Origin of the sequence: Oceanobacter kriegii DSM 6294, from assembly GCF_000422845.1 — a bacterium.
Lineage (GTDB): Bacteria > Pseudomonadota > Gammaproteobacteria > Pseudomonadales > Oceanobacteraceae > Oceanobacter > Oceanobacter kriegii.
On the sequence record NZ_KE383932.1, the window covers coordinates 181741 to 239411 of the forward strand.

Annotated in this window: 50 protein-coding genes, 1 tRNA gene and 1 other RNA gene (2 of these 52 only partly in view); 30 read left to right on the forward strand and 22 right to left on the reverse strand. The window is 55.4% G+C overall.

What is annotated here, in order from left to right:
• The 8 genes from ychF to G516_RS0117415 all read right to left on the reverse strand — a co-directional run.
• Window positions 1-1059 carry the 5' portion of a redox-regulated ATPase YchF gene (gene ychF / locus G516_RS0117380; protein WP_028294720.1) on the reverse strand. 33 nt of this gene lie to the left of the window's left edge, so the window shows 1059 of its 1092 coding nt (coding positions 1-1059); the start codon lies at window positions 1057-1059; its stop codon lies off the left edge, out of view.
• A 42-nt stretch (window positions 1060-1101) separates the two neighbouring features.
• A complete protein-coding gene (gene pth / locus G516_RS0117385; RefSeq protein ID WP_028294721.1) occupies window positions 1102-1689 on the reverse strand; it encodes an aminoacyl-tRNA hydrolase in 588 nt (195 codons plus the stop codon).
• A 260-nt stretch (window positions 1690-1949) separates the two neighbouring features.
• Window positions 1950-2567 carry a 50S ribosomal protein L25/general stress protein Ctc gene (locus G516_RS0117390; protein WP_028294722.1) on the reverse strand — a complete coding sequence of 206 codons (618 nt, stop codon included), beginning with the start codon at window positions 2565-2567 and terminating at the stop codon, window positions 1950-1952.
• A gap of 110 nt (window positions 2568-2677) precedes the next feature.
• Window positions 2678-3619 (reverse strand): ribose-phosphate pyrophosphokinase, encoded by a 942-nt coding sequence (locus G516_RS0117395; protein WP_028294723.1) that lies wholly within the window; start codon window positions 3617-3619, stop codon window positions 2678-2680.
• A 46-nt stretch (window positions 3620-3665) separates the two neighbouring features.
• Window positions 3666-3740 (reverse strand) — tRNA-Gln (locus G516_RS0117400).
• Between the two features lie 3 nt (window positions 3741-3743).
• Window positions 3744-4622: a 4-(cytidine 5'-diphospho)-2-C-methyl-D-erythritol kinase gene (gene ispE, locus G516_RS0117405; protein ID WP_036537250.1), complete on the reverse strand. Its 879-nt coding sequence runs from the start codon at window positions 4620-4622 to the stop codon at window positions 3744-3746.
• Window positions 4615-5199: a lipoprotein insertase outer membrane protein LolB gene (gene lolB / locus G516_RS23135; protein ID WP_051219563.1), complete on the reverse strand. Its 585-nt coding sequence runs from the start codon at window positions 5197-5199 to the stop codon at window positions 4615-4617. Before lolB ends, ispE begins: the two co-directional genes overlap by 8 nt.
• On the reverse strand, window positions 5199-7028 hold the full coding sequence (locus G516_RS0117415) for a tetratricopeptide repeat protein (RefSeq protein ID WP_028294725.1): 1830 nt from the start codon (window positions 7026-7028) through the stop codon (window positions 5199-5201). The genes lolB and G516_RS0117415 overlap by 1 nt, the downstream gene beginning before the upstream one ends.
• A gap of 172 nt (window positions 7029-7200) precedes the next feature.
• On the opposite strand from G516_RS0117415, the gene hemA reads away from it, so the two are divergent.
• The 4 genes from hemA to G516_RS0117435 are packed head-to-tail and all read left to right on the forward strand — an operon-like array spanning window position 7201 to window position 11219.
• Entirely contained in the window at window positions 7201-8481 is a 1281-nt protein-coding gene (gene hemA / locus G516_RS0117420) for a glutamyl-tRNA reductase (protein WP_028294726.1), read from the forward strand.
• Window positions 8482-8484: 3 nt separating this feature from the next.
• A complete protein-coding gene (prfA, locus tag G516_RS0117425; RefSeq protein WP_028294727.1) occupies window positions 8485-9573 on the forward strand; it encodes a peptide chain release factor 1 in 1089 nt (362 codons plus the stop codon).
• Window positions 9563-10432, forward strand: a complete 870-nt coding sequence (gene prmC / locus G516_RS0117430; protein WP_322786000.1) for a peptide chain release factor N(5)-glutamine methyltransferase — start codon at window positions 9563-9565, stop codon at window positions 10430-10432. The genes prfA and prmC overlap by 11 nt, the downstream gene beginning before the upstream one ends.
• Window positions 10433-10460: 28 nt before the next feature.
• Window positions 10461-11219, forward strand: a complete 759-nt coding sequence (locus G516_RS0117435; protein WP_245582691.1) for a HesA/MoeB/ThiF family protein — start codon at window positions 10461-10463, stop codon at window positions 11217-11219.
• A 98-nt stretch (window positions 11220-11317) separates the two neighbouring features.
• Here G516_RS0117435 and G516_RS0117440 read toward each other — a convergent pair whose 3' ends face one another.
• From G516_RS0117440 to G516_RS23140, 3 genes are all read right to left on the reverse strand, one after another.
• A complete protein-coding gene (locus tag G516_RS0117440) occupies window positions 11318-11902 on the reverse strand; it encodes a phosphoheptose isomerase (protein WP_028294730.1) in 585 nt (194 codons plus the stop codon).
• Between the two features lie 100 nt (window positions 11903-12002).
• Entirely contained in the window at window positions 12003-12395 is a 393-nt protein-coding gene (locus G516_RS0117445; RefSeq protein ID WP_211225142.1) for a YraN family protein, read from the reverse strand.
• Window positions 12392-14221, reverse strand: coding sequence for a penicillin-binding protein activator (locus tag G516_RS23140; RefSeq protein WP_051219564.1), 1830 nt, complete (start codon window positions 14219-14221; stop codon window positions 12392-12394). Before G516_RS23140 ends, G516_RS0117445 begins: the two co-directional genes overlap by 4 nt.
• On the opposite strand from G516_RS23140, the gene rsmI reads away from it, so the two are divergent.
• The 3 genes from rsmI (at window position 14220) to G516_RS23145 (ending at window position 17033) form a co-directional block, all read left to right on the forward strand.
• Complete coding sequence (gene rsmI / locus G516_RS0117455; RefSeq protein ID WP_028294732.1) at window positions 14220-15080, forward strand: 16S rRNA (cytidine(1402)-2'-O)-methyltransferase; 861 nt, start codon at window positions 14220-14222, stop codon at window positions 15078-15080. The genes G516_RS23140 and rsmI overlap by 2 nt on opposite strands.
• 49 nt (window positions 15081-15129) lie before the next feature.
• Window positions 15130-15480: RNase P RNA component class A (gene rnpB / locus G516_RS24140), an RNA gene on the forward strand.
• 524 nt (window positions 15481-16004) lie between these two features.
• Window positions 16005-17033, forward strand: coding sequence for an ABC transporter substrate-binding protein (locus G516_RS23145; protein WP_156879091.1), 1029 nt, complete (start codon window positions 16005-16007; stop codon window positions 17031-17033).
• Between the two features lie 115 nt (window positions 17034-17148).
• On the opposite strand, the gene G516_RS23150 is transcribed toward G516_RS23145, so the two are convergent.
• The gene (locus G516_RS23150) at window positions 17149-17919 is read right to left on the reverse strand and encodes a proteasome-type protease (RefSeq protein ID WP_084645180.1); all 771 of its coding nucleotides are present in this window, start codon (window positions 17917-17919) and stop codon (window positions 17149-17151) included.
• A gap of 511 nt (window positions 17920-18430) precedes the next feature.
• Here G516_RS23150 and hemH point away from each other — a divergent pair.
• From hemH to G516_RS0117485, 3 genes are all read left to right on the forward strand, one after another.
• Window positions 18431-19426, forward strand: a complete 996-nt coding sequence (gene hemH / locus G516_RS0117475; RefSeq protein ID WP_028294733.1) for a ferrochelatase — start codon at window positions 18431-18433, stop codon at window positions 19424-19426.
• 171 nt (window positions 19427-19597) lie between these two features.
• Window positions 19598-19873, forward strand: a complete 276-nt coding sequence (locus G516_RS0117480; protein WP_028294734.1) for an RNA recognition motif domain-containing protein — start codon at window positions 19598-19600, stop codon at window positions 19871-19873.
• Between the two features lie 138 nt (window positions 19874-20011).
• Window positions 20012-20836: a crotonase/enoyl-CoA hydratase family protein gene (locus G516_RS0117485; RefSeq protein ID WP_028294735.1), complete on the forward strand. Its 825-nt coding sequence runs from the start codon at window positions 20012-20014 to the stop codon at window positions 20834-20836.
• A 10-nt stretch (window positions 20837-20846) separates the two neighbouring features.
• On the opposite strand, the gene G516_RS0117490 is transcribed toward G516_RS0117485, so the two are convergent.
• Both G516_RS0117490 and G516_RS0117495 read right to left on the reverse strand, forming a co-directional pair.
• Window positions 20847-22691, reverse strand: coding sequence for an ABC transporter ATP-binding protein (locus G516_RS0117490; RefSeq protein ID WP_028294736.1), 1845 nt, complete (start codon window positions 22689-22691; stop codon window positions 20847-20849).
• A gap of 505 nt (window positions 22692-23196) precedes the next feature.
• Window positions 23197-24126 (reverse strand): LysR family transcriptional regulator, encoded by a 930-nt coding sequence (locus G516_RS0117495; RefSeq protein ID WP_084645182.1) that lies wholly within the window; start codon window positions 24124-24126, stop codon window positions 23197-23199.
• A 211-nt stretch (window positions 24127-24337) separates the two neighbouring features.
• Here G516_RS0117495 and G516_RS0117500 point away from each other — a divergent pair, with 211 nt between their 5' ends.
• Window positions 24338-25603: a gallate dioxygenase gene (locus G516_RS0117500; RefSeq protein ID WP_028294738.1), complete on the forward strand. Its 1266-nt coding sequence runs from the start codon at window positions 24338-24340 to the stop codon at window positions 25601-25603.
• A gap of 161 nt (window positions 25604-25764) precedes the next feature.
• Here the strand turns inward: G516_RS0117500 and G516_RS0117505 are convergent, their stop codons facing one another.
• A complete protein-coding gene (locus tag G516_RS0117505; protein WP_028294739.1) occupies window positions 25765-27093 on the reverse strand; it encodes an acetyl-CoA hydrolase/transferase family protein in 1329 nt (442 codons plus the stop codon).
• Between the two features lie 301 nt (window positions 27094-27394).
• Here G516_RS0117505 and G516_RS0117510 point away from each other — a divergent pair, with 301 nt between their 5' ends.
• Window positions 27395-28558: a type III PLP-dependent enzyme gene (locus tag G516_RS0117510; RefSeq protein ID WP_028294740.1), complete on the forward strand. Its 1164-nt coding sequence runs from the start codon at window positions 27395-27397 to the stop codon at window positions 28556-28558.
• A 286-nt stretch (window positions 28559-28844) separates the two neighbouring features.
• On the opposite strand, the gene G516_RS0117515 is transcribed toward G516_RS0117510, so the two are convergent.
• The 4 genes from G516_RS0117515 to tsaA all read right to left on the reverse strand — a co-directional run bounded on the left by G516_RS0117515 (window position 28845) and on the right by tsaA (window position 34839).
• Complete coding sequence (locus G516_RS0117515) at window positions 28845-30167, reverse strand: hypothetical protein (protein WP_028294741.1); 1323 nt, start codon at window positions 30165-30167, stop codon at window positions 28845-28847.
• Between the two features lie 92 nt (window positions 30168-30259).
• Window positions 30260-31591 carry an RsmB/NOP family class I SAM-dependent RNA methyltransferase gene (locus tag G516_RS23155; protein WP_156879092.1) on the reverse strand — a complete coding sequence of 444 codons (1332 nt, stop codon included), beginning with the start codon at window positions 31589-31591 and terminating at the stop codon, window positions 30260-30262.
• A gap of 80 nt (window positions 31592-31671) precedes the next feature.
• Window positions 31672-33966: a putative bifunctional diguanylate cyclase/phosphodiesterase gene (locus tag G516_RS0117525; protein ID WP_028294742.1), complete on the reverse strand. Its 2295-nt coding sequence runs from the start codon at window positions 33964-33966 to the stop codon at window positions 31672-31674.
• Between the two features lie 162 nt (window positions 33967-34128).
• Window positions 34129-34839 carry a tRNA (N6-threonylcarbamoyladenosine(37)-N6)-methyltransferase TrmO gene (gene tsaA / locus G516_RS0117530; RefSeq protein ID WP_028294743.1) on the reverse strand — a complete coding sequence of 237 codons (711 nt, stop codon included), beginning with the start codon at window positions 34837-34839 and terminating at the stop codon, window positions 34129-34131.
• A gap of 190 nt (window positions 34840-35029) precedes the next feature.
• On the opposite strand from tsaA, the gene G516_RS0117535 reads away from it, so the two are divergent.
• The 9 genes from G516_RS0117535 (at window position 35030) to G516_RS0117575 (ending at window position 46201) form a co-directional block, all read left to right on the forward strand.
• Window positions 35030-36082 carry a DUF2333 family protein gene (locus tag G516_RS0117535; protein ID WP_028294744.1) on the forward strand — a complete coding sequence of 351 codons (1053 nt, stop codon included), beginning with the start codon at window positions 35030-35032 and terminating at the stop codon, window positions 36080-36082.
• A 356-nt stretch (window positions 36083-36438) separates the two neighbouring features.
• Entirely contained in the window at window positions 36439-39414 is a 2976-nt protein-coding gene (locus tag G516_RS0117540; protein ID WP_028294745.1) for a TonB-dependent receptor, read from the forward strand.
• Window positions 39415-39497: 83 nt separating this feature from the next.
• Window positions 39498-40955, forward strand: a complete 1458-nt coding sequence (locus tag G516_RS0117545; protein ID WP_028294746.1) for a hypothetical protein — start codon at window positions 39498-39500, stop codon at window positions 40953-40955.
• A gap of 228 nt (window positions 40956-41183) precedes the next feature.
• A complete protein-coding gene (locus G516_RS0117550; RefSeq protein WP_036537255.1) occupies window positions 41184-41942 on the forward strand; it encodes a DUF3450 domain-containing protein in 759 nt (252 codons plus the stop codon).
• Window positions 41942-43312: a MotA/TolQ/ExbB proton channel family protein gene (locus tag G516_RS0117555; protein WP_028294748.1), complete on the forward strand. Its 1371-nt coding sequence runs from the start codon at window positions 41942-41944 to the stop codon at window positions 43310-43312. The genes G516_RS0117550 and G516_RS0117555 overlap by 1 nt, the downstream gene beginning before the upstream one ends.
• A gap of 5 nt (window positions 43313-43317) precedes the next feature.
• Window positions 43318-43842: a MotA/TolQ/ExbB proton channel family protein gene (locus G516_RS0117560; RefSeq protein ID WP_036537358.1), complete on the forward strand. Its 525-nt coding sequence runs from the start codon at window positions 43318-43320 to the stop codon at window positions 43840-43842.
• Window positions 43843-43858: 16 nt separating this feature from the next.
• Window positions 43859-44269: an ExbD/TolR family protein gene (locus G516_RS0117565; protein ID WP_028294750.1), complete on the forward strand. Its 411-nt coding sequence runs from the start codon at window positions 43859-43861 to the stop codon at window positions 44267-44269.
• A 1-nt stretch (window position 44270) separates the two neighbouring features.
• Entirely contained in the window at window positions 44271-44888 is a 618-nt protein-coding gene (locus tag G516_RS0117570) for an energy transducer TonB (RefSeq protein WP_051219566.1), read from the forward strand.
• 14 nt (window positions 44889-44902) lie between these two features.
• The gene (locus G516_RS0117575; RefSeq protein ID WP_028294752.1) at window positions 44903-46201 is read left to right on the forward strand and encodes a tetratricopeptide repeat protein; all 1299 of its coding nucleotides are present in this window, start codon (window positions 44903-44905) and stop codon (window positions 46199-46201) included.
• 145 nt (window positions 46202-46346) lie between these two features.
• On the opposite strand, the gene G516_RS0117580 is transcribed toward G516_RS0117575, so the two are convergent.
• Window positions 46347-46994 carry a hypothetical protein gene (locus G516_RS0117580; RefSeq protein WP_028294753.1) on the reverse strand — a complete coding sequence of 216 codons (648 nt, stop codon included), beginning with the start codon at window positions 46992-46994 and terminating at the stop codon, window positions 46347-46349.
• Window positions 46995-47066: 72 nt separating this feature from the next.
• Here G516_RS0117580 and G516_RS0117585 point away from each other — a divergent pair, with 72 nt between their 5' ends.
• Entirely contained in the window at window positions 47067-48167 is a 1101-nt protein-coding gene (locus tag G516_RS0117585) for an enoyl-CoA hydratase/isomerase family protein (RefSeq protein ID WP_156879093.1), read from the forward strand.
• 23 nt (window positions 48168-48190) lie between these two features.
• On the opposite strand, the gene ygfZ is transcribed toward G516_RS0117585, so the two are convergent.
• Window positions 48191-49084: a CAF17-like 4Fe-4S cluster assembly/insertion protein YgfZ gene (gene ygfZ / locus G516_RS0117590; RefSeq protein ID WP_028294755.1), complete on the reverse strand. Its 894-nt coding sequence runs from the start codon at window positions 49082-49084 to the stop codon at window positions 48191-48193.
• 159 nt (window positions 49085-49243) lie between these two features.
• Here ygfZ and G516_RS0117595 point away from each other — a divergent pair, with 159 nt between their 5' ends.
• Together G516_RS0117595 and G516_RS0117600 are read left to right on the forward strand one after the other, a co-directional pair.
• Window positions 49244-49504 carry an FAD assembly factor SdhE gene (locus G516_RS0117595; RefSeq protein WP_028294756.1) on the forward strand — a complete coding sequence of 87 codons (261 nt, stop codon included), beginning with the start codon at window positions 49244-49246 and terminating at the stop codon, window positions 49502-49504.
• The gene (locus G516_RS0117600) at window positions 49482-49940 is read left to right on the forward strand and encodes a hypothetical protein (RefSeq protein WP_028294757.1); all 459 of its coding nucleotides are present in this window, start codon (window positions 49482-49484) and stop codon (window positions 49938-49940) included. Before G516_RS0117595 ends, G516_RS0117600 begins: the two co-directional genes overlap by 23 nt.
• Window positions 49941-50009: 69 nt before the next feature.
• Here G516_RS0117600 and nadB read toward each other — a convergent pair whose 3' ends face one another.
• Window positions 50010-51635, reverse strand: a complete 1626-nt coding sequence (gene nadB / locus G516_RS0117605) for an L-aspartate oxidase (RefSeq protein ID WP_028294758.1) — start codon at window positions 51633-51635, stop codon at window positions 50010-50012.
• Window positions 51636-51828: 193 nt separating this feature from the next.
• Between nadB and rpoE the strand changes: the two genes are divergently transcribed.
• From rpoE to lepA, 6 genes are all read left to right on the forward strand, one after another.
• Window positions 51829-52416 (forward strand): RNA polymerase sigma factor RpoE, encoded by a 588-nt coding sequence (rpoE, locus tag G516_RS0117610; RefSeq protein WP_028294759.1) that lies wholly within the window; start codon window positions 51829-51831, stop codon window positions 52414-52416.
• Window positions 52417-52436: 20 nt separating this feature from the next.
• Window positions 52437-53138, forward strand: coding sequence for a sigma-E factor negative regulatory protein (locus G516_RS24125; RefSeq protein ID WP_051219567.1), 702 nt, complete (start codon window positions 52437-52439; stop codon window positions 53136-53138).
• Window positions 53139-53176: 38 nt separating this feature from the next.
• Window positions 53177-54169 (forward strand): MucB/RseB C-terminal domain-containing protein, encoded by a 993-nt coding sequence (locus G516_RS0117620; RefSeq protein WP_245582695.1) that lies wholly within the window; start codon window positions 53177-53179, stop codon window positions 54167-54169.
• Window positions 54170-54186: 17 nt separating this feature from the next.
• A complete protein-coding gene (locus tag G516_RS24130) occupies window positions 54187-54648 on the forward strand; it encodes a SoxR reducing system RseC family protein (RefSeq protein WP_051219568.1) in 462 nt (153 codons plus the stop codon).
• Between the two features lie 2 nt (window positions 54649-54650).
• Window positions 54651-56039, forward strand: coding sequence for a DegQ family serine endoprotease (locus G516_RS0117630; RefSeq protein ID WP_028294761.1), 1389 nt, complete (start codon window positions 54651-54653; stop codon window positions 56037-56039).
• 207 nt (window positions 56040-56246) lie between these two features.
• On the forward strand, window positions 56247-57671 hold the 5' portion of the coding sequence (lepA, locus tag G516_RS0117635) for a translation elongation factor 4 (protein WP_028294762.1). The gene runs 375 nt beyond the window's last position; the window shows 1425 of its 1800 coding nt (coding positions 1-1425); the start codon lies at window positions 56247-56249; its stop codon lies beyond the right edge, outside the window.

Sequence of the window (57671 nt, forward strand, 5' to 3'; positions counted from 1 at the left end):
ATCTTTAACGATGTATTCCTTGCCTTCCAGACGCCATTTACCAGCTTCTTTGGCACCGGATTCACCCTTGTAGCTGATGAAGTCGTCATAGCCCACCACTTCGGCACGAATGAAGCCGCGCTCGAAATCGGTGTGAATAGCGGCAGCTGCGCGAGGAGCGGTTGCGCCAATCTTGGTGGTCCAGGCACGCACTTCCTTTACGCCAGCGGTGAAGTAGGTTTGCAGCCCTAGCAGGGTGTAACCGGCGCGGATAACACGATCCAGGCCTGGCTCTTCCATACCCAGCTCTTCCAGGAATTCCATTTTCTCGTCGTCTTCCAGCTCGGCAACTTCGGCTTCGATCTTGTTGCACACAACCACAACCACAGCGCCTTCGGATTCAGCAATCTCGCGTACCACATCCAGGTGTGGGTTGTTCTCGAAGCCGTCTTCCGCCACGTTGGCAATGTACATGGTTGGCTTGGTGGTCAGCAGATGGAAGGTGCGAGCCAGTTTTTGCTCGTCATCGTTCATGTCCAGCATGCGCGCGGTTTTACCGTCCTCGAAGTGAGGAATCAGTTTTTCCAGCAGGGCTTTCTGGGCAATGGCGGTTTTGTCGCCACCTTTGGCGGTACGGGTTACACGTTGCAGCTGCTTTTCGCAGGATTCCATGTCGGCCAGTACCAGCTCGGTGTTGATGATGTCGATGTCATCGGCTGGAGATACGCGGTTGGCCACGTGGATAACGTTCGGGTCTTCGAAGCAGCGTACAACGTGGGCAATGGCGTCGGTTTCACGAATGTTGGCCAAGAACTGGTTGCCCAGACCTTCGCCGCGGGAGGCGCCTTCAACCAGACCGGCGATATCAACAAACTCCATGGTGGTTGGCACCACTTTTTCCGGTTTGACGATTTCGGCCAGCTCGTTCAGACGGCTGTCTGGCATGGATACCATGCCGGAGTTTGGTTCGATGGTACAGAATGGGAAGTTCTCTGCGTCGATGCCCGCTTTGGTCAGTGCGTTGAACAGAGTGGATTTACCGACGTTGGGCAGACCAACGATGCCGCATTTAAAGCCCATGAGAGAGTCCTGTATCAGATCAGAAAATGGAAAGCGGGTATTTTACCCTTTAAATGTATGAAGTCGATTCATGGCTTTTGCCATGTCGCCGGCGAGAGCAAATGGAATCACCCGGCAGGCTTCGTCGATGGCCGCTGTGATTGCTTGTTGCTCGGCAATTGGCGCACGTCCAAGCACATGACCGGTAACCCGGGACTTGTCGCCAGGGTGACCAATGCCGATGCGCAGACGATGAAAATCCTTGTTGTTGCCAAGCTGGGCAATGATGTCCCGCAGGCCATTTTGGCCGCCGTGGCCGCCACCTTTCTTGAAGCGGGCGACGCCTGGTGGCATATCCAGTTCGTCGTGTGCGACGAGGATGTTTTCCGGTTTCAGCTTGAAAAAGTTAGCCAGTGCTGCAACCGATTGGCCGCTTTTGTTCATGAAGGTGGATGGCTTCAGTAGCCAGACTTCATGCCCGTCGATTCGGCCTTTACCGGCCAAGCCGTGATATTTTTTGTCGGCACTCAGGCGAATGCCATGAATGCGTGCCAGTTCGTCAATCAGCCAGAAACCGGCATTGTGGCGAGTGTTTTCGTACTCGGAGCCAGGGTTGCCGAGTCCCACAATGAGTTGGATATGCTGAGTCATGCAGACCTCTTTGCGTTGGCGATGTTGTCGTTGTGGCGTTTTGAATCCGCCTGCTACCGAACCCTGTTCAGGAGGTGATCGGAGTGGGGCGTCTATTTATAAGTGAAGGCGCTGACTGTAAGTGAAGGTGCTGAAAGCAAAGCTACTAAGAAGCAGAAACACTAAAGCAGCAGAGCCACTAAAAAAAAAGCGGAGTAACCGCATCTGGCACGCCAGATGAAGCCACTCCGCTTTCCGATGCTTTCAGCAAGCGGGCGAAATTATTCGCCAGCTTCTTCTTCAGCTTCTTCTTCGCTACCGCCTTTCTGAGCCAGAACGGAAACAACAGCAGTGTCGTGTTCTGCGCCGTGAGACAGAGCCAGGGACTCAACGCCTTCTGGCAGTTTCAGGTCAGTCAGGTGGATAACGGTGCCAACTTCAACGGCAGCCAGATCAACTTCGATGAATTCTGGCAGGTTTTCAGCAGTGGTCACGATGTCCAGGCTGGTCAGCTGGTGAGCGATTTTACCGCCGCCAACTTTAACGCCTACGCAGCTTTCTTCGTTGATGAAGTGCAGAGGAACGGTAGCCTTGATCTTGGAATCAGCAGTTACACGCAGGAAGTCGGCGTGCCATACCATGTCTTTGGCTGGGTGACGCTGCAGATCTTTCAGGATTGCAGTTTCAGTTTTGCCTTCGATGTCCAGAGTGATAACGCTGCTGTAGAACGCTTCGTTTTCCAGCAGTTTTTTCAGTTCGTTAGCCTTCAGAGTGATGGCTACTGGCGCAGCTTCGCCACCGTAAACGATAGCTGGAACGCCGTTGTTGTGACGCAGGCGGCGGCTCGCACCCTTACCCTGATCTTCACGAACAACTGCAGATACTGTGAAATCTGACATTATAAATACCTCATTATTGATAGAAAAAACCGCCGGGGCTTGCGACCAGCCCGGGCGGCTTGTGCTGCCTGTTGTTCAAGCAGCGTCAGTGCCTGTTGTTAATCCGGAGATTAACGGAACATGGCGCTGATGGATTCTTCGTTGTTAACGCGGCGTACGGCTTCAGCCAACAGACCGGCAATGGTCAGCTGACGGATGGTGCCGGTAGCGCGAGCAGCTTCGGACAGAGGAATGGTGTCGGTAACAACCAGCTCGTCCAGCTCAGTATTGCTCAGGCGTTCAACAGCGGGGCCGGATAGTACAGGATGTGTACAGTAGGCGACAACTTTTTCTGCACCGAATTCTTTCAGTGCCTTGGCTGCGTGGCACAGGGTGCCAGCGGTATCGACCATGTCGTCAACCAGTACACAAGTACGACCTTTTACGTCACCGATGATGTTCATAACTTCAGCAACGTTGGCTTTAGGACGACGCTTGTCGATGATCGCCAGATCCACACCCATCTGTTTGGCAATAGCACGAGCACGTACTACACCGCCGATGTCCGGGGATACCACAATCAGATTTTCGTAGTTTTGACGCTCGAGGTCGTCCAGCAGAACCGGGGAGCCGTATACGTTATCAACCGGGATGTCGAAGAAGCCCTGGATCTGGTCAGCGTGCAGGTCAACGGTCAGCAGACGGTCGATACCAGCACCAGCCATCATGTCAGCAACAGCGCGTGCAGAAATAGGCACACGGGCAGAACGAGGACGACGGTCCTGACGGGCGTAACCGAAGTAAGGAACCACGGCGGTGATACGGCCAGCAGATGCGCGACGCAGGCCGTCAGCCATCAGGATCAGTTCCATCAGGTTGTCGTTGGTCGGAGCGCAGGTTGGCTGGATGATGAAAACGTCTTTACCACGAACGTTTTCGTCGATCTCGATGGTGATTTCACCATCGCTGAATTTGCCTACTTGGGCGTTACCCAGGGGAATGTCCAGACGTTCAGCCAGCAGACGGGCCAGTTCCGGGTTAGCATTACCGGTAAATACCATCAATTTAGACACGAAAGTCCCCTTTGATACGGTTAGTCAGCGATGGGAAGAAAAGAGTTGGCTGAGGTGGCAGGACTCGAACCTGCGAATGACGGGATCAAAACCCGTTGCCTTACCACTTGGCGACACCCCAACATCAAGATGCACTGAATAATAGCGTATGGGCGGGAGATTGGTTAACTCCACGAGCCACAAAGGCGCGATATTCGGTGTTAATTTGCTCGAAAGCCGAGAAAGCTTCAGATTCGGTGTCGAAGCTGGCGAACACACAAGCTCCGGTTCCGGTCATCTGGGCAGGGGCGAATTTGGCGAGGGTTTTCAAAGCGTTATCTACATCGGGGTAGAGCTTCTGAACCACGGCCTGACAGTCATTTCTGCCGCCCTGCTCAAGCGCGATGCGAATACTAATTGCGGGTGTGTTCCTTGTCAAATCCTTATGCTGAAAAATTTCAGCGGTATTGGCATGAACATTCGGATGGATCACCACAAACCAGCGTTCGGCCAGTTCCGGTACCGGAGTCAGCTGCTCCCCCACGCCTTCCGCAAAGGCGGCATAGCCGTGTACAAACACAGGGACATCGGCACCCAGTGCCAGGCCAATATCCGCCAGTTCATCCAGATTCAGACCAACCTGCCAGAGGCTGTTCAAAGCCAGCAGGGTGGTGGCTGCGTCTGAACTGCCGCCACCAAGACCACCGCCCATCGGCAGGATTTTGGTCAGCTCAATATCTACACCGCCCAAGGTTTGCCCTAACGTGCGCTGCGCTTGCTGGATACAACGGGCGGCCTTGACGATCAGATTGTCTTCGCTGGCAACGCCGTCAATGGCTGGTGTCAGGTTGATCTGGTCGTCGCTGCGGGCGCTGAACGTCAGCTGGTCGCCGTAATCGAGAAACTGAAACAGTGTCTGTAGCTCGTGGTAACCGTTAGCCCGGCGTCCGGTGATGTGCAGCATCAGGTTGAGCTTGGCCGGTGCCGGCAGGGTCAGGGAAGTCACAGCAGTTGTCTCAGTCATACAGGGTCCAGTCATTGATCGCTACGGTCAGCTGGTAATCATACCCTTTCAGCTTAATCAGTCCTGGCAGCCAGCTGCCCTGATATTGCTGATAGCGTTTGAAGGTGATGCTCCAGCCGTCCTGTTGCAGTGACGCCAGCATGCCGTATTCGTCGTATTCGGCCTGGGACTCAGAGCTGGGGGACGGTTGGCCCTTGATCCAGTAACGAATGCCCTGAACCGGTATGTACCAGCCCATTTGCTCAGCCATTAATTGTTCGGCGGAGGCGGCGGTTAATGGCTCTTGTTGATCCGGCAGGGTCAACGAGGCCTGGTTTTGGTCGCCGTAGAGTCGGCTGGAGCCTTGACCCAGAGGGCCGGTAATAAACAGGTCGTATTGCTGGTGATCCTGTTCCCAGCGCAGGTAGCCGGTTACGGAGTCGTCCGGGCTGCGCACGGAAATCTTGCCGCGCACTTCAAAGTGCTGGATGCGATCCAGCTGGCTTTGTTGTTCGGTACTGGAGGAGGGCAGCAGACTGCAGCTGGCCAACAGTGCACTCAGCAGCACTGTCAGCAAGGGCGTAACAAAGGTCTTCATCAGAGTTGGTCTTTCTTCAATCCATGGCGCTTGAGGGTGTCGTCGAGAATCTGGCTGCTGGGGTTTTCTTTATAACCTTGCAGCCATACCTGATTGGCGGCACCGGTTTTACCCAGCATCCACAGGGCCTCGCCGTAATGAGCGGCAATTTCGTCATCCAGTAACAGCTGATGTGCGCGGCCAAGCAACACCGCAGCGGACTCATAGTCACCCAGCTTGAAGTAAGCCCAGCCCAGACTGTCGATGATGGGGGCGCTTTCCGGGTTCAGGCTGGCGGCTTTTTGCAGCATCGGCAGTGCTTCTTCCGCCCGGTCCAGACGGTCGACCAGTGTGTAACCCAGGGCATTCAATGCTTCGGAATTCTCTGGCTCAAGCTCAATCACACGGCGCAAGTCGGCTTCCATCTGTTCAAGGTTTTGAAGCTTTTCCCAAACCAGTGCGCGGGAGAACAGCAGTGAGGCGTTGTCCGGAGCCTTGTCGAGCAGCAGATTAAAGCGCTCCAGAGCGCCGTCGTACTGGCGATAGTCCAGCAGCAGATTGGCTTCAAGGGCCATCAACTCATCAGCACGGGCAGCGTTCAACTTGCGCAGTTTCTTCAGGTAGATGATGCCGCTGTCGAGGCCATTGGTCTGGATAATAATGTTGGCTGCATTCAGCTGTGCCGGAATGAATTCGCGTCCCTTGGTGATCTGGACAAAGTATTCCAGTGCCTGCTGGGGATTGCCGGTTTGTTCTTCCAGCCGACCAAGGTAAAACAGCGCCTGATTGCGGTGGCTGTTGCCGTCCAGCAGCAGTCGCAGGTGGTTGCGGGCAGCATCAATGCGTTGGGTGTCGAACTCCAGTAAGCCCAGTGATAACAGCAGGGTCTGGTCTTCCGGATATTGCTGATGCAGCTCGGCAAAGGCGCGGTAGGCGTGGTCTGAAAATTTGGGTCCCATATTCAGCAACAGACGGGCACGCATGACTTGCAGGCCCTTATGACCAGGGTGCTGTTCCAGCGTATGGTTGATCCAGTCGAGGGCTTCCGCCGTGCGGTTGGATTCTGCCAGCATGCGGGCCTTGAACACGGCGGCGCTGATTTGTTGTGGATCAATGCTCAGTGCCTGATCAAATTGCTGCTCGGCGATGCCATCCAGTCCCAGGCTTTGGTTCAGAATCGCCAGCGCGGTCCAGAGGGACGGATTGTCAGGATCTTGCTGGCTGCGTTCCATCAACAGCGACTGCAATTCGTAGCGGCTGTCTTCAGAACTGTTGGCGGCTGCCGTTGCCAGCAGTTCATAGTGATCATTGCCGGTCAGCTCATGGATGCGATTCAGATGCGTCAGGGCGTTGGTAAAATCCTGCTTGGCCAGATACAGCTGAGCCAGATGCCAGTGGGCCTGTTCGTTGTCAGGCTCGGCCTGGGTCCACAGCTGGGCAGCCTTGAGCGCCGCGTTGGTGTCCCCTGTGTATTGGGCAATTTGCATGGCGCGCATGGCAATGGTGCCGGAACCGGCGCTGGCGGCCACTTCCATGTACTTCTGACGGGCCAGATTAAAGTCTTCCCGCTGGCCGGCAAACTCGGCGATCAGCAGGGCGTTCAATTCGTCTTCGGTGAATTGCCCGGCAACCGCCTTGGGCTGGCTGTTGGCGGTATCTGCGTCTGTTGTATCGTTTGTCGTGTCGATGGCGGAGTTGGCTGATGCAGTTTCAACCGTGGACTGGCCATTGGACACGACTGAAGAAGCGTCGGCGGTTTGAACCTGCTGACTGCTACAGGCCGACAGCGCCATGCCCAGCATCAAGGTGGTGATGCCTGCAAATGTGGTGGATAAGCTTGAATTGAACACTCTGTTTATACCGGCTCGTTATGGCTTGAAGGCTCTATGAGTACTGAAGTGGCCATAAAGTTTTGCGTACATTTAGGGTTAGATGCCACACTAAGTCAAAGTTTTAGGCAGCAAAACAGACGCCGGATGTTTATAATCCGCGCTTTTCTGAACAAGGGTAACGCACGGCGAAATGGCTATTTGGGCTCTCGGGATCAATCACAAAACCGCATCGGTCTCTGTGCGTGAGCGTGTGGCATTCGATCCGGCAACCATGCCCAAGGCATTGGCAGAGCTGTGTAGCCCTGACAGTGCTGACGAAGCCGTTATCCTTTCTACCTGTAACCGTACCGAAATTTACGGTTCATCCAACCAGTTCGACTGGGTCAAAATTCGTGACTGGCTGGCCGAACATCATCAGGTTAGCCGAGAAGCCCTCGACGAAGCCCTTTACTGCCTCGAAAACGACGATGCCGTGCATCACACCATGCGCGTAGCCAGTGGTCTCGACTCGCTGGTATTGGGCGAGCCGCAAATCCTTGGGCAAATGAAATCCGCTTATGCGGTGGCTCAGGAAGCGGGCACTGTCGGGTCTGAACTGGGGCGTTTGTTCCGTCAGACCTTCTCGATTGCCAAGCGAGTACGCACGGACACGGCGATTGGTGAAAACCCCGTGTCAGTGGCGTTTGCTGCGGTGAAAATGGCCCAGCATATTTTTGCCGACCTGAATCGCAGCACTGCCTTGCTGATTGGTGCCGGTGAAACTATTGAACTGGTGGCTCGCCATCTCAAGCAGGCGGGCATCAAGCGCATTATTGTGGCCAACCGGACGCTGGCTCGTGCCCAGCATCTGGCGGAAGAGTTTCACGCCGAAGCGATTCTGCTGGAAGACATTCCAGAGCATCTGGCCGCTGCCGATGTGGTGATTTCATCCACCGCCAGTCCATTGCCTGTGTTGGGCAAGGGTACGGTTGAAAAAGCCCTCAAGAAGCGTCGTCACAAGCCCATGTTTATGGTCGATATTGCCGTGCCTCGTGACATCGAGGAAGAAGTGGCGGAGCTGGGCGATGTGTATTTGTACACGGTGGATGATTTGCGCAGTATCATCGAAGAGAACGTCAAATCCCGTGAGGACGCCGCCCGTCAGGCCGAAGAGCTGATTGAAGCCGGGGTTGAGCACTTTATGCGCGAGCTGAAAGTGCTGAATGCGGTGACCACGGTGACCGAACTGCGTAGCCACGTAGACCAGTTGCGTGAAGAGCAATTGATCAAGGCTGTCAAACAACTGCAAAACGGCGCCGACGCAGAAAAAGTTCTGCGCCAGTTTGCTCATACCTTCAGCAACAAATTGCTGCACGGCCCTACGGTGGCGCTGCGAAAAGCCGCTGCCGATGGCCGTATGGATATTTTTGATAACACCCGCGAGTTGTTCCAGTTGCCCGACAACCATTTCAGCCGCGACACAGATGACTAGTGCATGAAAGAATCCCTGCTTCTCAAACTCGAAACCCTGACCGAACGTTACGAGGAGGTTGGCCACTTGTTGTCCGACCCGGACGTGATTTCCGATCAGGACAAGTTCCGCAACCTGTCGAAGGAGTACGCGGAGCTGGAGAGTATTGCCAAAACCTTTGGTGACTATCAGCAGGCACAGTCCGATCTGGAAGAAGCCAATGTACTGGCTTCCGACAGTGACCCGGACATGCGCGCCATGGGGGAAGAGGAGCAGCAGGTTGCCAAGGACGCACTGGAGCAGCTGTCTGGTGAATTGGAAGTGTTGCTGCTGCCAAAAGACCCGGACGACGGTCGCAACGTCATTCTGGAAGTGCGGGCAGGTACGGGCGGTGATGAAGCGGCGATTTTCGCCGGTGACCTGTTCCGTATGTACAGTCGCTTTGCGGAAAACGTTGGCTGGCGCTGTGAAATGATGAGTGCCTCTGAGGGCGAACACGGCGGTTTCAAGGAAGTCATCGCTCGCATCAGTGGCACCGATGTGTATTCGCGTCTGAAGTTTGAATCCGGCGCTCACCGGGTTCAGCGAGTACCGGAAACCGAGAGCCAGGGTCGTATTCACACGTCTGCCTGTACTGTGGCGGTGATGCCGGAAGTCGACAGCGAAGAAGACATCGACATCAACAAGAACGACCTGCGTATTGATACCTTCCGTGCCTCCGGTGCCGGTGGTCAGCACGTGAACAAAACCGACTCTGCCATTCGAATCACTCACTTGCCAACCGGCATGGTGGTGGAGTGTCAGGAAGAGCGTTCCCAGCACAAGAACCGCGCCAAGGCCATGGCCTTGCTGGCCACGCGCCTGAAAGATGCTCAGGTACAGGCCGCGCAAGCCGAACAGGCTGCGACCCGTAAAAGTCTGGTGGGCTCTGGCGACCGCTCTGAGCGTATTCGTACCTACAACTACCCGCAAGGCCGGGTGACGGATCACCGTATTAACCTGACCTTGTACAAGCTCGACGAAATCGTGCAGGGCGACCTCAATCCGGTACTGGGGCCATTGCTGCAAGAGCATCAGGCCAACCTGCTGGCGGAAATGGCCGGTGGCAACTGATTCCAATGCCATCACAGTGGCGGACTGGCTAAAACAGTCCGCGCTGGCAATTCATCAAACCGGTTCAGGCTCCGCCAAAATCGATGCCCAGCTGCTGCTCTGCCATGTGTTAGGCAAAAACCGCACCTGGCTGTTCACCTGGTCTGACACGGAACTGGACGCTGCCGAGCAGCAGCAAGCTGCGACGCTGTTGCAACGGCGCCTTGATGGCGAACCAATTGCCTACATTCTTGGCTACCGCGAATTCTGGTCACTGACACTGGCCACCGAACCTTCCACCCTGATTCCCCGTGCCGATACCGAAACCCTGGTCGAATGGGCGCTCGAACTGCCGTTAGGGCCAAAGGCCGAGGTGCTGGATTTGGGCACAGGCACCGGTGCGATTGCGCTGGCACTGGCTTCGGAAAATCCGGGCTGGAACGTTCAGGGTGTGGATTTGCAGGCGGGGGCTGTGGCGTTGGCGAGTCGCAATGCCCGCGATAATCACTTGAGTCACGTAACCTTCTGCCAGAGCAGTTGGTTCGAACAGGTGTCCGGTCAATTCGACCTGATCGTCAGCAACCCGCCGTACATTGATCCTGAAGATCATCATCTGGATGAGGGCGATGTGCGCTTTGAGCCTCGCTCAGCATTGATTGCCGATGAGCAGGGACTGGCGGATTTGCGCCATATTGTCGATCAGTCGCGCCTGTACCTTCACGGTGACGGCTGGCTGTTGGTCGAGCACGGCTATGACCAGCAGGCGGCCGTGACGGAGCTGTTTCGTCAGGCCGGCTATCTGGATGTGTCCACCCGTGAGGACCTGGGCGGTAACCCGAGAATCACCGGTGGCCGTTGGCCAGCCCAACAACTTGCCTGACACCTCAATTCCCTCGCAGGAGCGACTGATGATTCCCATGACTGACGACGAACTGATGCGCTACAGCCGCCAGTTGCTGCTGCCAGAACTGGACGTGGATGGCCAAATGGCGCTCAAACAAGCGCGGGTTCTGATTGTGGGCCTGGGTGGTTTGGGTTGTCCGGTGTCGCTGTATTTGGCAGCCGCTGGGGTTGGCCAGTTGACCCTGGTGGACCCGGACATCGTTGAGCTGTCGAACCTGCAACGGCAGATTGCTCACACCGATGCCGATTTGGGCGACACCAAAGTCGCTTCTGCCAAGCGTGCGATTGCGCAGGTCAATCCTCATGTAGAGGTCATCACGCATGCCCTGGCAGCCTCAACCGATTGGCTGACAGCGCAGCTGGCGGATATTGATCTGTTGGTGGACTGCACCGACCGCGCCAGTATTCGCTATCAAATTAACGATGCCTGTCTGGCCACGTGCACCCCGTGGGTGTCGGCGGCGGCGATTGGCATGGCCGGCCAGTTGACGGTGTTTGATCCCGGCTCGGAAGACTCCCCTTGCTATCGTTGCTTGTATCCGGCCCTGAACGATACCGAAATGACCTGCGCAGAAAGCGGCGTGATTGCGCCGTTGGTCGGCGCTATGGGATCGATGCAGGCACTGGAAGCGCTTAAATGGCTGGCGGGCATTGGCCGCGAGGACAGTCTGGTTGGGCGGTTGATTTCGTTCGATGCCAAGCGTCATCGTTGGCAGGACTGGAAGCTTGCCCGTAACGGCAGTTGCAGCAGCTGTGGGGGCTGATTCTTTAAGGGTTAGTTACCGCCCTCTTAAACCAAAAAGCCGATCCTGATGATCGGCTTTTTGCTGTTTAACGCGCTGTGCCTGGTTGGGCTGAGCGTTTATTCTTCGCCAAACAGAGAGCAGTCGATGTAGTCGCAGAGGCAGTGAATGGCCAGCAAGTGCACTTCCTGAATACGTGCGGTCACGTTGGATGGCACACGAATTTCCACGTCATCGGTGGTCAGCAGCGACGCCATGTTGCCGCCGTCTTTACCAGACAAGGCAACAACGGTCATTTCACGCTCGTGAGCGGCCTGAATCGCCTGCACAACGTTGGCGGAATTACCGCTGGTGGAAATCGCCAGCAGCACGTCGCCTTTATTACCCAGCGCACGAATCTGCTTGGAAAATACGTCGTTGTAGCTGTAGTCGTTGGCGATCGACGTCATGGTCGACGGGTCGGTGGTCAGGGCAAACGCAGGCAGGCCCGGGCGTTCGCGCTCAAAGCGGTTCAGCAGTTCGGATGAAAAGTGCTGGGCATCACCGGCAGAGCCACCATTGCCACAGGACAGAATTTTGCCGCCGCCGAGGATGCAATTCACCATCGCCTGACCGGCGCGTTCGATAAAAGGTGGCAGCTGTTCCGCAGCCAGGGCTTTGGTTTCAATACTGTTGCCGAAGTGGCTGATGATGCGGTCTTGCACGAGAGCGTTCTCCGAAAAATCTGGCTTGCCCGAAATTCATCCGGGGCATGTTAAAGCATCCGTGTGGCCGTTCCAATTTGAAATGCGTGTCATCCGTGTCTTAAAAGGCATTTTGCAGCCATTGCAACGCAAATGCAGGGCCTGAGCAGGCTATGACATCAAAACGGCAGTTGTCGTTCTGCCGCTGGCGGGATTGCAGCCAGTGTTCAGCAGCCAGGCGCAGCTTTTGTTGTTTGCGGGCATCAACACTGTCGGCGGCGGAGCCGAAATCCTGACGCTTGCGATAGCGAACCTCGACGAACACCAGTGATTGGGCTGCCGGGTCCCAGCCTATGATGTCCAGCTCGCCCAGACGGGTGTGGTAGTTGCGCTCCAGAATCTCAATGCCTTGCTGTTGCAGGTACTGTGCTGCTAGCTGTTCAGCACGCTGGCCCAGCGCTCGTGTTGATGAGCGGCTGGACGAACGGGTGGAAGACGGAGCGCCAGTGGTCACTGCTGGCCCAGCAGTTGCGGTTGGCCACCGCGGAAACGGGCGCACTCGGTTTGGCGGTGTACCCGACGGAAGCCATCCAGCGTCAGCTGGCCTGTCATACCGCCCACCTGATGCTGCGGGAAGGCCTGCAGCTGCGGCAGTCGTGGCAGCAGGCGGTAGGCGTCCAGTCCCAGTGCGTACAAACGCACGTAAGGGCCCTGGCCGCGTTCAGCGTTTTGTTCAACCTGCTGGTACAAGGCGCCTTTTTCCAGTACCCAGGGCAAGTCACAGAAGCTGATGCCGTTAAGGTCAACGTCGTGGCGTTTGTCGGTCTGGCCGCTATAAACATGGGAAGTGGCGTAGACTGGCAAGCTGCCTGCAAAGTTGAACGCCATGGCTGGTTTAATCAGACGAGCCTGTTGCGGCTGGGCCACCAGAAATAGCCAGTCGGCGTCCTGGCGACGACGTGGTTCAAATTCAGTACGTTGGCGCAGCAGCTGGCGCATGGTCTTGTAGCGCTGGTTGCTTTCATCAACGTTCATCAGCTGGCTGATGGCCGGGTTGTAGTCGTTCTCGTTTTTGTAGAAGCGAGTTTCGCTGATTTCGCCACCCAGTGCTTCCCAATGATCGCGGAAGGCTTCAAAGATGCGTTCTCCCCAGCTGCCCGCCGGTACCATCACCAGCGCACGACGATGGCCGTCTTGCCAGGCGCGGTCGGCAATCTGAATGGCTTCGTCTTCCGGCGCCAGACCAAACTGAAACAGGTTGGCCGGTGGCTGCGGCTGGTCGAGGCCTGCGGCTTCACTTGGGTGATCCGTTGGCACCAGGTCGCCGTAGTTCAGTGCCAGAGTTGGCAGCGACAGCACGGTACGCTGTTCCAGTGCTTGCACTTCCTGTTTGCTAACCGGACCAATGACCCACTGCGCGCCGGCCAGCAAGGCCTGGGCATACAGCTCGTCGATGCTGGCATCCTGTTGGCTGTCGATGACCACCAGATCCGGCGTTGGCTGATTGCGCTTGAGGGCATCGTAGTAACCGGCCATCAAACCGTCACGAATGGCTTCGCCGGATTTGGCCAATGGGCCAGACAGCGGCAGCAAGACCGCCACCCGCTGTGGTCGCTGGGCAGCCAGTTCATTCAGATAAGCAAGGTTGCCGGGCAGATTCTGGGCCGCCGGGTGCAGGGCATTGTCTTGCTGCCACTGTTTCAGGGCGCTGATCTGGTCTTCCAGTGTCAGGTCGGGACGACGGGCCAGCTCAGCCAGTTGCAGCCAGGTACCGAGGTCGGTTCCGGCGTTGGCTGACATCAGGTTGTCGATGTCTTCGTACGGCATCTGGGTCAGGTTTTCCCAGATGGCTTCGTGGTTGTCCATTTGATAGCGCGGTGGCAGCACTGGGGCAATGAAAACCCGGATACGAGCTGCGGCAAAATAGTTGCCTTGCAGTTGATACAGCTGGGCCTGTGCCAGACTAATGCGGGTATCCTGATCGTCACTGGCTTGGTCGCGGTAGCCTTGCAGTTGTTGCAACAGGGCGTCGGCATTGTCCAGCTGGCCGCTGCGGCGCTCGGTTTCGGTGGCAAGCAGCAGCCATTCGATTTGCTGGCTGGTGGACAGCTGACGGAAGTCCAGTTGTTGCAAATAGGCGCGGGCGTTGACAAACTCGCCGCTTTCCAGTGCCTGCCGCGTTTGCCGGAAATCGGTTTCAACGGCAGGACTGACAGATTGGCTGGTTGCTGTTGTTGATGTGGCAACCGGTGCATTGCTGGAACAACCAGCAAGGCCAAGGCTGGTTACAGCCGTTGCCAGTACAACCCATTTGAAAATCCCAGGTGCTTTTCCCAGCATGAGCTCTCATCCCGATTCTGTTTCAGCCACGCTTTTCGTGGTGGCCACTCCGATAGGTAACCTCAGCGATTTGACCGAACGAGCGCGTAAGGTTCTGGAGTCCGTTGATTTGATTGCGTGCGAGGATACCAGACATACCCAGAAATTACTCCAGCACCTGGGACTGCGTAAGCCATTGATTTCGGTACACGATCACAACGAACGGGACCGTATCGAGCAGATCAGCGAGCAGCTGTCGCAAGGCCGTAACGTCGCTCTGGTGTCGGATGCTGGCACGCCGTTGATTTCTGATCCGGGCTACCCGCTGGTGCAAGCGCTGACAGAAGCAGGCCACAAGGTCGCGCCAGTTCCGGGAGTCTCGGCCATCATTACGGCGCTGAGCGCTGCGGGGTTACCCACCGACCGATTCCTGTTTGAAGGGTTTCTGCCGCACAAGCGTTCTGGTCGCCTCGAGCGGATGCAAGCGGTCGCGCAGGAAACCGCCACGCTGGTGTTTTATGAGTCCAAACACCGCATTCTCGACAGCCTTGCTGACATGGCCGAGGTGTTTGGTACGGAGCGGCCAATGGTGGTGGCGCGTGAGCTGACCAAAACCTTCGAGAGCTTTTATCGGGGTTCGGTTAACGAAGTGATCGAACAGGTGTCAGCCAACGCCGACGACCAGAAAGGTGAGTTCGTGGTGATGGTGGCAGGTAACCCGGCACCGGTGACCGCATCGGAAGTCGATTTCGAACGCCTGTTCAAACTACTGTTGAAAGAATTACCGCCGAAAAAAGCGGCGGCAGTGCTGTCTGAACTGACGGGCCAAAGCAAAAAAGAGTTGTATCAACAGGCGCTGGACTGGAAAGACCCGGTATAACCTGACGCTGTGCTTGAACGGTGGCCGCTTTGTGATAGAGTGCGCCGCCTGAGTCGACCAGACAGTCGTCGCCTGCTTCGGCAGGGGGAGGAAAGTCCGGGCTTCATAGGGCAGGGTGCCAGGTAACACCTGGGGGGCGTGAGCCTACGACCAGTGCAGCAGAGAGTATACCGCCGATGGCCTTCGGGCACAGGTAAGGGTGAAAGGGTGCGGTAAGAGCGCACCGCACGTCTGGCAACAGTTCGTGGCACGGTAAACTCCACCCGAAGCAAGACCAAATAGGCTCCCTTAAGGTATGGCCCATACCGGGAGCGGGTAGGTCGCTTGAGCCTGCGAGCGATTGCAGGCCTAGACGAATGACTGTCCACGACAGAACCCGGCTTATCGGTCGGCTCAGATCTTTTTCTTTTTCTTCTTTTTATATCCCTCTGACTTCCCGCGTTATTGGTTTTCTTTCAGCCACTGTACGAAAAATATGGCGCTTTTCGGTGCTTTTCCATTGTTGTTTGATTTGTCATTATTGGTTGAATATTCTGCCATTAGCAGATTGTTAAGTGGTTTTTCTTAAAACCCTTGACTTTGTGTGGGAAACCACCAATCGGTTGATTTTTGCACTGTTGTTGTGCGTTAATTGCCTCGTCATGGTGCGATGTTTTACGGTTTGTGTGACAGCAACCGCTAGGCGCCCATGAATTGACCGCTTTGTAATTGGCCTGTTGATTGCAAAGCTCCCTCGCTTGACTCTTTGCGTCATCGTCTGACGTTCTGAATCAAGTGATGACACATTGGAAAAATATTAAGGAGTCCTAGGTGTTCCGCGCTGTAGTAGCTGTTTTAGCGTTAAGTTGTGGTGCTTTTGCCCAGGCCGCTGAATATATTGATCCCGTTCCCCTCGCAGAGAAAATCACCACCCCCGTCGGCAATGTGAAAGAACAAGCCGATGGCAAAGTGCGTGTACCTCTGATTACCTGGGGCGGAGACATGACCACCATTCTTGCCAATGGTATGTCGACATCCACTCAGCCGGGCAGCTTGCTGGCCGATCAAGGACTGAATTATGAGTTGGTGTTGCAGGACAGCTTCGACAAGCAGTTGGAAGAGTACATCTCGGGTAAGTCGCCTTATCTGCGTTGTACGATCGGCATGTGCAATCAAGCGATTGACTTGCTGGACAAGGACCCCAGAACCAAACCGGTGGTTATTTATCAATTGACCTGGTCCCGTGGCGGTGACTCGGTAGTGGCCACAAATGTGATGCGTTTTCGTGAGTTGAAGGGCAAAACCATTGCCATTCAGGCTTACGGACCGCACGTCGATTTTCTTGCCAACCTGCTGGACCGCGCTGGCATGGTACCGTCAGACGTCAAGCTGCGCTGGATGTCCGACCTGACCATGAGCCCGAACTCGCCACCGGAAGCCTTTCGCGACGGTGACGTAGATGCGGCCTTTACCATTATTCCGGATGCCTACGAACTGACCTCTGGTCGTCGTACTGGTAGCGGTGATAACGGATCGGTGAAAGGCGCCAAGATGATCATTTCAACCATGTTTGCCCGTCGGGTGATTGCCGACGTGTACGTGGTGCGTTCTGATTACTTCAACAGCCACCGTGGCGAAGTGCGTAACTTTGTTCGTGGCCTGATGGCCGCCGAGCAGCACTTGCACGAGCTGATGGAAAACCTTGGCCCGGACAGCAAGGAGAGCATGGCGATGCTGGCGGCAGCAGGGGACATCCTGCTGGGTGACGGCACCGACCAGACCGGTGTAGAGAACCTCTATCTGGATGCCGAGTTTGTCGATCGTGAAGGCAACCGCGAATTCCTGGGCTCTGAAACCTTTGAGCACCGCCTGCCGCTGTTGAGCGAAAAAGCCCAACGGTCGTTCAAGGCCATGGGCCTGATCAAGCAAGGTGCGCCATTGGAAGATGCCGACTGGGACTTTGAAACGCTTTGAGCCTGAATCATAAAAAACCCGCCAGCTGGCGGGTTTTTTATTGGTTTGCTTTTTAGCGGCTTGCTGGGTTACCGAGTGCTCTCAAGAGCGCGCTCGGACAAATCAAACCACCGCGTTATTTGGCGTTGCCTGCATCGGTGTTTGTTGTGTTGTCCGGGGCGCGACAGAGGTCCTCGGTGAGGGAAGGCAGGCCATTAAACAAATCCCGTATCCCTTCAGACCAGGCCAGTCGAACCTGGCGGAACATCTCGTCATCTTCCTCTACCCGAATGATTTGCGGGTCTTTTAACTGATCCTTGTGATAGCAAATCAGATCCAGTGGCATACCGACGGACAGGTTACTGCGCAGGGTCGAGTCCATTGAAATCAGGCTGCACAGCATGGCGCGGTCCAGCGGTGTGTTGTTATTCACAATGCGGTCGATGATTGGTTTACCGTACTTGCTTTCGCCAATCTGGAAATACGGGGTGTCTTCGCCGGCTTCAATAAAGTTGCCTTGCGGGTAAATGTGGAACAGACGGTGGCTCTCGCCCTTGATCTGACCACTGACCAGCATGCTACAGCTGAAATCGACGCCCTGATTCTGGCCCTGATCGCGTTTGATCACGTCGCGCATGGTTTTGCCGACCAGCTCCGCCACATCAAACATGGTGGGCACGTTGAGGCAGTGACGCTCGGCGTTGCGAATAGCGGTTTGCAACATTGTGATCACGCTCTGGGTGGTGGCCAGATTACCTGCGCTCTGAATGAAAATAACCCGTTCTCCGGGTACTTCCAGAACCGTCAGCTTACGGAAACTGGCGATGTGGTCGATGCCTGCGTTGGTGCGGGAATCGGAGGTCAACACCAGTCCTTGTTCAACCTTGATGGCAACACAGTAGGTCATAAGAGACTCTCAAAAAATCGTACCGGAAATTGGGCTTTGGCCATCACAATGCACGGCTTCAGCAGCGCCATTCTAGGCTGCATTGTGGCCGGGTCAATAAGGGACCCTCTGAATAACCCAGTGCCCGCTCTGGATGACAGGGCGAAGCTGAATCACGAAGCTGATTTGCAGGCCTGACGGGTCAAGTCAAAAATCAGCGACACAGAGTCAGCAATGCCCTGCCATCCCCGTAGGGCGCGGCCTGCAGCCCGCCAGAACGGTGTTGGCGAACTTGGAAAGGGCCAGCCATTCCGCTGCATTCGCCGCCTTGTTCTTACGACCTGCAGACACGCGCAGAGTTGTGCAGAGTTATTCAGAGGGGCCCTTGATCAGGCCGATGAATTTTATTGCGCGAAGCCATCTTTTGATCGAACTACCATGACCCTTGGCGCAGGTTTGTATAAACTTACGCAAAACTTATACAAACAGCTTAAAAGGCTGTTGGCAGAGTCAGACAGAGAGAGGCGACTTCATGGCGAGCGATTCAGCTCCTTACGGCGTATTGCTGGTGAATCTGGGTACCCCAAAAGAACCGACCCCGGCGGCTGTGCGGGAATATCTGGCAGAATTCCTGTGGGACCGACGCGTGGTGGATGCACCGCGGCCGCTGTGGTGGCTGATTCTGAACGGCATCATCCTGCGCTTTCGTCCGGGTCGGGTGGCCAAGGCCTACGCGTCGATCTGGCGCGAAGACGGTTCGCCGCTGATGCATTATTCCAAAGCCCAGCAGCGTGCGTTGCAAGCAGCCTTGAAGCAGCACACCGGTAAAGACATCCCGGTGGAGCTGGCCATGACATACGGCGAACCGTCGATGGAGCAGGCAGGTATGGCGCTTCGCAAGGCCGGTGTCGAAAACATCCTGGTGCTGCCGTTGTATCCGCAGTTTTCTGCGTCGACCACTGGCGCCGTGTACGACCGCCTGGCCAAGGCGCTCAGTCGCTGTCCTCACCTGCCGGAAACCCGCTGGGTGAACGAGTACCATGCTCATCCGCTGTACATCAAGGCGCTGGCGGATTCTGTGCGTGAGTACTGGCAGCAGCACGGCCAGGGCGACCGCTTGATGATGTCGTTCCATGGCATTCCACAGCGCTATGCGGATAACGGCGATCCATACCCGCAGCAATGCAAACAAACGGCACGGTTGCTGGCCTCTGAGCTGGGACTGGCGGATTCCCAGTGGATTTGCTCATTCCAGTCACGCTTTGGTCGGGAAGAGTGGGTTAAGCCTTACACCGATTACACCCTGGAGGAGTGGGGTGAGAAGAAAGTGGGCAGGGTCGACATCATCAGCCCGGCGTTTGCTGCCGACTGCCTGGAAACCCTTGAAGAGCTGGCGGTCGAGAACCGCGAAACCTATCTGGAAGCAGGTGGTTCGGATTACCACTACATCCCGTGCCTGAATGACCGGCAGGACCACATCGAGCTGCTGGCGCAGCTGGTGGCCAGCAATACGGTGGGCTGGGAGTAGAGTTCCGAGCATCACAAAAGAATGTCACAAAAACTTCTTTGGACATTGCAAAAGCCGCTCCATAACCTGCCCTTCGTTGTCCGGCCAGGAAGGTCGGACGCCACCGCAGGCGATGTTGTGATTTGAATGGTTTGTGGTGGTTGATCGAGCAAATCACTGTTGGATACCGGTATGAATATTTACGTTGGCAACCTGCCTTATTCTGCAACCCAAGAAGACCTGACCACTCTGTTTTCCGAATTTGGTAACGTTGAACGTGCCACCGTGGTGATGGATCGTGAAACCAATCGCTCCAAGGGCTTCGGCTTTGTTGAAATGGCGGATAACGCCGCTGCGACACAGGCGATTGAAGCCCTTAACAACACCGAGCTGAACGGTCGTGCCTTGCGCATCAACGAAGCTCGCCCTCGTGAAGAACGTCCGCGTACTCCTCGCGCCCCTCGTTAATGCTTCATCCCGCTATCGCGATTCTGTGGTAGCGGGCACTTCCCCTGTGCTTTCCGGACGTCTGACTGTACGCTGAGGTGATGGTGGCAGCGAATAAGCTGTGGAACCATGATCCTGTACTTTCGCCGGAAACCTTGCATGAACAAGCCAGCCACTGAATCAGCCCCTCGGGTGATTTGTCAGATCGACGGTCACATCGCCCGTGTATTTCTAAATCGCCCGGACAAAATGAACGGCCTGGATTTGGCCATGTTCGATGAGCTGGTGGCCTGTGCCAAGGGGCTTGCGCGTAACCGTCAGGTGCGGGTGGTGATTCTGGCTGCCCATGGCGATTCGTTTTGTGCAGGTCTGGATTTCAAGGCGGTTAGCCAAAACCGCATGATGATTCCGAGGTTGTTGCTGAAATGGCCCTGGAGCAAAACCAATCTGGCCCAGCGCATCGCCATGGTGTGGCGTGACTTGCCAGTGCCTGTGATCAGTGTGCTGCACGGCTGTTGCTTTGGCGGCGGCTTGCAAATTGCGCTGGCGACCGACTTCCGCTTTGCCCACCCGAACACTCGCTTGTCGATCATGGAAATGAAGTGGGGGCTAATCCCCGACATGAGTATTCTGACCAGCCTCACCAACCTGACCCGACAGGACATTGCCAAGGAGCTGACCATGACCGGCCGTGAATTCTGTGCTGAAGAAGCATTGGAATATGGTCTGCTAACGGGCGTTCAGGATGATCCGATGGCCAGCGCCGAGCAGTTGGCGCAACAGATTGCCGGTCAGTCACCGGATGCCGTGTGCGCGACCAAGAAGCTGTTTAACAAGGGCTGGAAGAAAGGAGAGCGCTCCGCACTGGCGTGGGAACGCTGGATTCAATACGGCCTGCTGGGTCGGAAGAATCAGCAGATCGCCATGCGCAATGGCATGGCCAAATCTGAAGATCAAAAGCGGCCGTTCAGGCCGCGTGGCTGACGTTGATTTATCAGCCTTCGCCAATAAATCCACCGGTTTGGTGGGCCCACAGCTGGGCGTAGATGCCCCCCTTGTCGAGCAACTGCTGGTGGCTGCCTTGTTCAACGATACGGCCCTGATCCATGACGATCAGGCGGTCCATAGCGGCGATGGTCGATAACCGGTGGGCAATGGCGATCACCGTTTTGTTTTCCATCAGGCGATACAGGCTTTCCTGAATCGCGGCTTCCACTTCGGAGTCCAGTGCCGAGGTGGCTTCGTCCATGATCAGGATTGGCGCGTCTTTCAACAGTACCCGGGCAATGGCAATGCGCTGGCGCTGGCCACCGGACAGTTTCACACCGCGCTCTCCGACTTGAGCGTCAAATCCACGGTTGCCTTCCGGGTCGTGCAGGCCCGCAATAAAGTCCAGTGCTTCAGCTTTGCGGGCGGCTTCAATCAGGTCTTCTTCGGTGGCGTCCGGGCGGCCGTAAAGAATGTTGTCGCGCACGCTGCGGTGCAGTAGCGAGGTGTCCTGGGTGATCATGCCGATCTTTTCACGCAGGCTTTCCTGACTGACGTCCTTGATGTTCTGGCCATCAATGCGAATTTCACCGCTGTCGATGTCGTAGAAGCGCAGCAGCAGGTTCACCAGCGTGGACTTACCCGCCCCGGAACGGCCCACCAAACCGACCTTTTCACCGGGTTTGATGTGAATATCCAGCTGGTCGAAGACCTGTTTGTGGGTGTCGGAATCAATGCCCTGATAGTGGAAGTCGACATGATCCAGACGAATCTCCCCGTGGCTGACTTGCAGCGGCTGGGCATTGGGTTTGTCTTCAATACTGACCGGCTGTGACAGGGTGTTCATGCCGTCGGTGACGGTCCCCAGGTTTTCAAACAGGGCACCAATTTCCCACATGATCCACTGTGACATGCCGTTAATACGCAGTGCCAGACTGACGGCAATGGCGATGGCACCGACCGAAATAGCGTCGTCGAGCCACAGGGCAATCGACAGCGCCGCGACGGCAAAGGCCAGCAGGTAATTGATGCTTTGTACCGATACGTTGAGCCAGGTCGCCAGCCGCATCTGGCGATGCACGGTGACCATAAATTCGTCCATCGAATCACGGGCGTAACGGGTTTCCCGCTGGCTGTGGGAAAACAGCTTGATGGTTTGGATGTTGGTGTAGCTGTCGACCACTCGTCCGGTCATTTTCGAACGGGCGTCAGCCTGATCGGTAGCCACCTGCTTCATACGTGGCACGAAGTAGATCTGAATGCCAATGTAAGCCACCAGCCAGCCCAGCAGGGGTAGCATCAAACGCCAGTCGGCCAGCGCCACGGCGACCAGCATAGCGCTGAAGTACACCAGAATATAAACCGCCACATCGAGCAGCTTCATCACGGTTTCACGCACAGCAAGCGCGGTTTGCATCACTTTGGTGGCAATACGACCGGCAAATTCGTCCTGATAGAAACTGATGCTCTGGCCCAGCAAGTAGCGGTGGGCCAACCAGCGAATTTTCATCGGGTAGTTGCCCAGCAGGGTCTGGTGAACCACAGCAGCGTGCAGAAAGCTCACCAGCGGCATGGCCACCAGCACCACCAGCGTCATGGTGATCAGGCCAGTGGATTCATCGCTCAGGAAGGTGTCGCGGTTGCTGTTCGACAGCCAGTCCACCAGATCGCCCATAAAGCCGAACAGTGACACTTCCAGTATGGCGGCCAGCGCAGTGAGCAACGACATGCTCAGCAGCGGTGCTTCGACGCCCTTGCTGTAGTGACGACAAAAGGCAAACAGGCCCTTGGGAGGCTGGGTTGGGTGTTCCGGTGGGAACGGATCGACGATGCGTTCAAAGAATTTCAGCATGGGAATCCGGCGAGGGTGAATCGTCCGCTTTGTAAATGGAATGGCACCTTAAACCAGTCTGGCGAATGTGATAAGTGCCACAAGTGGATCGACCTGTTCGCGCGGGTTTTGCTGATAGGCGTTATGAGTTTGGCTCTGTAGTCCGGCCGGTTTTGTTGTTCAGGAACCGGCCAGTCAAAAGACACGCTTTACGTTGTGGTTAGGGACCCTCTGAATAACTCTGCACAGCTCTGCGCGAGTCCTGCAGGTTGTCATTGGCTCTCTACAACAATCCCGCGACGAATGCAGCGAAATGACTAGTCCTTTTCAAATCGGGCCGCGCAGGTTCGCCAACGCCGTTATGGCGGCCTGCAGGCCGCGCCCAACGGGGAAGACAGGGCATTGCTGACTCTGTGTCGCTGATTTTTGACTTGACCCGTCAGGCCTGCAAACCAGCTTCGTGACTCAGCTTCGCCCTGTCATCCAGAGCGGGCACTGAGTTATTTAGAGGGTCCCCGGGGTTCGATCACAACAAGTATGGATCGGGCTTCGGAATTTTGCGGCATATCTCGGCCAGATAATCGAGGAACAGTGCGGTGCGGTGCTCGGTGGTGCGTCGGCTGGCGTACACCGCAGAAATAACCGCGATATCCCGGTGGAATTCCAATCCTTTCAAGGCCGCCACCAGTTCGCCGCTTTCCAGTTGTTTCTGGCAATACTGCTCTGGCACAAAGCCAATGCCGCAGCCGGAAATAATGGCGTCCCGCACGCTGCACGGGTCGTTGATTTTAACGGCACTGCCGGGGGCTTTTATCCGGCCGCTCTGGCCCTGATAGCGCCACGGCAACGCCATTTGCGAATAGCGTTTTTCCACCACCTGAATGTGTTCCGGGATTTGCGCCGGTGAATTAAGCCCGGCCTTACGCAAATACGCTGGCGAAGCGACGCACAGCAACTGGCTGGTGTAGAGATTCTTGAGGATCAACTCGGAGTCTTTGGGCGCCCCCACGACCACTGCGATATCAATGGCGTCGCGGATCACGTCGACGTCCTGGCTGGTGATAAACAGCTCCAGCTCCAGCCCCGGAAAACGCTGGCGAAACTCCGCTAGGTGAGGCGAGAAAATCTCCCGGCCAAACGACATGGGCATCGACACCACCAGTTTGCCAGAGGGGGTGCCACTGAGGGCCGACATGGCGGCTTCGGTTTCCCGAGCCCGCTCCAGCACGGCAATGGCGTGTTCGTAAAACGCCTGACCCTCGTGGGTGATTCGAAACTGGCGGCTGTTGCGTTCAAACAGGCGCACGCCGGTACCCTTTTCGAGCCGGGCAATGGCTTTACTGACCGAGGATTTGGCAATCCCCAGATAGTCTGCGGCGGGCGACATTCCCTGATGCTCGGCCACAGCAACAAATACTGGCAGGTCGTCCAGATTCCACGGCATAGGATTGGGCATGGTTTCGTCTCACTATTTCTACCGTTTCCAAATTCAGTGTGCATTCTGTCAGATTCATGGTTTCCATTCTCAAACGATATGTTTCTTTTGTGGTGTTGTTGGAAACGATAGCTGCGCCTAGGATGCGCTTCGACAGTGTGTTGAAGGCCACGGGGCTTTTTCCGGGCCGCTACGAACAACAACAACCCCACAAACAACACAGGAGCACACCATGGCAACGATCGTCGGTGGTTTGGGTTTGTCCCATTCGCCTACCATTGTTTCGGGAAAATTGAATAACAAGGCCAATGATCCGGCCTGGGCGCCAATTTTTGAGAACTTTGCGGAAGTGAAGCAATGGCTGGTGGAAAAGGAAGTAGACGCCATTTTCATGATCTACAACGATCACATTACGTCCTTCTTCTTTGATCACTATTCCATGTTTGCCATGGGGGTTGATGACGAATACCAGCCTGCTGATGAGGGCGGCGGTGCGATTCCTATTCCGCCAATTCCGGGTCATGCCGGTCTCGCGCGTCATATAGGAGAGGTGATGGTATCGGAAGAGTTCGATATGTCGTTTTTCCAGAAGAAAGGCATCGATCATGGCTGTTTCTCGCCGTTGTCGATGATTGCGCTGGATGAAGACGGCTGGAAGGGCTCGATCGTGCCTTTGCAGGTGGGTGTGTTGCAGTGGCCGGTGCCGAGTGCTTCGCGCTGCTACAAGTTTGGTAAGGCGTTGCGCAAGGCGATTCAGAGTTATCCGGAAGATTTGCGGGTCGCGGTGGTGGCAACCGGTGGCTTATCTCATCAGGTTCATGGCGAACGCTGTGGCTTTACCAACGAAACATGGGACAATGACTTCCTTGACCTGTTGGAGACCGCGCCAGAGCAGCTGACCGACCTGACCATTGCCGAATACGCCGAGCGTGGTGGCTGGGAAGGGGCCGAAGTGATCATGTGGTTGATCATGCGTGGTGCGTTGTCGGAGCAGGTGAAGCAGATTCATCGGGCAACCTATTTGCCGTCGATGACCAACATTGCCACTCTGGTGCTGGAAGACCTGGGTGATCAGCCAGCCGCCACCGAGCTGGATGCGATTCGCGCCAAAGCCGTTGCCGAGTTGGCCGGTGTCGAAGCGCTGGAAGGCACCTATCCGTTCAGCTACGAGGTTAGCCATCGCGCCTGGCGCTTGAACGACTTCCTCCATCGGTTGATCATTCCGGCTCACCGTGACGCCTTTGTGAATGATCCTGAGCCGTTGTACGAGCTGTTCGCACTGTCCGATGACGAGAAAACCATGCTGCGTGAGCGACAATGGATTGAACTGATTCGCTACGGCGTGATCTTTTTCTCGGTTGAAAAAATGGCCGCCGTACTTGGCGTGTCGAATCCTGAAATTTATGCCGCATTCCGTGGTTTGTCGCTGGAAGAATTCCAGGCCACCCGCAATGTGTCTATCAAGTATTCGGTATCTCATAAGCCTTCTGCGGGCTGATACCGAAGGGAGCGCCCAATGAGTTCTGCGGATTTATTGGGCACTGCCACTGAAACCTGATCGGGTTTCATCTCTGGTTGTCTGTTTCCATCAGCGGACAACCGACTTTGCCGGGGGCCTTTGGGCCCCCGGTTTTTTATGCCTGCTGACTTCCTTCCGTTTCAATACAAATACCCCAGTTCACGGGCTTGCTGCTCCAGTGTGTCACGAAACTGCGGATGAGCCAGTCCGATCAGCGCCTTCACTCGTTGCGGTAACGACAAACCTTTGAGGCAGGCGGTGCCGTATTCGGTAACGATGTAATGAGCGTCCATGCGGGTGTCGGTAACCGCACCACCAGTCAGCTTCGGCACAATACGGCTGACGCTATCGCCCTTGGCGGTAGAGTGCAGGGCAATAAAGGAACGGCCGCCGCGGGAACCGTAGGCACCACGCACAAAGTCGAGCTGGCCACCGGTGCCGGAGAACGGCGTACCAAGAATCTGCTCGGCGTTGATCTGACCGGTGATATCCACTTCGATGGCGGAGTTAACCGACACCATATTGGGGTTCTGCTTGATCACACTGGGGTTGTTGACCCACGAGGCCGGGTAGCCAACGATCGACGGGTTGTCGTCCATAAAGTCGTACATCCGGCGATCGCCCAGTGCCAGCGTAAACACATGCTTGTGTTGCATCAGCTGTTTCAGGCGGCCGTTGAGTACGCCTTTTTCGATCAGGCGGGCCATGGCAGGGGAGAATAGCTCCGAATGCAGGCCCAGGTTCTGGTGGTTTTCCAGCAGGTTCAATACCGCATTGGGGACGCCGCCAACACCCATTTGCAGGGTATCGCCATCGTTGATGAATTCGGCAACCTGACGGGCAATGGCCCAGTCAATGTCAGAGCCTTCGGCGTCGGGGGTTTCCGCCAGCGGCTCGTCGTGTTCAATCAGCCCTTCAATTTCTGAAATATGAACCGAGCACTCACCGAAGGTGCGCGGCATGTGAGTGTTCACTTCAACAATCACTTTGCGCGCCTTGCGTATCACCGTAGCGCCGTAGTCGGCGTTGGTGCCGAGGCTGAAGTAGCCGTGCTTGTCCATCGGTGACACCGTCACCATAAAACAATCCGGCTCGATGTTTTCCGTCAGCATGCGGCCAACCTGATGAAACGCCGACGGCACAAATTCAATCCATGGCGCTGCGGCGTTGGCTTTCACGGCCTTACGATCGTTATTGCTTAAAAACAGGCAGCGAGGGGTGAATTTGCCGCGCATGTCCGGCACCAGCAGGTGTTCCTGCAAGGCTTTGGAGCCGTGCATGTAGTAGACGTTCAAGGCGGGCAGCATGTCGTTTTGCCAACCCGTTGCCAGTGCCTGAATCAATCCCGCTGGCTGCGACACCCCCATGCTCAGAATCAGGTTGTTGCAATCACTCAGGCGTTCCATGGCCTGTGCGGGCGTCAGTGTTTTCTGCTGGTACAGGTCATTCCATTGGCTGTTGCGACTCATGGCATCGTCCCCTGATTAAATGATGAACAGTGTTATAACACCGCCAAGGCTACAGGTAGATGGAAACTGACCCGACGGTCACAACATGGATCAAGATTGTGATGGGTTTGTCATCTTTGCAGGGATGCTGGCGGCGATCAGAAACATGCCAGTTCGATCAATTCTGTGACTGATCGACGACGAAATTTTGTGATCGTAAAGACAAAAAAAGATCGCTTTTCTCTGCCGCAAAAATCACTAAATTTGCGCCTCCCGAACAGCACGACGCTGTTTAACCCAATCCGAGGAGATAGCGAGCCACATGCTCACTCAGCCAGAAGACTACTACGACGCTGACACCTTTGCGCGCATCAAGAAATTTGCCGATCAGCAGGAAACCCCATGCCTGATCGTCGACAAGCAGCTGTTTGCGCGGCAGCTGGACGCACTGATGAATTGTTTCCCTTACGCCAAAACCTTTTATGCGGTGAAGGCGAACCCGGCTCCGGAATTGCTGAATATTCTGAAAGACCGTGGCTGTAACTTTGATGTAGCGTCCCGCTATGAGCTGGACAAGGTATTGGCGCTGGGTGTATCCGGCGACCGCGTGAGCTTTGGTAACACCATCAAGAAGGCATCGGACATCCGTTACTTCTACGAGAAAGGTGTCAACCTGTTCGCGACCGACAGTGAAGCCGACCTGCGCAATATTGCTCGCGCAGCACCGGGTGCCCGTGTGTTTGTTCGCATTCTGACCGAAGGCGCACAAACCGCTGACTGGCCACTGTCTCGCAAATTTGGTTGTCAGACCGACATGGCGCTGGATCTGTGTATCCTGGCCCGTGATCTGGGTCTGGTGCCTTACGGTATCTCGTTCCACGTGGGCTCTCAGCAGCGTGAAATCGGTACCTGGGACTCCGCCATTGCCAAGGTGAAGTGGATTTTCGAGCGTTTGCAGGAAGAAGATGGCATCGAGCTGAAGATGATCAACATGGGCGGTGGTTTTCCGGCCAGTTACATCAGTCGTACCAACGATCTGGAAACCTACGCCGAGGAAATTACCCGTTACCTGCGTGAAGACTTTGGTGACGATTTCCCGGAAGTGATTCTGGAGCCGGGCCGTTCACTGGCAGCCAATGCCGGTGTTCTGGTCAGCGAAGTGGTTCTGATCAGCCGCAAGACCCGTTTTGGTCTGCACCGCTGGGTGTACACCGATATTGGTAAATTCGGTGGCTTTATCGAAACCATGGACGAAGCCATCAAATACCCGCTTTACGTTGAAAAGAGCGGTGAAGGTGAAGAGTGTGTGATTGCAGGCCCGACCTGTGACAGTGCCGATATCTTGTACGAAAACTACAAGTACGAGCTGCCACTGAATCTGGCCATGGGTGACCGTATGTACTGGTTCTCGACCGGTGCCTACACCACCACCTACAGCGCGGTGGAGTTCAACGGATTCCCTCCGCTGAAGAGTTTTTGTATCTGACGTTCGCTCCGGGCCACGCTCCATAGAGCGCGGCCAACCCTGAGTTGAGCTTTTGGCGACGCGCCCACAAGCCGTCGCCCGTTTTACAAGAATTCCCCGTCGATGCCTTCAACCGCATCGCAACACATTCCGCTACCGGGCAAACCGGTTCCTGCCTGTGTTCCTGCAGTACAAAAAAAGCCACCGCAAGGGTGGCTTTGTTGTTTCTGGTCTTGTTGTTTCTGGCGCACCTGTTTTACATCGAAGCGGCTGGCATCTGTTCCAGCCCGGTAGGCGCTTGCCGCTATCAGAAGCTGCGGTTGATGGAATTACCGGTTTCCGGCTCGTATTCCACAATGCCAATGGAATCGTAGCCAAACAGCAGAGTACCGGTGTTTTTGTTGAGCCACATCGGGCCATAGTTCAGTGTCAGGGTTGCCAGAGGGCCTTCCTTGCACAGGTGGAACCAGTCAGCCCAGGAATCGCGGCCGCTACAGCTTTTGTCTGTGATAAGGATCTTTTTGTCGCCGGGCTTCCAGGCGGTGACCATGGCCGAGTTCATTTTGCCGGAAATCCAGAATACGCCACGTTTGTCATCCCACTGAATATGTCGCCAGGCTTCCGGTTTCGGGCCGCGTTTGATCAATGCCTTGCGGTTACCGGTGGCAGGATCAATTTCGAACATAGTCTTTTCGCCGGTGGAGTGGGTGTAGAGCTTGCCGTCGTGCAGATAGGCACCCAGCATCGGTCCACGCATATCAAAGCCGCGACCGACTTTCAGGCCATCATCGCGTTGGCCACTGAGGGTGATGAAGTCGCACTTGCCGCCATCGGCACTGACGCGGGCAAAACCGGTGCCGCCCATCTTGTTGTTGTTAAAGCTGAGAATGAAGGAGCCATCCCTGGGGTCAACAGCGAAGACTTCCTGGGTGTACTGCACGTACTTTTGCGATTCGCGTTTGATGCTTTTGCGGCCGGACGGGCACTGGCCGTATTCGCCGTTACGGGCTTCCCAGACGACTGAGCGGTTGCCGGTCTTCGGCTCAACCTTGTAAATCACCGGACCATTGCCGTAGCTGTCTTTGGTGTTTTTGCGGTAGACGTAACCGAAGGCATACCAGTTGCCATCCGGGCCGGGTTGAATGTCTTTCAGCAGTGGAAACTGTGGGCCGCTGGCAATTTCCATCGGGCCGTAGTCATCCTGGGCCATACCGCTGATAAAACGGCGTTTCCAGGTGTCCATATCATAAGCAACCACCAGGCCTTTGCCTTCCTCACTGTTGTCCCAGTACACCGAGGCAATCAGCTGGTTGTTGTCGTAGTCTATGAAACCACCACTGATGTGCGCGTTATGGTAGGTCGCAAAGGAAGGGCCATCGGCGACGTTGCTGCCGCGATTTAGGGCGACTTCGGTCGGGCGCATACACTCTTCCAGACCGGTGCTTTTGCTGCTGTTGTGGCCACAGCGACAATCGGCATCGAAGCTGGTGGGGTATTGTTCATGCTGCTCCAGTGGGCAGCTGCGCTCGGCGTATTTGGCGTCAGGATTGAGGTAGGAGGAAGCGGCTGCAAGTGCGGATTGGCAGCAAAGCGCCACCGCGGCCAAACGGAGCAGGGAGTGAATGGACATAAGTCTTCCTTGGCTGACACTGAAAGCCTGAAAGTGTCAGCCAGGAAAAACGGGAAGTCTTCACCCAAATGGGTGAAGACGCTGTGGGGCTATCAGTCCTTGAGGCGCAATACCGCGCAGAACATGGTGTCGCTGTCGAGGGATGGTGCACCCTGAATGCCCTGGCTGACCAGTTCAAACTGTGGGTTCTGATCCAGGAAGGCTTCGACCACGCCTTCGTTCTCTTCCACCTGCCAGCTGCAGGTGGCGTAAATCAGTTTGCCGGTTTTACGCAGGGCTTTGCTGCTGAGGGTCAGCAGTTTCAGCTGCAATGCGGCCAGCTCGCGGGTGTTTTCCGGCGTCAGCTTCCAGCGTGCGTCCGGGTTACGACGCCAGGTACCGGCGTTGGTGCATGGTGCATCCACCAGAATGCGGTCAAAACCTTGCTGCTGGGCAATCTCTTTTGGCAGTCGCAGTGGCGCTTCGCCGTTCCATTCAAAGCTACGGATATTCAATTGACCACCGCGTTTGGCCCGGCGTTTGAGTTCGTCCAGCTTGAATTTGTGCAGGTCGGTGGCGGTTACCGAGCCTTTTTTGCCCAGCGTGGCGGCCAGGGTCAGGGTTTTACCACCGGCTCCGGCACAGGCGTCCCAGATTTTGTGGCCCGGCTGGGCGTCGACCAGACGACAGATCATTTGGCTGGCGGCATCCTGAACTTCCAGCTCACCGTTTTTCCAGGCGTCTGTCAGCATAACGTCGGCACCACCAAGGGCGGCCAGCAGGTGTTCCGGGGTGTCCTGATCTTCGTGTACAGGCAGCAGGCGGCTACGTACGCCTGCATCGGACAGCTCCTGATGCAGGGTTTCCAGCGAGCGACTGCCCTTGGTGCGCAACCACAGTGGTGGACGCTGGCTTTGCTGCTCAACCCAATGACGCAAGGTCGCATCGGACCAGTCCGAACTATCTGCACGTGCCCACAGTGGAGTTTCGAGGGTTGGACGAATACCGTGCCACAGCATCAACAGGGCGTTGCTGTCACTGGACTCTACCTGCTTCTTGAATTCGGCAAAGTGCTCGCGACGGGCTTTCTGCTGGGAAATGGATGGCGCGTGCCAGTCCGCGTGGCTGCGTTGTTGAATCCAGAACCAGAAGTGCTGCGGGGTAGCCAGACGACGTTCGCCAGGTGACCAGTGCTGGTCCCAGTCGAGCCAGTTGTCGAAGTCCGGGTCCTGAAAGCTCTGCTCCAGTGCATCCGCCAGCTGCATGTAGCGCACGGCGTCTTGCATGGCGTTGTCGAGCAGCATCCGGTATTTGCCCTGAAAACGTTTGGTGGCTTTGGCGCGCTGTTTCAGCCAGCGGTCCAGCACGGCATGGGCTGGCGCATCCTGCCAGTCTTGCCAGATATCAATGAGGTCGGAATAGGAAATCAGGGCTTGTTGGGTCATGTTTTTCGCGCTTTTCAATAATTGGCGCCAGTGTAAAAGCAGGGCGCGTTGACTACCAGTAAAAGCGCAGCATTTGCGCTTCAGGTGGCTCTTACCAGGGTTTCCAGCAGCTGTTCCGGAGCAATGGGCTTGAAAATATGGAAGCCCTGGCCAATGTCGCAGCCCAGCTCGGTCAGGGTTCGCAAGGTGGCTTCGTCTTCAATGCCTTCTGCCACCACCTGCATTTTCATGGATCGGGCAATGTCGATCATGCCTTTTACAATCACCTGGGTCGCGGGATCGTTTGGCAGATCGCGCACAAAGGACTGATCGATCTTGATCTTGTCGAACGAGAAACGCCGCAAATAAGACAGCGAGGAGTAGCCGGTGCCGAAGTCATCCAGTGCAATGCGAACGCCCAGCTCGCGCAGTTGTTGCAGTTTGTCCTGCACTGAATAGCTGTCATCCAGCAGTGCCGATTCGGTGATTTCCAGCTCGATTTTGGTGAACGGCACGTGATGGCTCTGAATGATGCCGACGATATCGTCGACAATCGATGGACTGGCCAACTGAACGGGTGACAGGTTAACCGCCAAGGTCATGCCCGCAGGCATCAGGCGGGCATGCAGGCAGGCCTGTTGCAGTATCTGTTTGCCTAGCGCGTGTATGATTCCGGTATCCTCAGCGACCTTGATAAAGGTGGCAGGGGAGATGCTGCCAAGCACCGGGTCACTCCAGCGAGCCAGTACCTCCGAGCAGGTAAAATGCCCGCTGGCCAGATGTCGTTGTGGCTGATAGTGCAATCTCAATTCGCCGTTGCTGACGGCGCGTCGCAAGGACTGCTCGATGCGATACAGCTGGTTGGCAGTGACCGCCATTTGCGGGGCGAACCGAACCACCTGACCACGGCCATTTTCCTTGGCCCGGTAAAGCGCCAGATCGGCGTGTTTCAGCAGCAATTCCTGCCGTTGGCCGTCGTCCGGAATAAATGCCAGACCAATACTGGCACCGACCGTGACGGTAAGGCTGCCAATGCGGCAAGGCTGTTCGAGGGTTTCGACAATGCGATTGGCGATGTCGATGGCCTGCTGTTGGCTGTCGACCTGACGCAGGATGACGGCAAATTCGTCGCCGCCGGTACGGGCCACCAGATCCGCCGGGCGGGTATTGCCTTTCAGCCGGCCAGCAATGATTTTCAGCAGTTTGTCGCCGATGTCGTGGCCGAAGGTGTCGTTAACGTTTTTGAAGCGATCAAGGTCAATCGACAGCAGCGCAAAGATTTGCTCCTTGTGGCTCAGGCTGCGCTGAATGGACGATTGCAGCTCGGTCTGGAACCAGCGGCGGTTGGCCAGCCGGGTGACGCTGTCCTCGTGAGCCAGCTGCCAGATTTGCTGTCGCGCCTGATGGGTTTCTGTGACGTCCGAGATGACCCCTCGCCACTGCATGTCCGGTGTCGGAGTGGCGGTGATTGACCACCAGCACAGCTTGCGATTGATCCAGACCGGAATTTCAAAATCCCTGAACGCCCGTCCCATGGTGAAGTAGGTGCTGATCTCTTCGGCTTTGCTGTCGGCCAGCTCTGTTTGTTCGCTGGGCAGCTGGGCGTGGCTTTGGCGAATCAGCTTCAGAAACGACTGGTCATCCAGCAGCTCCTTACGAATGGCAAACAGCTCTTCCAGCTTGGGTGAAACCCGTTGCAACTTTAACTCTTCATCGGCTTCCCACAGCACGTCGGCGGTACTTTGTTCAAAGTCGTTCAGCAGCAGGCTGATTACTTGCTTCTGGTGTTCGGAAGTCAGGTCGGTTAATACCTGTGCCCGAAATACCCCAGCGGCATGGACAATGCTGGTGGTCAGAATGGTCATGTACACCACCAGCAACAGCAGCAGCAGTGGGCTGATTTCAAAACCGGCCCGATACAGCGTGATGGCAGAAGCACTGCCAAGAATCGCGACAAACGTCAGCGAGGCGGAGGGCAGGGTATAGAGTGCAAAACCGCCTGCGCAGATCAGCCCGGAGGTGATGGCGGTAATGAATATCTGCTGCTCTGTACTGGCAATGTCGTACAGCAACAGCGGCGGAGAGGCCCACAACAAGGCCAGTAAACCGGCATGAATCACGGCGCGATTTTCGACCCGGGCAGGGGCTTTCTGCGGTGGTGCCGGTTTGCGGGAAATGCCATACCAGCTTTGCACCGCCATCGCCATCAGCAGTACAACAGAGCCAGCCCACAGCACGGCTTGCCATGGCTCAACCAGATTCCACAGCACGGCCAGTGTCAGCGCTGTATTGAGCATCGCAGCGATGGCGTTCATCGGCGTCATGCCGGTGATGGCCAGCAGACGTCGGGCACGCAGTCGGTCGAAGGCGTCGTCGCCTAATTCTTCCAACGACATCGCAGTCGAATGCGTGGCGTGGTATTGGTCCAGATAGAAGCGCTTTAAAGCGCTTGTCAGCCGTTTGATAAGCGCCTCCCTGGCGAACAAAGCGTGGCGAACACACGCTGATAGTATCAGGATAGCCGATCTTTGGGATGCTCAGGTTATCTCTGCGTTGTGTTACTCGCCAGGGGCTGCCTGTGCAACACCAGTCACCACAATCTGACCGGCTGCCGGGTAATGCCACTTTACTTCCACATCCCAGAAACGAGTGCCGTACATCCGTTCAGGTGGAGGGGTTTGATAGGCCGGTTTTGGGTCCTGGGCCAGACATTGATTGATCAGCTCGACCAACCCCGGTCGGTGGCTTTGTTCAACGGCCTGAGCGCCGGCAAGGACCTCCGGTTGCCAGTCGACCGTAACCTGAGCCGGTGCTTGCTGGGCAATGCCATTGCTGGCCTCTGGCAAACAGTCGGCGTAGGGCACATAGGGTTTGATGTCGATGATGGGGGTTTGGTCGAGCAGGTCGACACCGGCGACGTGAATGCGAGTTCCTTCTACCGCCAATACCTTTACCAGCGACTGGCCAATGCCATTGGGGCGGTGGCTGCTGCGGGTGGCAAACACGCCCAGTTTGTCGTTGCCTCCCAACCGGGGTGGTCGTACCCGCAAACGCGGTGGGGCTGCTGGGTCTGGCAAGGCCTCATGGAACAGGAAACTGAGCCAGATATGGGACACCTGCTCCAGCCCTTGCAGCGCCAGTGGATCGTCAAAGGGCGGTTGCAGCTCAATGATCCCTACCGCAGCCGGCGCCAGCATCGGTTGTCTGGGAATGGCAAATTTTTCAGCAAACGGGGTATGGGCAAGGGCGACGGTTTGAATCTGGTGCATGCAGGGGTCCGGTCGGGTGGCGTCAACCCACGATAGATAACCGTGTGTTAACCGATAGGTTGCCAATATTACCGGCTTCAACGGTTGCTTTTAAAGGCTGAAGGCCGTTGGCAGTCGTGGCATTATGAACCTTCTATCACAGCATGTTGATGTGAGGTTGTGTTTTAGTGGAGCTAAAAGGATTGCTGATATGAGTGATGATTTCGATACCCGCGGCGAGAGCCTGAAAGAACGCATGCAGGACCGCTGGAGAGAATCCGGTGCCATCCGTAACGGCATTGTGATTGTGGTGTTGCTGTACATTCTGATCACCCTGGCGCTGGGCTTCTTCTGGAGCAGCGAGCCAGACGCCTTTGCGATTCGGGAAAACACCGCCGTCAAAGCTGAGACCATGGGCGTTGACCCGGTGACCGGTTTCACCACTGTATCCACCCTGATCACGGTAGCCGATACCATGCTGCACAAACCGGGTGGTTATTTGAGTAACGACATGACACCGCCGGGTATTTGGCTGGATAACATTCCCAACTGGGAATACGGTGTGCTGACTCAGGTACGCGATTTTACCGAAGCCTTGCGCCGTGACTTCAGTCGTTCGCAAAGCCAGTCGACCGAAGATGAAGACCTGATCACCGCCGAGAACAGCTTCAAGATTGACCACTCCCGTTGGGCGCTGCCGTCATCAGAATCTGAATACCAGACTGGTATCGACAAGCTAAACCGCTATATCACCCGTTTGTCCGATCGCAATGTGCCAGACGCCCAGTTCTACTCCCGTGCGGATAACCTGCAACGTTGGCTGCAAAATGTAGAAACCCGTTTGGGCAGCTTGTCCCAGCGCTTGAGTGCTTCGGTTGGCAAGCCACGCTTGAATACGGATTTGTCGGGTGACCCGGATGCCCGTCAGTCGACTCCGAACGACGCCGATCGTGAGGTGAAAACCCCGTGGACCGAGATCGACGACGTGTTCTTTGAAGCCCGTGGCAGTGCCTGGGCGCTGGCGCATCTGCTGCGCGCCATTGAAGTGGATTTCCGCGATGTGCTGGAGAAGAAAAACGCGCTGGTCAGCCTGCGCCAGATCATTCGTGAGCTGGATTCCACTCAGGAAACCGTCTGGTCTCCGGTGATTCTGAATGGCAGTGGCTTTGGCCTGTTCGCCAACCACTCGCTGGTGATGGCGTCCTATATCTCTCGCGCCAATGCCGCCATTGCGGATTTGCGGATGCTGCTGTCACAGGGCTAACCCTGCTTCTAAAGAATCGCTTGAAATAACTCGCCGCCCGGCGGGTTATTTGTTTGTGGCCCTCGGTTTTTTCCTGCTTCTTGACCGCTTTTCCATGGCCTGTTCACGGCCTGCTCTCCGTTTCTTCTCTGCACCTTCCCGGACTCTATTCCTTCCTGAGTGCTTTTTGATCAGCTGGTCAATTTGTCAAAGCACTGACATCAAGACCGTGTTCGGCTGTCACTTTTCTGTCATTTAAAAGCAATTTTCATGTCACATATCCGCAACATACTCCGCCCCCAAGATATAAAGAGTCCATGTTCGGTCAGCCACCGTCAGGGACTGTTGTAAAACCTATATTCCTTTCAGGGGGCTCAATGAAACCGACACGGGTAATGCTAACTGCAGCGTCGACGCTTCTCGTTTCACAGGTGATGGCCGGTGAAGCTGTTTTCTATATCACCGAAGACGGCATGTCCATGCGTGACGTGGCAGTCAGTGTTGACGGCCAAAAGCAGTTGATCGGTAACACCGGTTTCGTTTCTTTCGATATCGATGCAGGCAACCACAGCGTTGAACTGTCCAAGTACGGCGAGTGGCTGGGCGAGTTCCAGTTCAGCACCGAAAACGGCGAACAGAACGCTGAAATCCAGGTAGATGTACTGGGCGGCGAAGCACTGGAAGACGTCGTGGTTTACACCCCGGGTCAGGAAGAAGCGCCAGCACTGGGCCAGATTTCCGGCTACCTGAACTCTGAAGAAACCGGCGGTGCGGTTGCGGGTGCCAGCGTATCGATCGCCGGTACTGACATGGCCGTGGTGACCGACGAAGAAGGTTTCTTCTCGTTTGAACTGCCACGTGGTGAATACGAAGTTGCTATCGCTCACCCGAACTACGGCCAGCGCGAAGTCGACGGCGTTCGCGTCATGGGTAACGTCAACACCGGCGTTAACCTGACACTGGGTATGTCCGGTAATGGCGTGATCGAAGAAGTAGTTGCTGTAGGTTCCTACATCCCATCGACCGCCACTGCACAAGAGCGTGATTCTTCTGCGGTACTGGATGCCATCGGCTCCGAGCAAATGGCCCGCTTTGGCGACTCCAGTGCTGCGTCTGCGCTGAAGCGCGTTGCCGGTGTTTCTGTTGCTGGTGGGCAGTTTGCGATCATTCGTGGTATGGCTGGTCGATACATTTCCTCCACCTTGAACGGTAGCTTGATGCCATCGACCGACCCTATGCGTCGCGATGTTCCTCTCGACTTGTTCCCCGCGTCTGTTTTGGGCGGTATTGATATTCAGAAAAGCTTCACTCCTGACCTGCCGGGTGACTCCACTGGCGGTGCGATTCGCATGTCGACCAAGGGAATGCCAGAGTTCACTGGTGGTAAGGCAAGCGTCAAACTGGGTATGAATTCCCGCACTACGTTCAGTGACGTAAATAGCTATGAAGGCGGCTCAACCGACTGGATGGGTGTTGACGATGGCACTCGTGAAGAGCCTTCTTTCGCCAATAGCTTCACTGATGGGGGCTACGACGTTCCTACCTTTATTACTGGTGCTGAGCGTGTTGAATTAACCCAGTCTTTTGATCACAACTACGGTGTGCAGCAGGTTGAGGCAAAACCCGCCCGAGGTTTCAGTGTTTCCTACGGCAAACTGATGGAAGGCGACGAAAGCACTCATGGCATGTACTCCGCTTTCAGTTATAGCGACAAGTGGACTGCACGTCACAATGCTGAAATTAATGACACCAGTGAAGAAGGTACCTATGAGCGTACCAAGCGTAACATCGATCTTGCGGGATACTTTTATTACGGCATCGAGGACGCTAACAACCTTTGGCAAAGCAAGACCATTTTGCTTCGCAAAACAGATAACACGACGAAAACCAGCAACACCCGTGACGAAGGCAAGGATCAGGAGCTGAATCAGACTCTGTTGCAGTGGGTAGAGCGTCAATATCTTGGCCAGCAGTTCTCCGGTACTCACTACTTTGGAGACGATACTCTCGAATGGCGTGCAGGGATTGCACAAACATCCCGTTATGAGCCTGATCGCCGTACCTACACGTATGGTCGTGCTTTGGGTACGTCAAATGACTTTGCTTTCCAGGGAACCGTTGAGCGTCGTTATTCCGACCTGACTGAAAACACCTACGATATTGGTGCGGATTACACGTCGGAATACCTGTTCGATACCTGGGCCTGGAAGAATAAGTTTGGCTTCAGCTATACCACTAAAAACCGTGAAGTTGAGCTGGCTCGATATGCGAACCGTGCTGTGACTTCCAGTTCGGTCGATACGACAGCGTCACTGGATGAAATTTTCTCTGACACCAATGTTGATAACGGCACTGTAACCTTCACTGGTACCACAACAGCGACTGATAGCTATGACGCTGACGAAGAAGTTGTTGCTGTTCACGGCTCCAGCGAGCTGGATATGGATTCGGTATCTGTTCTGGCTGGACTGCGTTACGAGAGCATTACTCAGGAGCTTGACTACCCGAACAAGGCTGACTCCCAAAATACCCTGGAAGAAAGCTATGTGTTGCCTGCTTTGTCGGCCAACTGGCGTGTCACCGAAGACTCACAGCTGCGAGCCAGTATTACCCAGACGGTTTCTCGTCCAGGTATTACCGAGCGCTCAGAGTCCGTTCAATATGATCCGGACACAGATAAGCCTCTGACTGGTAATGCTGATCTGGAAATTTCCAAAATCAACAACCTCGATTTGCGCGGCGAATACTACTTCTCTGAAGAAGAAAGTGTGACCGTTGCCTTGTTCTACAAGGATGTTGATAAGCCAATCGAACGCCAGGTTCTCGATGCCGATGGCAGCGCAGCCGAAGGTTACACCTACGACAACGTGAACAGCGCAGAGCTTAAAGGTCTGGAGGCTGACTTCCGATTGAATGTCCTGGATACAGACAGATTGTCTGGCTTCGTATCCGGTAACTTCGCCTGGGTTGATTCTGAAGTCGATTTGACCGGCACCAACGCAGAGCGTCTGGAGGGAGCTTCCAGCCGAGCCCTGCAGGGACAGTCTGAATTTCTGGGCAACCTGCAACTTGGTCTTGATGACTATGAATCAGGACAGTCTCTGACACTGCTTGTGAACTACTTTGACGAACGTATCTATGCAACAAGCCGTGGTGACCTGGGGCCTGTGATGGAAGACGGTCGCACAACCTTTGATCTTGTCTATAGCTACGACTTCAGTGACGACCTGAAGATCAAGGCGAAAGCATCAAACATTACCGATGAGCCCGTAACTTACTCCCGTGATGGACGTACGTTAGAGAGCTACTACGTAGGCACCGATTTCGACGCATCCGTCGAGTATCAATTCTGATTTTTGTAATTGTTCTGCAATGAAAGTGCACGACACTCAGTGCACTTTCTTACTAAGCAACACTCTGTGATGAGGAACTAAAGATGGAACTGAAGAAGAGCTATTTGGCAGTAGCGATTGCCGCTGCAACTCTGGTTGGTTGCGGTAGCGACAGCAGCGATAGCAACGACAACGATAGCAACAACAACGAGACAGGCACTTACAGCTTCCTGTCTTGTGAAACCGAATCCCAGTGTGTGATCACTGGCACCATCGACGAAGATTTCACTATGTCTTCTGACGTTCAGTACGTTCTGGACGGTCTGGTTAAAGTTGGTTACGGCAACATCGCTTTCACTTCTGATTCCGACGTGACTACAGCCAAGAACAACGGCGTAACCCTGACCATCGAACCAGGCACTGACGTACGTGGCGCTGATGACGGTGTTCTGATCGTTACTCGTGGTTCCAAGCTGATGGCTGAAGGTACTGCTGAAGCTCCTATCACTTTCTCCTCTCTGTCTGATGAAGATTTCGATGGCCTGGGTGAGTGGGGCGGTGTGATCCTGCAAGGTCTGGCTACCCAGTACGGTGCTGGTAACACTGGCGCTTGTTACGGCGACGGTTCTATTTGTAACGTTCAGGGCGAAGGCGGTGACGGTGTAGGTTTCTACGGCGGTAACGAAGACGGCGATAACAGCGGTGTACTGAAGTACGTTCGTATTGCTGAAGCCGGTAAGGTCGCTGGTCCTAACAACGAAGTTAACGGCCTGACCCTGATGGGTGTTGGTCATGGCACCACCATCGACTACATTCAGGTTCACAACAACCTGGACGACGGTATTGAGTGGTTCGGTGGTACTGTAAACGTTACTCACGCTGTACTGACTGGTAACGACGACGACGATATCGACTTTGATACTGGCTACAAGGGCAACATCCAGTACGCACTGGTTGTTAAGAATGCTGATCTGACTGCCCCATCCGGTTCTAACGATCCTCGTGGCATCGAAGCAAACTCTTCTGATGATGAATACGTTCCTCAAACGGAAGGTGCTTTGGCCAACATCACTCTGGTTGGTGCTGCTGTGACCGAAGGTCAGTACGGTATGCGTCTGCGTGGTTCCCTGACTACCCGTATTTACAACACTGCAGTTGTGAACTGGGAATCCTGTATCCGTGTAGACGACTCCGACACCGACGGTGATGACACTGTTGATTCTTACAGTAATGTAACTCTGGTTAACATTGTTGGTGACTGTGCTCCAGACGGCATGTACACCAAGCGTGACGCCGATGTTGCTACTAACGTTGTGGAAGCAGACATCGATCTGGATGCTGCTGCTGCACTGACCTCTGCCAATGGCGAGCTGACCGAAGCTCCAGCCATGACCGCGGTTGACAACGGTTCTGGGTTCGCATTCGACGCTACTTCTTATGTCGGTGCTGTTGCTCCGGGTACTGCCGCTGCTGACGCATGGTGGGCTGGTTGGGTAATCGAAGGTTCTCTGGATAACGTTGCTAACCAGGACGATCCAGCGACTACTTTCGCTGCCGAATAATCTTACCTCGGTAAGACAACAAAAACGGCGCCTTCGGGCGCCGTTTTTCGTTTCTGGAATAGTGAATTTTCAATTAAAACAACTGAGATCCTTTCTCATTTTAGAAGAGTTGGTATGATCCGTTACCCTGTAACAAAGCTGTCACGCAACTGAAGTAATGTGCCAGCTCGAATTTGAGGGGCCCGAACCATCTTACACGGGCAAATTGGAGTCTAACGGGTAATACATATGCTACTGCGAACTCGAAACCTGCTGGCTGCCGCCATCCTTGGCGCATGCGCTATCTCTGGCGCAAATGCAGCGGACGTAAATACGGCAATTGACAAGGGTGTCAGCCGCGTAAACAACGCGCAGGCGTCTCAGCAGAAGATTGATTCTATCGACAACAGCATCCGTGCCACCGAGCGTGAATACCGTGGCGTTGTGAAAGAAGTAGACGGTCTGAATGTGTACATCGAGCAGCTGGACAAGCAGTTGGCGGCTCAGGATGAAGAGCTGTCTTCCATTGCTGACAGTATTGAAAAAGTAACGCTGGTAGAGCGTCAGATCACCCCGTTGATGCTGAAGATGATCGACTCCATTGACCAGTTCGTTAAAGCCGACGTGCCGTTCCTGAAAGACGAGCGTAGCGAGCGTGTCGATGCCCTGAAAGACCTGATGGGTCGTTCTGATGTAACGGTTGCCGAGAAGTACCGCAAGGTGATGGAAGCCTACCAGGCCGAGATTGATTACGGTCGTACCATTGAATCCTACCGTGGCAACCTCGACGGTCGTGAAGTCGACTTCCTGCGCGTCGGTCGCATATCCCTGATGTACCAGACACTGGACGGCAACGAGCTGGGTGTATGGAACCAGGCTACCGGCCAATTTGAGGCAATGGACCCAACCATGAAGAGCAAGCTGAACGCCGGCTTGCGTATTGCCCGTGAGCAGGCAGCTCCGGATCTGATCAAAGCGCCCGTTGCAGCACCACAGGAGGCCAAGTAATGAAATTGAAGGCTATTGTATTGTCGGCCGCCCTGGCGTTTGGTTTTAACACTGCAAACGCTGCTGACACGGTTTCTGTTGATGATCTGCTGGGTCTGGTAAAGCAGGGTCAGGCACGTGATAACAAGGAATTCCAACAGCGTCTGAAGCGTTTCAACTCTGACAAGGCGCAACAGGAAAAAATGCTGGCTGACACCCGTCAGGAGCGTGACAACCTGGTTGCCGAAAGTGAGCGTAAGGAAGCCCTGTTCGCTGAGAACGAAACCAAAATCGCTGAAGAACAACAGCGTCTGACCGAGCGCATGGGCTCTCTGAAAGAGCTGTTCGGTGTGCTGCAGCAAGTGGCGGGCGACACCAAGTCCGTGTTTGAAGGCTCCGTGGTCAGCTCTGAGCTGCCAGGCCGTGAGCAGTTCCTGACCGACCTGATCATCACCGCCGGTTCTTCTTCCAAACTGCCATCCATCGACCAGCTGGAACAGCTGTGGTTTGAAATGCAGCGTGAAGCAACCTACACCGGTCGCGTATCCAGCTACCAGACTGACGTGGTTGTACCATCCGGTGAAACCGTTCAGAAAGACGTTGTCCGTGTGGGTGGTTTCAACGCCATTTCCGATGGCAAATACCTGAACTGGGATCTGGAATCCGGTCGTCTGGTTGAACTGGATAAACAGCCAGGTAGTCGTTACACCGATCCGGCCAAAGCTCTGGAAGTGGCGTCTGGCGACCAGCTGACTGAGTTCTGGATTGACCCTTCCCGTGGCCAGCTGCTGAAGATCATGGGTCAGTCCCCTGAACTGCAGGAGCGTGTTGATCAGGGCGGTATCGTTGGTTACATCATCATGGCGTTGGGCCTGGTGGGTATCCTGACTGCATTGTGGCGCATGCTGGTGCTGTGGCTGGAAGGTATGAAGATCCGCAAGCAAATGAAGTCTGATACGCCAAACGAAAACAACGCACTGGGTCGTGTGATGGCGGTCTTCCAGGCCAACAAGGATGCCGACATCGAGACTCTGGAACTGCATTTGGGTGAAGCGATTTCTGCCGAAATCCCACGTCTGACCCGCGCCATTGGCTGGATCAAGATCATCTCTGTTGTGGCTCCGCTGCTGGGTCTGCTGGGTACCGTAACCGGTATGATCGACGTGTTCGAAACCATGTCCCTGTTTGGTACCGGCGATCCGAAACTGATGGCAGGTGGTATTTCCCAGGCTCTGATGACGACCGTTCAAGGTCTGGTGGCAGCAATTCCTTGTGTGTTCCTGCATACCCTGACCAACAACCGCAGTCGCGAGCTGATGATGATTCTGGAAGAACGCGCTACCGGTATTCTGGCTCGCCAGAGTGAACAGTCCCACGGTAAAGCGGCGTGATCGTCATGTTGTTTACTGAACTCTACGAACCTGTCTACCTGTTCATGGAGCGAGGAGGCATGGTCCTCTTCAGCATCCTGTTCCTGGTACTGTTTCTGTGGGGGTTCGTTCTGGAACGTGTTTTCTACTTTATGTTTGTACACCGCGCGTCCGTAAAGGCCGCGGTGGCCGAGTGGGAAGCACGCAGTGAGCGTCGCTCCTGGGCCGCTCATCAGATCCGTCAGGATCTGTTGAGCCGGCTGTCCTTTGAACTGACTTCCAATATGAGCACCATCAAAATGCTGATCGGTCTGGCGCCTCTGTTTGGCTTGCTGGGTACCGTTACCGGCATGATCGAAGTGTTTGATGTGATGGCGTTTCTGGGCAGTGGTAGCCCAAAAGCGATGGCATCCGGTATTTCCAAGGCAACCATTCCGACCATGGCCGGTATGGTGGCTGCGATCACCGGTGTGTTTGCTCAGTCGCTGCTTGATCGTTACATCAAGCGGGAAAAAATTCGAATCGAAGACCAGCTGACCTTCGATCACTGATAAAGAGAAGATTGCTATGAGACGCGGTTTTTCAAATTTGACCCCACAAGCCGAGGAAGGCGAAATCGACATCACTCCGATGCTGGACGTGGTGTTCATCATGCTGATCTTCTTCATTGTGACCGCCTCTTTTGTGAAAGAGACCGGTATTGAAGTAAATCGTCCAGACGCCAGCACGGCCAGTGCCAAGCCACGCGCCAACATCCTGATCGCCATTAACGACATGGGCGAAATCTGGATCGACAAGCGTAAGGTGGATGAAAGTCAGGTACGTGCCAACATCGAGAGGATGCACGCCGAAAACCCTCAGGGTACGGTGGTGATTCAGGCCGATCAGGAAGCCAAGACCCGTACTCTGGTGGCGGTGATGGACGCAGCACGTGCGGCAGGTGTGTACGACGTATCCCTGTCAACACAGGAGCAATAATATGATCGCAGCCTTGCTACGCTACTGTGCAGCACTGGTTGTCGGCTCGGGCGTGACCTTTGGGGTGTTCTGGGTCATGCAGGGCCTGATCAGTAGTGGCGGCTCTGTTATGAACGAACAGAGCACCGAACGACTCGAAAGCTTTGTGATGCAAAAGCCGGACGATGAAGTTCAGACCAAGGAACGCAAGCCGCAAAAACCGCCGGTTGCTCCAAAAGAGCCACCCAAGCCTGAAATGCCGAAGCCACAAGTGGCCAAGGCGTCTACCGATGGCTTTGACGTTGGCGGCTTTGACATCAGTGCCGACCTCAATGTTGACGCTGGCCTGTCTGGCGGTGGTGGTGACGGTGAATACCTGCCGATTGTGAAGGTAGCGCCTAACTATCCTCGTCGTGCCGCCCAGCGCGGTATTGAAGGCTACGTGGTGGTGGAATTCACTGTGAATGCACTGGGTGCGGTGGTGAATCCGGTGGTGATTGAAGCGGCTCCGCCGAATATCTTCGATCGCGAGGCACTGGCCGCCGTGAAGAAGTTCAAGTACAAGCCAAAAACCGTTAACGGCAAAGGCGTCGAAGTACCGGGTGTGCGTAACATCATCCGTTTCGAGCTTGAGAAATAACACCAGGAGTTAACATGAAAAAACCATTGGCCCTGTTGGGTGCCGGATTGGTGGCGCTTTCGTTGTCCTATGTGGGACCTGGTGTGATGTCGGTACAGGCCGCTGAGCAGTCCGGTTCGTCCGCTGCCAGCAACAAGCGTGTTCGTCGTTCTGCCACCATGCGCCCGCAAATCTTCAAGAAGCTGGACGGCGCTCGTGAGCTGGCCGACCAGAAACAATACGCGGAAGCACTGGAAGAGTTGCAGGATCTGGAGAAGCGTCGCCGCAACTCCTACGAAACGGCAATGACCCACAATATGTACGCCTATGTGTACTTCAATCAGGAAAAGTACAAGGAGGCTGCTGCAGCCTACGAGAATGTGATCGCGGTCGAGAACATTCCTGAAAGCCTTGAGCAAACCACCTTGTACAGCCTGGCCAAGCTGTATCTGATTCAGGAACAGTACAAGCAGGCGTTGGTGCCACTGAACAAGTGGTTTGGCATTGTTGCCGAGCCGGGCGCTGAAGCCTATGTGCTGCGCGCGCAGGTGTACTTCCAGATTGAGCAGTACAACAAGGCACTGCCAGACATCAAGCAGGCCATTGCCATGGTCAAGAAGCAGGGCAACCTGCCGCGTGAAAACTGGTTGATGCTGGAACGTGCGGTGTACTACCAGAACAAGGACTTCGACAATCTGGCCCGTTGCCTGCAAGACCTGGCAACCCTGTATCCGAAGTCCCAGTACTGGGTTCAGCTGGCGGCGGTGTATGCCGAGCTGGGGCAGCCAAAGCGTGAGCTTTCAACACTGGAAACCGCGTTTGAACAGAACATGCTGACCAAGGAAAGTGAACTGATCAACTACGCTCAGGCGTTGTTGGGGCAGGACATCCCTTATAAGGCGGCAGCCATCATCGAAGACGGCGTTAAAGCAGGCATCATCAAGGAAGATGCCCGCACCATGTCGCTGCTGGGTGATTCCTGGATGCTGGCGAAGGAATACGACAAGGCCATTGTCGCGATGACAGAGGCTGCCAAGCTGTCTGGTAAAGGCAGTGATTTCTTCAAGCTGGCGCAGATTCACACCGAACGTCAGGAGTGGAAACTGGCACTGCAAAACGTCAAGCAGGCGATTGCCAAAGGTGGTTTGCAGCAAGAGTCATCCGCGCTGATTCTGCAAGGTTTGATCGAGTTCAATCTGGACGAGCTGAAGGATGCCAAAGCGTCTTTTGCCAAAGCGGCGAAGTTCGACGAAGCAACCAAAACAGCGGGCCAGTGGCTCGAATACATCAAGAGTGAAGAAAAGCGTCGCGAGTACATGGCGGCGTCTTCCTGATCGGCTTCGGCCGTCAGTCCTGATGTCATTATTTTTAAGGAATAATGAGCATAAATGGCCGCTTTTGCGGCCATTTTGCGTTCCGGGTTTTGCTTTTCGGGTTTTCGCTTACTGCTCTCGATCAGGCTTCCTGCTCTGATCAAATTTACTGGCCTTGATCAAATAGACCGAGCGCCTCGTCGATGGCCGTCATAATGGCATCGGCATCCACCAATACCCGTCCGGGTTTGAAAATCATCAGCAGATGCTGGCTTTGTTCAATCACCATGTCCGGGTGGCGTTGTAGCCACTCATAAACGGCTTGTTGTGCGCGCAGTTCAAACGCGTGGGGCTTTTGCGCCATCACCAGAGTGTTGGGCAACCCGGATATGGCGACGGTTTGCAGGTTGTTCTGATCCGGGTCGGTAAAGCTGTCGCTTTGCAAATTGCGGTGGTAACGCTGGGGCTGGACCCGAAAATCGCCGGATTCCTGATTTACCTTGTCCATCACAATGACGGTTTGCTCCGCCAGTCCGGACACGCCAACGTAGGCATAATCCATCACCTTGAAATGAACGCCATCGCGTTGTCCCAGCAGTTGATGGCGGGTATGGCGAAACTGGGAGTGGTGGGTGATGGAAAATCCGGCTTCCAGAACGTCCTTGTCGAGGGCGCCAAACTGCCGGTATTCAGCATCGAGTTGCTGCGCCAGCGCCCGGCGGACACGGCCGGTATGGCTGCCGGTGTGTTTGAAAACCAGAAACAGACAGCCGCCTAGCGCGGCGACAATTAACAGGGCGATCAGGTAAATCATAGGTCGAGTTTCACGGAGTGGGGCGAAAAGTGTACCATCCCGAGTCCCTTAACACCGCCATGCGAGGTGCGCTTGAGTACGTTTTCTTCTGTGCTGTTTCAGACCGTGTCGGCCACAAAAGGCTACAAGATTGGCGTGGTGACATTGAATCGTCCGGAGGCCATGAATGCGCTGGATTTTGATTCCATCAAAGCCATTCGCCAGCGTTTGAAACGATGGAAGCACAGTCCCAAAATCGCTGCGGTGGTGATTCACTCTTCCAGTAAGCACTTCAGCTGCGGCGGCGATATCCGCGACCTCTACAACAGCATTGCCGACGAGCAACACCCCGCAGCCGGTGCTGACCGCTACTTCGAGCTGGAATATCAAACTAATGTGGAACTGCAGCGTTACGGCAAGCCGCTGATTACGGTGGGCAATGGCTACACCATGGGCGGCGGTCTGGGGCTGTTTCTGACCGGTAGCCATCGCATTGCGTTACCGGACATGAAGCTGGCGTGGCCGGAAATCAAAATAGGCTTGTTCCCGGACGTACTGGCCGCCTGGTACTTGCCCCGCATCGATCCATCCCTGGGCTTGTGGATGGGTGTAACGGCAACACCATTGGCGCAGGCGGACATCGTTCAACAGGCTCTGGCTACCCATGCGTTGGCCGCAGATGGTTTTGATCACTTGCTGGCAGCCCTGCGCGGGGCCCGCTGGGCAGAGCATTGGGCCGATAACCACTTCGTGGTGCGGCATATTCTGAAGTCACTGTCGGTCGAACCGACCACTGGCAGCGACTGGCAGCAACACCGTGGCGAAGTTGAACCCCTGTGTCAGCGTTTGCTGAATGGTGACTATGCACTGCCGAGCGGGTCGGAGTCTGAGTGGGTCAATCAGGGGGTGGCGGCGTATCACGCCGGCTGTCCGGCGTCTGCGCGGGTGTTTATTGAGCAGTTTCGGGAAGGCTGGCGCCTGAGTCAGGCGGAAGTGGCCCGGAGGGATCTGGAGTTGGCGTGGCAGGCTTGTCGCCACCCGGATTTGAAAGAAGGCATTCGTGCCATGATCATCGACAAGGACAAGCAGCCGGTGTGGCAGCATGCGTCAGTGGCAGCGGTGCCTGATAGCTGGGTCAAGGAGCTGATGACAGCCCCTTGGCCACGTGGCAAACACCCGCTGAAGGGTTTGTAGTCAGAGGCGCTAAGCCCGGGTTTTTACGACTGGGTTGGGGGCGTCAGTATCACGGCCTCGCCGGTTTGCAGGTGGCCGTCCTGCTTTTCAGACACGCTGGAAATGGCCAGTCCGGCGTTGTCGTACCAGGCAATCAGCTCAGCGACATTACGGCCGTCTGCATTGCTGACGTTCATGGGTAGGGCGATTTCAACCGTCATGGATTCGTTGCTCAGCTGCACGGCGGTCAGTTGTTTCTTGGTTTTGCCCAGATACTCCAGTCGGGCAACCACTTCCTGTCCGGTGTAGCAGCCTTTCTTGAAGTTAATGCCACCGGCCAGCCCCCAACCGGCGTGCTGAGGCACCCACTTTTCCGATGATTCGGCAGTTACCCACACCAGACCCAGTGCCATATCGGCTTGCAACCATCGGCTATGGATATTGCTGTTATCGTCTTCCGGCTGCTGTTCAGCGTCCGCTTCTGACCATAACTCGCTACGGCCGTCCGGCCACTCAATACGAATGGCGTCGTCATCCCAATGGATGTCGGCAGCGGCTGTCTCCAGATCTCCTCGGGCATCAACCAGAGTGGTGCTCAGTGGCTCGGCGGCTTCCTGGTCGTTGGCCAACGTGCCAACAACCGCGAGGTTGGATACTTCCAGAGTGGTTTTGTAGAACACCGCGTACTTGCTCAGGTGTTGCTTCAGTACCTCTGCAACATCGCGGCTCAGGCGCAGGTAGAAGTTGTCGTCCTGACGGGCAATCAGGAAGTTCGCCACCATGCGCCCCTTGGCGGTACAGCAGGCGCCCAGTTGCCAATGCTGCTCGTCCATTTTCATGACGTCACAGGTCAACTGCCCTTGCAGTAGTTTGGCTGAATCCTTGCCGCGAACGGTGAGGATGGCAAATTCTGGCAGCGAGGCGGTGAGTACCGTCATAACAACTCCGGGTGGCTAAGAACAATCTGTCAGTCGACGCAAGGCTCCGCTGCGTCAGTGCACCGGATTGTTGCATGTCCTGATGTGGGGGCAAGTGATGATTTTTCAACACAGCATGCAATCCCTGACGTTATAATGACGCTCAAACAGGAGGCCAATGTGACTGACAATATTGAACAAAAACGCCTGCGCTGGCACAGCCGTCGCGGCATGCTGGAACTGGATGTGCTGTTGATTCCCTTTATCGACGAAGCCTACGAACAACTGGCAGACGACGATAAGAAGCTCTATAAAGTGTTGCTGGATCAGGAAGACACCGATCTGTTTGCCTGGTTTCTGGAGCGTGTTGAGCCAGAAGACAGCGGTTTGCAACGCATTGTGACCCTGGTTCTGGAGCATGCCCGCAGCCGCGGCGCTTGATTGGCAACTGCGCCGCTCCAGACTTCAAAATCGTCTGGATGCGCTGGCGCTGTTGATTCTTCTGATCACCTGTGGGGCGGTGTTTGGCGCCTGGGCCGCGATGGCTCTGGCAGTCGTTATTCTGCTCACAGGTGGTTGTCTGAGGCGATTTGTTCGCCCGGTGGTTCGGCTGCGGCTGAACACGCCCTCTGGCACGGGCGTGCCGCTATTACGTTTACACACTCAGGATTTGGCTGACTGGCAGTTGATTCGGGAAGACGGTTCCTGCACAACCGTGCGTTGGCGTGTCGGTTCTGTTCGACGGTCGCAGGTGTTGTTGCTGCGCTATGGAATCTGGCCGTGGCAGGGGCTGATTATTCGGCCGGACTGCTTTGCCAACCCGCAGGATTACCGCACGTTAGTGCGCGCCTTGTACGGCAATCCCGCGCTGGGCTGAAGAAGGGCAGGGCTGAAGCAGTTGCTTGCAGGCAGGCTGCTTCAGCCCTTACATAAAGGGCTTGGGAACTCAGATTTCGCCAAGCTCTGTCGGGTGTTTGGAGCTGAGGACGGTATCGAAGGCTTTCGGCAAGGCTTTCGGGTAGTCGCGGCTGTAGTGCAGGCCACGGCTTTCCTTGCGGTGCATTGCCGAGCGAATGATGATCTCCGCCACATCAACCAGATTCCGCAATTCCAGCAAATCCGCAGTCACGCGGTAGTTGCTGTAGAACTCCTGAATTTCCTGACGCAGCAGGTTTACCCGGTGCTTGGCTCGAACCAGTCGTTTGGTGGTGCGCACAATACCCACGTAGTCCCACATAAAGGCTCGCAGTTCTTCCCAGTTGTGGGAAATCACCACGTCTTCATCGGAGTCGGTCACCAGGCTGGCATCCCAGGCCGGAACGGCCGGGGTTTCTTCCTGCTGATCCAACATTTCCTGAATGTGTGACGCCGCCGAGCGCGCATACACCAGACATTCCAGTAGTGAGTTGGAGGCCAGTCGATTGGCGCCGTGTAGGCCGGTACAAGCGGTTTCGCCGATGGCGTACAAGCCATCGATGTCGGTGCGCCCAAAGTGATCCGTTACCACGCCGCCACAGGTGTAGTGGGAGGCTGGCACAATCGGGATCGGCTCTTTGGTGATGTCGATGCCGAGTTCCAGACAGTGGTCATGGATGGTCGGGAAGTGCTGACGAATGAAGTCGGCCGGTTTATGGCTGATGTCCAGATACAGACACTCAGCCCCCAGACGTTTCATTTCATGGTCGATGGCGCGGGCCACAATGTCGCGCGGGGCCAGCTCGCCACGGGGATCAAACTGATCCATAAAGCGTTCGCCGTTTGGCAGCTTGAGCTGACCACCTTCACCACGCACCGCCTCGCTGATCAGGAACGAGGTCGACTCCGGATGGTAAAGGCAGGTTGGGTGAAACTGGTTGAATTCCATATTGGCAACCCGACAGCCGGCGCGCCATGCCATCGCAATGCCGTCGCCCGAAGCGGTGTCCGGGTTGGTGGTGTAAACGTATACCTTGCTGGCGCCACCGGTGGCCAAAATGGTCGCACGGGCAGTGATCGAGACCACCTGATTGCTGCTTTTATCGAGGAAGTAGGCACCAATGCAGCCCTGACCATCGAGACCGAGCTTTTCCCGGGTAATCAGGTCCACGGCAATGTATTGATGCAACAGGTGCAGGTTCGGACGTTCCTGGGCGCGTTTGATCAGGGTTTCGGAAATGGCCAGTCCGGTGGCATCGGCGGCGTGAATGATTCGGCGGGCGCTGTGACCACCTTCACGGGTCAGGTGGAAACGCTGGTCACCGCCTTGTTCGGCCAAGCCGTCGAGGGTGAAGGGAACGCCCATGTCGATCAGCCATTGAATGGCTGATGCCGAGTTTTCTACGGTAAAGCGTACCGCGCTCTCGTCGCACAGTCCGGCACCGGCAATCAGGGTGTCGTTGACGTGGGCGTCGACGCTGTCGGTTTCATCCAGAACCCCTGCAACGCCCCCTTGTGCCCAGCGGGTGGAACCGCTGTCGAGCCGCTCTTTGCTGATCACGGCAACCTGCAGGTCTTCCGGCAGGGAAAGGGCAAGAGTCAGACCAGCGGCACCACTGCCAATGATCAGTACGTCATAGGTTAACAATTCGCTCATCTTATAGGGATGCTATCTGTCGATTTGCCTCTATAATGCCAGCCCTTGATGAGCCAGAACAACGATTGTGAATTTTTATGTGAACTTTCGTGAAATGGCCGGGTCACTAATACTGAGCCAACACATGGAGGCCTTAAAAGTGACCAGCGCAGCGATAATGAAGAAAGAGCCTATGAGGGCATCGGAATCCGGCATGACAGATAACAAAACAACAGATCGACAGTTGGTCGCACGAGTCCAGAAAGGGGACCGTCGCGCATTCGATTTGTTGGTGCTGAAATACCAGCATCGCATTTTGTCTTTGGTTGGACGTTTCATTTCAGATTTTGCTGAGGCGCAGGATGTCACTCAGGAAGCCTTCGTGAAAGCCTATAAGGCGCTTCCGAACTTTCGTGGCGAAAGCGCTTTCTATACCTGGATGTACCGCATTGCGGTAAACACAGCCAAGAATCATCTGGTCAGTCGTGGCCGTAAAACCCCAACCCAGGACATCGATCCTGATGACGCGGAGTTTTTCGGCGACTACAGTCCAATGAAGGACATCGACACACCTGACGGTCTGCTGCAACGCGACCAGTTGCGTGATGTGGTGTTCAAGGCCATCGACGATCTCCCAGACGATCTGCGTATGGCAATCACTCTGCGTGAAATGGACGGCTTGAGTTACGAGGAAATTGCAGAGGCAATGGAATGTCCTATTGGTACCGTACGTTCCCGAATTTTCCGGGCGCGTGAGGCGATAGATAAGAAAATGCAGCCACTTGTAATGGCGACTGCTTGACGTTCTGGAAGGTATTGGTAATGAACGATCGCATGAATGAATCCCTGTCTGCATTGATTGACGGGGAAGCTGATGAGCTTGAAGTACGGCGTCTCCTGAATGAAGTTGAACAGGATGACGAGTTGCGTGAGCGTTGGTCCCGCTATCAGATGATGGGTTCCCTGCTGCGTGAAGAGCCAACCATGATGGTTGACCTCTCAAAGGGCATTATGCAGGCCATTGATGGCGAACCAATGGACGAAGTACCGGCTCGTGAACGCGCCGCTACCGCAGGGTCTGATGTGGTCGCTACCACTGAAACCCGTTCAGGCACCTGGAAGCAGGGCTGGATTGCATCCGGTGCTGTGGCCGCGTCTGTGACACTGGCCGTTCTGCTGGGTGTGCGGGTTGTAGATGACAACATGCTGGGTAATGGCGGTGCTGCCATGGTTGCCCAGTCTGCTCCACAGGCGGTGATGCCGCTTGAGTCTGCAGCGGTTGCTGGTTCTGACATCGTTCCGGTCAGTCAGCAAACCATTGCACCGGCTCAGCTGTCTGTCGCCTCTGCTGATGGCAGCCTGATGGCCAGTGATTCTGACCTGACCGAAGACCAGCTGCGTGATGCGCAAAACCGTTTGCAGGAATACGTTCTGCAGCACAGCGAACATGCGGTGATGAACTCAGGTCGTGGGCTGATGCCTTTCGCCCGGGTCACCAACTTTGAGCAGGGCGGAGAAGAGTAGTAGTGAAGTTCGCCTGGATCGGCATATGTGCTGCAGTGATGTTTTCTGCTGCGGCTCATGCCTCTGAAGCAGTCGATGTGTCGGCCTCGCCGGTTTCAGACTCTGAGCAGAAACCCAGGCAATGGCTACAGCGTATGGCGGACGCCATCAAGCACGAGAATTATCAGGGCGTGTTGGTGTTCGGCAATAACAAGGCCTGGCACACGTTATCCGTAAACCATGCGATTATTGATGGCGTGGAGTACGAAAAAATCAGTCACCTGACCGGTATGCCTCGCGAGATCGTTCGCAATGGCTCGACGGTGACTTATGATCAGGCGGGTATCTCTTCGGTATTCCGTGATCAGGGTTCGCAGCTCCTTTCGGGCGTTGATCCTGATACTCCCACTCTGGATGAGTTCTATCGTCTGGATGTTTCTTCCAAAGCTGGCCGGGTGGCCGGGCACACAGCCATCAAACTGAAAATTCGCCCTGTCGATGAATATCGCTTTGGCCAGAATCTGTGGCTCGATGCGGACACCGGTTTGTTGCTGCGTTCGGACTTGTTGGATAAAAACAACAAGTTACTGGAGCGCTATCAGTTTGCTCAGGTAGACATTGGCAAGCCACAAACCATTGCTGACTTTGAATCGGCTAACGTGGTGCCTTTGACGACGTCTCTTACAGACGCTCAGGCCCATAACTTGGCGGGCAACGTTGCCGGTGGCGTGCAGGAACTGGCGATTACCAAACCGTCCAACTGGTATCCGGAATGGGTGCCGCCGGGCTTTTCCCTGACGGGCAGCCGGGTGGGTCAGCAAAGTGGCGAAACCGCCATGTACTCTGATGGCCTGACGGCATTTACCCTGTTTGTTGATCCGATCGAGCACGAAGCCATCCCGAATTTCAGCAAGCGCTGGGGGGCAACCTGCGCGGTTGTCAGACACCAGCAGCTTGGTGATGCCAATATGCGCATCACCGTTGTAGGCGAGCTGCCGGTTCAGGCAGCGCAAAAAATTGCATCTTCTGTCCGGTTTCGTGACAAAAACTGACCATCGGTTCTGAATACATGGCGCAAGAAAGTGTCTTAGTGGCTGACGTAGGCGATGGCGGCGTTTGGGTTGAGTCGGTGCAGCGTTCCTCGTGTGGAAGCTGCCAGGCAAAATCCGGCTGCGGCCAGTCTGCGCTGGAAAGTATCGGACGCCCTGTTCGATTGTGGGTTGCCACCGACCTCAAACTGGAGGCTGGCCAACAGGTAACTCTGGACCTTCCCGATGGAAGCCTGATGAGCAGTGCACTGGCACTCTACGGAATCCCCATGGTGGGGCTGATTCTGGGTGCCGTTGCCGGCCAGACGGCAGGGGGCGAATCGGCCTCCATGCTGGTGGGCTTATTGGGGCTATTATTTGGTTTTGGCGCTGCCCGTTGGTTGTCTAACCAGCGTAAAGGGCAATGGCTACCCCGAATAGTCGCGGTCGCTGAACCGGGCACTACAATGACAATAACAGCTTCGGAGCATCTAAAGGGTTGAATATGAGCAAGTTCTTCCGTTTGTTTGTACCTGTTTTTCTGGTGGTTATGACGGCCACTGCCAACGCCAGCCTGCCGGACTTTCGGGATCTGGTGAAAGAAACCTCTCCCGCCGTCGTCAATATCAGTACCATCCAGCACGTCCAGTCGACGGCCTACAGCGACCGTTACGGGGTGCCGGAAGACATGCCGGAAATTTTCCGCCACTTCTTTGGTGCGCCTGGCCAAAGCCCACGCGGTGAGCAGGAAAAAACCTCACTGGGCTCCGGCTTTATCGTTTCCAAAGACGGCTACATCCTGACCAATAACCACGTCATCGACGGTGCTGATGAAATCATCGTGCGGCTTAACGACCGTCGTGAGCTGGATGCCAAACTGATCGGTGCTGATCCAAGTACCGATTTGGCGGTTCTGAAAGTCGAGGCAGATGATCTGCCAATTGTTGAATTGGGCAATTCCGACGCACTGGAAGTCGGTGAGTGGGTGGTTGCGATTGGATCGCCATTCGGCTTCGACTACTCCGTGACCGCTGGCATCGTCAGTGCCAAGGGCCGCAGCCTACCGAACGAAAACTACGTACCGTTTATTCAGACCGACGTTGCCATCAATCCGGGTAACTCCGGTGGCCCGCTGTTTAACCTCGACGGCGAAGTCGTAGGTATCAATTCCCAGATTTACACCCGCTCGGGTGGCTTTATGGGGGTCTCTTTTGCCATCCCGATCAATGTCGCGATGGACGTTGCTGATCAGCTGAAATCCACCGGTAAGGTCAGCCGCGGCTGGCTCGGTGTGGTGATTCAGGAAGTCAGCAAGGATCTGGCGGAATCCTTTGGTCTGGACAAGGCCGCTGGTGCATTGGTCGCCCAGGTCGTGCCGGGCAGCCCTGCTGACAAGGCCGGTTTGAAAAGTGGCGATATCATCACTGCCTTCAATGGTGAGCCTATTTATCTGTCTTCCGACTTGCCGCACCAGGTGGGCCGAGTGAAGCCGGGTAAGGTAGCCAAGGTCGATCTGGTTCGTAACGGCAAGCGCAAGCGTCTGAACGTTGAAATTGGTGTGCTGGCCGACGCTGATGGTCACGGCTCTGGTAGCCAGTTGCCACCGAATGAATACGAAAGCGAGCGCATGGGCGTGGTGGTTGCCAACCTGGAAGATGAACAGCGTCGTAAGCTCGGCTTCGACGGCGTGGCCGTGCAGTCTGTCACTGATGGTCCTGCGGCGGTATCCGGTCTGGTGAAGGGCGACATCATCACCATGATTCATGGCGAAACCATCAACGATATCGACGACTTCAAACAGGCCGTGGGTAATCTGCCGGGTGATCGCAGTGTGCCGATGCGCATTGTGCGTCGCGGTTCGGCGCTGTTTATTCCATTGCGTGTGCCGGAATAACCACCACTGGCGTTAGTCATTCCCTGTGTTCCAGGGGAAACAACACAGGCAGCTTCGGCTGCCTTTGTTGTTTATGGGGTTTTGTCTGGCGTGGTATTTGGAGCCGTCGGACAGCCAGATTCCGACTCGGTTGGTCATGGATTAGCCTTGAGGCCCGCTTTCAAGTAGAATTCTCGCCCATTTTGTTTGTTCTTCTGGAAGTATTTTGTGAGCCACCTGGACCGAATTCGTAATTTCTCCATCATTGCCCACATCGACCACGGCAAATCGACCCTGTCTGACCGTTTTATTCAGGTGTGTGGTGGTTTGAGTGACCGTGAAATGCAGCAGCAAGTGCTGGATTCCATGGATATCGAGCGTGAACGCGGCATCACGATCAAGGCCCAGAGCGTTACGCTGGACTACAAGGCCAAAGACGGTAACACCTACCAGCTGAACTTCATTGATACACCGGGACACGTGGACTTCAGCTATGAAGTATCCCGCTCGCTGTATGCCTGTGAAGGTGCGCTGCTGGTGGTTGATGCCGCTCAGGGTGTGGAAGCGCAATCCGTTGCCAACTGCTACACCGCCATTGAGCAAGGTCTGGAAGTACGTCCGGTACTGAACAAAATGGACTTGCCACAAGCCGAACCAGAACGTGTGGCGCAGGAAATTGAAGAAATCATTGGTCTTGATGCCATGGACGCTGTGCGCTGTAGCGCCAAGAGCGGCCTGAACATTGAAGACGTGCTGGAAGATCTGGTGGCCAACGTACCGGCACCGGAAGGTGATATTGATGCACCGTTGCAGGCGCTGATCATCGACTCCTGGTTCGACCCTTACCTGGGCGTTGTGTCCCTGATTCGTGTGAAAAACGGCTCGATTCGCAAAGGCGACAAGATTCGCCTGAAGAGCACCGGCAAGGATCACGGCGTTGATGGCGTGGGTATCTTCACACCAAAACGCAAGGAAACCGGCGAGCTGCGCACCGGCGAAGTGGGCTACATGGTTGCCGGCATCAAAGACATTCATGGCGCCCCGGTGGGTGACACCATTGTGTCTTCCAAGCACCCGGACACGGCCCCGATCCCGGGTTTCCAGAAGGTCAAGCCGCAGGTATACGCCGGTTTGTTCCCGGTCAGCTCCGACGACTTCGAAGACTTCCGTGACGCGTTGGAAAAACTGTCCCTGAATGACGCCTCGCTGTTCTACGAGCCAGAAAGCTCCGATGCCCTGGGCTTCGGTTTCCGCTGTGGCTTCCTTGGCATGCTGCACATGGAGATCATTCAGGAACGTCTGGAACGTGAATACGACCTTGACCTGATCACCACGGCGCCAACGGTAATCTACGAAGTTGTTAACAAGAAAGGCGAGAAGCTCGAAGTCGATAACCCGTCGAAGTTGCCAGACGCAGGCAGCATCGAAACCATGTACGAGCCGATTGCCGAATGTAACATCCTGGTGCCGCAGGAACATTTGGGCAACGTGATTACCCTCTGTGTGGAAAAGCGTGGCGTACAGATGGACATGCAATACACAGGCAGTCAGGTGTCCCTGCGTTATGAAATCCCGATGGCCGAAGTGGTGATGGACTTCTTCGACCGTCTGAAGTCATGCAGCCGTGGTTTTGCCTCGCTGGACTACAACTTC

Bases quoted from the DNA above. Each gene is read 5' to 3' on its own strand.
- G516_RS0117540 (WP_028294745.1), top strand. From the start codon at position 36,439: ATGAAACCGACACGGGTAATGCTAACTGCAGCGTCGACGCTTCTCGTT.
- G516_RS24130 (WP_051219568.1), top strand. From the start codon at position 54,187: ATGGCGCAAGAAAGTGTCTTAGTGGCTGACGTAGGCGATGGCGGCGTT.
- prfA (WP_028294727.1), top strand. From the start codon at position 8,485: ATGAAAGAATCCCTGCTTCTCAAACTCGAAACCCTGACCGAACGTTAC.
- G516_RS0117435 (WP_245582691.1), top strand. From the start codon at position 10,461: ATGATTCCCATGACTGACGACGAACTGATGCGCTACAGCCGCCAGTTG.
- G516_RS0117545 (WP_028294746.1), top strand. From the start codon at position 39,498: ATGGAACTGAAGAAGAGCTATTTGGCAGTAGCGATTGCCGCTGCAACT.
- ygfZ (WP_028294755.1), bottom strand. From the start codon at position 49,084: ATGACGGTACTCACCGCCTCGCTGCCAGAATTTGCCATCCTCACCGTT.
- G516_RS0117535 (WP_028294744.1), top strand. From the start codon at position 35,030: ATGAGTGATGATTTCGATACCCGCGGCGAGAGCCTGAAAGAACGCATG.
- G516_RS23150 (WP_084645180.1), bottom strand. From the start codon at position 17,919: ATGACCTACTGTGTTGCCATCAAGGTTGAACAAGGACTGGTGTTGACC.
- rpoE (WP_028294759.1), top strand. From the start codon at position 51,829: ATGACAGATAACAAAACAACAGATCGACAGTTGGTCGCACGAGTCCAG.
- ispE (WP_036537250.1), bottom strand. From the start codon at position 4,622: ATGACTGAGACAACTGCTGTGACTTCCCTGACCCTGCCGGCACCGGCC.
- hemA (WP_028294726.1), top strand. From the start codon at position 7,201: ATGGCTATTTGGGCTCTCGGGATCAATCACAAAACCGCATCGGTCTCT.
- tsaA (WP_028294743.1), bottom strand. From the start codon at position 34,839: ATGCACCAGATTCAAACCGTCGCCCTTGCCCATACCCCGTTTGCTGAA.
- G516_RS0117580 (WP_028294753.1), bottom strand. From the start codon at position 46,994: ATGATTTACCTGATCGCCCTGTTAATTGTCGCCGCGCTAGGCGGCTGT.
- pth (WP_028294721.1), bottom strand. From the start codon at position 1,689: ATGACTCAGCATATCCAACTCATTGTGGGACTCGGCAACCCTGGCTCC.
- G516_RS0117565 (WP_028294750.1), top strand. From the start codon at position 43,859: ATGAGACGCGGTTTTTCAAATTTGACCCCACAAGCCGAGGAAGGCGAA.
- G516_RS0117500 (WP_028294738.1), top strand. From the start codon at position 24,338: ATGGCAACGATCGTCGGTGGTTTGGGTTTGTCCCATTCGCCTACCATT.
- G516_RS0117515 (WP_028294741.1), bottom strand. From the start codon at position 30,167: ATGTCCATTCACTCCCTGCTCCGTTTGGCCGCGGTGGCGCTTTGCTGC.
- G516_RS0117510 (WP_028294740.1), top strand. From the start codon at position 27,395: ATGCTCACTCAGCCAGAAGACTACTACGACGCTGACACCTTTGCGCGC.
- G516_RS0117555 (WP_028294748.1), top strand. From the start codon at position 41,942: ATGAAATTGAAGGCTATTGTATTGTCGGCCGCCCTGGCGTTTGGTTTT.
- G516_RS24125 (WP_051219567.1), top strand. From the start codon at position 52,437: ATGAACGATCGCATGAATGAATCCCTGTCTGCATTGATTGACGGGGAA.
- G516_RS0117620 (WP_245582695.1), top strand. From the start codon at position 53,177: ATGTTTTCTGCTGCGGCTCATGCCTCTGAAGCAGTCGATGTGTCGGCC.
- rsmI (WP_028294732.1), top strand. From the start codon at position 14,220: ATGAGCTCTCATCCCGATTCTGTTTCAGCCACGCTTTTCGTGGTGGCC.
- G516_RS23155 (WP_156879092.1), bottom strand. From the start codon at position 31,591: ATGACCCAACAAGCCCTGATTTCCTATTCCGACCTCATTGATATCTGG.
- G516_RS0117560 (WP_036537358.1), top strand. From the start codon at position 43,318: ATGTTGTTTACTGAACTCTACGAACCTGTCTACCTGTTCATGGAGCGA.
- G516_RS0117550 (WP_036537255.1), top strand. From the start codon at position 41,184: ATGCTACTGCGAACTCGAAACCTGCTGGCTGCCGCCATCCTTGGCGCA.
- G516_RS0117490 (WP_028294736.1), bottom strand. From the start codon at position 22,691: ATGCTGAAATTCTTTGAACGCATCGTCGATCCGTTCCCACCGGAACAC.
- hemH (WP_028294733.1), top strand. From the start codon at position 18,431: ATGGCGAGCGATTCAGCTCCTTACGGCGTATTGCTGGTGAATCTGGGT.
- G516_RS0117505 (WP_028294739.1), bottom strand. From the start codon at position 27,093: ATGAGTCGCAACAGCCAATGGAATGACCTGTACCAGCAGAAAACACTG.
- G516_RS0117480 (WP_028294734.1), top strand. From the start codon at position 19,598: ATGAATATTTACGTTGGCAACCTGCCTTATTCTGCAACCCAAGAAGAC.
- G516_RS23140 (WP_051219564.1), bottom strand. From the start codon at position 14,221: ATGCTGGGAAAAGCACCTGGGATTTTCAAATGGGTTGTACTGGCAACG.
- G516_RS0117575 (WP_028294752.1), top strand. From the start codon at position 44,903: ATGAAAAAACCATTGGCCCTGTTGGGTGCCGGATTGGTGGCGCTTTCG.
- G516_RS0117495 (WP_084645182.1), bottom strand. From the start codon at position 24,126: ATGCCCAATCCTATGCCGTGGAATCTGGACGACCTGCCAGTATTTGTT.
- G516_RS0117390 (WP_028294722.1), bottom strand. From the start codon at position 2,567: ATGTCAGATTTCACAGTATCTGCAGTTGTTCGTGAAGATCAGGGTAAG.
- lolB (WP_051219563.1), bottom strand. From the start codon at position 5,199: ATGAAGACCTTTGTTACGCCCTTGCTGACAGTGCTGCTGAGTGCACTG.
- G516_RS0117525 (WP_028294742.1), bottom strand. From the start codon at position 33,966: ATGTCGTTGGAAGAATTAGGCGACGACGCCTTCGACCGACTGCGTGCC.
- G516_RS0117570 (WP_051219566.1), top strand. From the start codon at position 44,271: ATGATCGCAGCCTTGCTACGCTACTGTGCAGCACTGGTTGTCGGCTCG.
- G516_RS0117600 (WP_028294757.1), top strand. From the start codon at position 49,482: ATGCCCGCAGCCGCGGCGCTTGATTGGCAACTGCGCCGCTCCAGACTT.
- G516_RS0117630 (WP_028294761.1), top strand. From the start codon at position 54,651: ATGAGCAAGTTCTTCCGTTTGTTTGTACCTGTTTTTCTGGTGGTTATG.
- G516_RS0117485 (WP_028294735.1), top strand. From the start codon at position 20,012: ATGAACAAGCCAGCCACTGAATCAGCCCCTCGGGTGATTTGTCAGATC.
- nadB (WP_028294758.1), bottom strand. From the start codon at position 51,635: ATGAGCGAATTGTTAACCTATGACGTACTGATCATTGGCAGTGGTGCC.